General features: G+C 70.7%; 50 protein-coding genes and 1 pseudogene (2 of these 51 cut by a window edge). 37 read left to right on the top strand and 14 right to left on the bottom strand.

The window, feature by feature from the left end:
* Positions 1–906, top strand: the final stretch of a protein-coding gene (locus tag AB0J90_RS04955) for an acetoacetate--CoA ligase (protein WP_363592275.1). Its footprint begins 1,122 nt before the window's first position; the window shows 906 of its 2,028 coding nt (coding positions 1,123–2,028); its start codon lies beyond the left edge, outside the window; it ends in the stop codon at positions 904–906.
* A gap of 83 nt (positions 907–989) precedes the next feature.
* A complete protein-coding gene (locus AB0J90_RS04960; protein ID WP_363592277.1) occupies positions 990–1,337 on the top strand; it encodes a hypothetical protein in 348 nt (115 codons plus the stop codon).
* Between the two features lie 15 nt (positions 1,338–1,352).
* On the opposite strand, the gene AB0J90_RS04965 is transcribed toward AB0J90_RS04960, so the two are convergent.
* The gene (locus AB0J90_RS04965; protein ID WP_363592279.1) at positions 1,353–2,123 is read right to left on the bottom strand and encodes a TIGR03089 family protein; all 771 of its coding nucleotides are present in this window, start codon (positions 2,121–2,123) and stop codon (positions 1,353–1,355) included.
* A 169-nt stretch (positions 2,124–2,292) separates the two neighbouring features.
* On the opposite strand from AB0J90_RS04965, the gene AB0J90_RS04970 reads away from it, so the two are divergent.
* From AB0J90_RS04970 to AB0J90_RS04985, 4 genes and pseudogenes are all read left to right on the top strand, one after another.
* The gene (locus tag AB0J90_RS04970; protein ID WP_363592281.1) at positions 2,293–3,441 is read left to right on the top strand and encodes a glycosyltransferase family 1 protein; all 1,149 of its coding nucleotides are present in this window, start codon (positions 2,293–2,295) and stop codon (positions 3,439–3,441) included.
* 64 nt (positions 3,442–3,505) lie between these two features.
* Complete coding sequence (locus tag AB0J90_RS04975; protein ID WP_363592283.1) at positions 3,506–4,603, top strand: mannose-1-phosphate guanylyltransferase; 1,098 nt, start codon at positions 3,506–3,508, stop codon at positions 4,601–4,603.
* A gap of 38 nt (positions 4,604–4,641) precedes the next feature.
* A pseudogene (locus tag AB0J90_RS04980) lies at positions 4,642–5,703 on the top strand (hypothetical protein); the annotation flags it as partial.
* A gap of 266 nt (positions 5,704–5,969) precedes the next feature.
* On the top strand, positions 5,970–6,983 hold the full coding sequence (locus AB0J90_RS04985) for a helix-turn-helix domain-containing protein (protein WP_363592285.1): 1,014 nt from the start codon (positions 5,970–5,972) through the stop codon (positions 6,981–6,983).
* Between the two features lie 78 nt (positions 6,984–7,061).
* Here the strand turns inward: AB0J90_RS04985 and AB0J90_RS04990 are convergent, their stop codons facing one another.
* Positions 7,062–8,174 (bottom strand): coenzyme F420-0:L-glutamate ligase, encoded by a 1,113-nt coding sequence (locus AB0J90_RS04990; protein ID WP_363592287.1) that lies wholly within the window; start codon positions 8,172–8,174, stop codon positions 7,062–7,064.
* A 31-nt stretch (positions 8,175–8,205) separates the two neighbouring features.
* Entirely contained in the window at positions 8,206–9,174 is a 969-nt protein-coding gene (gene cofD, locus AB0J90_RS04995; protein ID WP_363592289.1) for a 2-phospho-L-lactate transferase, read from the bottom strand.
* Positions 9,175–9,270: 96 nt separating this feature from the next.
* On the opposite strand from cofD, the gene AB0J90_RS05000 reads away from it, so the two are divergent.
* The 3 genes from AB0J90_RS05000 (at position 9,271) to AB0J90_RS05010 (ending at position 13,641) form a co-directional block, all read left to right on the top strand.
* Positions 9,271–10,290: a hypothetical protein gene (locus AB0J90_RS05000; protein WP_363592291.1), complete on the top strand. Its 1,020-nt coding sequence runs from the start codon at positions 9,271–9,273 to the stop codon at positions 10,288–10,290.
* 146 nt (positions 10,291–10,436) lie between these two features.
* Positions 10,437–12,974, top strand: coding sequence for a bifunctional FO biosynthesis protein CofGH (locus tag AB0J90_RS05005; protein ID WP_363592937.1), 2,538 nt, complete (start codon positions 10,437–10,439; stop codon positions 12,972–12,974).
* A 409-nt stretch (positions 12,975–13,383) separates the two neighbouring features.
* Positions 13,384–13,641 (top strand): WhiB family transcriptional regulator, encoded by a 258-nt coding sequence (locus AB0J90_RS05010; protein WP_091555113.1) that lies wholly within the window; start codon positions 13,384–13,386, stop codon positions 13,639–13,641.
* A gap of 33 nt (positions 13,642–13,674) precedes the next feature.
* Here AB0J90_RS05010 and AB0J90_RS05015 read toward each other — a convergent pair whose 3' ends face one another.
* A complete protein-coding gene (locus tag AB0J90_RS05015) occupies positions 13,675–14,124 on the bottom strand; it encodes a metallopeptidase family protein (protein WP_326560882.1) in 450 nt (149 codons plus the stop codon).
* A gap of 167 nt (positions 14,125–14,291) precedes the next feature.
* Between AB0J90_RS05015 and AB0J90_RS05020 the strand changes: the two genes are divergently transcribed.
* Positions 14,292–14,657 (top strand): DUF3499 domain-containing protein, encoded by a 366-nt coding sequence (locus AB0J90_RS05020; RefSeq protein WP_326560881.1) that lies wholly within the window; start codon positions 14,292–14,294, stop codon positions 14,655–14,657.
* A gap of 95 nt (positions 14,658–14,752) precedes the next feature.
* Here AB0J90_RS05020 and AB0J90_RS05025 read toward each other — a convergent pair whose 3' ends face one another.
* Both AB0J90_RS05025 and AB0J90_RS05030 read right to left on the bottom strand, forming a co-directional pair.
* Entirely contained in the window at positions 14,753–16,048 is a 1,296-nt protein-coding gene (locus AB0J90_RS05025; RefSeq protein ID WP_363592939.1) for an FAD-dependent oxidoreductase, read from the bottom strand.
* A 23-nt stretch (positions 16,049–16,071) separates the two neighbouring features.
* Positions 16,072–17,418 (bottom strand): aspartate aminotransferase family protein, encoded by a 1,347-nt coding sequence (locus AB0J90_RS05030; RefSeq protein WP_363592293.1) that lies wholly within the window; start codon positions 17,416–17,418, stop codon positions 16,072–16,074.
* A gap of 357 nt (positions 17,419–17,775) precedes the next feature.
* Between AB0J90_RS05030 and AB0J90_RS05035 the strand changes: the two genes are divergently transcribed.
* Positions 17,776–18,381 carry a DUF5753 domain-containing protein gene (locus AB0J90_RS05035; protein ID WP_363592295.1) on the top strand — a complete coding sequence of 202 codons (606 nt, stop codon included), beginning with the start codon at positions 17,776–17,778 and terminating at the stop codon, positions 18,379–18,381.
* On the opposite strand, the gene AB0J90_RS05040 is transcribed toward AB0J90_RS05035, so the two are convergent.
* Positions 18,340–18,849 (bottom strand): Lrp/AsnC family transcriptional regulator, encoded by a 510-nt coding sequence (locus tag AB0J90_RS05040; protein WP_363592297.1) that lies wholly within the window; start codon positions 18,847–18,849, stop codon positions 18,340–18,342. The two genes, AB0J90_RS05035 and AB0J90_RS05040, sit on opposite strands and share 42 nt — an antisense overlap.
* Before the next feature lie 221 nt (positions 18,850–19,070).
* Here AB0J90_RS05040 and AB0J90_RS05045 point away from each other — a divergent pair, with 221 nt between their 5' ends.
* The 6 genes from AB0J90_RS05045 to AB0J90_RS05070 all read left to right on the top strand — a co-directional run bounded on the left by AB0J90_RS05045 (position 19,071) and on the right by AB0J90_RS05070 (position 25,450).
* A complete protein-coding gene (locus tag AB0J90_RS05045; RefSeq protein WP_363592299.1) occupies positions 19,071–20,294 on the top strand; it encodes a spermidine/putrescine ABC transporter substrate-binding protein in 1,224 nt (407 codons plus the stop codon).
* A gap of 6 nt (positions 20,295–20,300) precedes the next feature.
* Positions 20,301–21,461 carry an ABC transporter ATP-binding protein gene (locus tag AB0J90_RS05050; protein WP_363592301.1) on the top strand — a complete coding sequence of 387 codons (1,161 nt, stop codon included), beginning with the start codon at positions 20,301–20,303 and terminating at the stop codon, positions 21,459–21,461.
* A complete protein-coding gene (locus tag AB0J90_RS05055) occupies positions 21,458–22,303 on the top strand; it encodes an ABC transporter permease (RefSeq protein WP_363592303.1) in 846 nt (281 codons plus the stop codon). The genes AB0J90_RS05050 and AB0J90_RS05055 overlap by 4 nt, the downstream gene beginning before the upstream one ends.
* A 1-nt stretch (position 22,304) precedes the next feature.
* Entirely contained in the window at positions 22,305–23,105 is an 801-nt protein-coding gene (locus AB0J90_RS05060; protein WP_363592305.1) for an ABC transporter permease, read from the top strand.
* Between the two features lie 26 nt (positions 23,106–23,131).
* Positions 23,132–24,331 carry a saccharopine dehydrogenase C-terminal domain-containing protein gene (locus AB0J90_RS05065; RefSeq protein ID WP_363592307.1) on the top strand — a complete coding sequence of 400 codons (1,200 nt, stop codon included), beginning with the start codon at positions 23,132–23,134 and terminating at the stop codon, positions 24,329–24,331.
* A 264-nt stretch (positions 24,332–24,595) separates the two neighbouring features.
* On the top strand, positions 24,596–25,450 hold the full coding sequence (locus AB0J90_RS05070) for a type IV toxin-antitoxin system AbiEi family antitoxin domain-containing protein (protein WP_363592309.1): 855 nt from the start codon (positions 24,596–24,598) through the stop codon (positions 25,448–25,450).
* A gap of 255 nt (positions 25,451–25,705) precedes the next feature.
* Here AB0J90_RS05070 and gabT read toward each other — a convergent pair whose 3' ends face one another.
* Positions 25,706–27,013: a 4-aminobutyrate--2-oxoglutarate transaminase gene (gabT, locus tag AB0J90_RS05075; protein ID WP_363592311.1), complete on the bottom strand. Its 1,308-nt coding sequence runs from the start codon at positions 27,011–27,013 to the stop codon at positions 25,706–25,708.
* Positions 27,014–27,017: 4 nt separating this feature from the next.
* Positions 27,018–28,454, bottom strand: coding sequence for a gamma-aminobutyraldehyde dehydrogenase (locus tag AB0J90_RS05080; RefSeq protein WP_363592313.1), 1,437 nt, complete (start codon positions 28,452–28,454; stop codon positions 27,018–27,020).
* Positions 28,455–28,611: 157 nt separating this feature from the next.
* Between AB0J90_RS05080 and AB0J90_RS05085 the strand changes: the two genes are divergently transcribed.
* Positions 28,612–30,066 (top strand): aldehyde dehydrogenase family protein, encoded by a 1,455-nt coding sequence (locus tag AB0J90_RS05085; RefSeq protein WP_363592315.1) that lies wholly within the window; start codon positions 28,612–28,614, stop codon positions 30,064–30,066.
* 15 nt (positions 30,067–30,081) lie between these two features.
* Here the strand turns inward: AB0J90_RS05085 and AB0J90_RS05090 are convergent, their stop codons facing one another.
* Both AB0J90_RS05090 and AB0J90_RS05095 read right to left on the bottom strand, forming a co-directional pair.
* Positions 30,082–31,314: an SUKH-3 domain-containing protein gene (locus AB0J90_RS05090; protein WP_363592317.1), complete on the bottom strand. Its 1,233-nt coding sequence runs from the start codon at positions 31,312–31,314 to the stop codon at positions 30,082–30,084.
* Between the two features lie 146 nt (positions 31,315–31,460).
* Positions 31,461–32,141 carry a hypothetical protein gene (locus AB0J90_RS05095; protein ID WP_363592319.1) on the bottom strand — a complete coding sequence of 227 codons (681 nt, stop codon included), beginning with the start codon at positions 32,139–32,141 and terminating at the stop codon, positions 31,461–31,463.
* Between the two features lie 248 nt (positions 32,142–32,389).
* Here AB0J90_RS05095 and AB0J90_RS05100 point away from each other — a divergent pair, with 248 nt between their 5' ends.
* From AB0J90_RS05100 to ahcY, 10 genes are all read left to right on the top strand, one after another.
* Complete coding sequence (locus AB0J90_RS05100) at positions 32,390–33,583, top strand: low temperature requirement protein A (RefSeq protein ID WP_363592321.1); 1,194 nt, start codon at positions 32,390–32,392, stop codon at positions 33,581–33,583.
* Between the two features lie 39 nt (positions 33,584–33,622).
* Positions 33,623–34,309: a deoxyribonuclease V gene (nfi, locus tag AB0J90_RS05105; RefSeq protein ID WP_363592323.1), complete on the top strand. Its 687-nt coding sequence runs from the start codon at positions 33,623–33,625 to the stop codon at positions 34,307–34,309.
* A gap of 150 nt (positions 34,310–34,459) precedes the next feature.
* Positions 34,460–35,347 carry a helix-turn-helix transcriptional regulator gene (locus AB0J90_RS05110; RefSeq protein WP_363592325.1) on the top strand — a complete coding sequence of 296 codons (888 nt, stop codon included), beginning with the start codon at positions 34,460–34,462 and terminating at the stop codon, positions 35,345–35,347.
* 103 nt (positions 35,348–35,450) lie between these two features.
* Positions 35,451–36,317 carry a hypothetical protein gene (locus AB0J90_RS05115; RefSeq protein ID WP_363592327.1) on the top strand — a complete coding sequence of 289 codons (867 nt, stop codon included), beginning with the start codon at positions 35,451–35,453 and terminating at the stop codon, positions 36,315–36,317.
* Between the two features lie 165 nt (positions 36,318–36,482).
* Complete coding sequence (locus AB0J90_RS05120) at positions 36,483–37,883, top strand: phosphomannomutase/phosphoglucomutase (protein ID WP_363592329.1); 1,401 nt, start codon at positions 36,483–36,485, stop codon at positions 37,881–37,883.
* 63 nt (positions 37,884–37,946) lie between these two features.
* Positions 37,947–38,135 (top strand): Trm112 family protein, encoded by a 189-nt coding sequence (locus AB0J90_RS05125; protein WP_363592331.1) that lies wholly within the window; start codon positions 37,947–37,949, stop codon positions 38,133–38,135.
* Positions 38,132–39,325, top strand: coding sequence for an SIS domain-containing protein (locus AB0J90_RS05130; protein ID WP_363592333.1), 1,194 nt, complete (start codon positions 38,132–38,134; stop codon positions 39,323–39,325). The genes AB0J90_RS05125 and AB0J90_RS05130 overlap by 4 nt, the downstream gene beginning before the upstream one ends.
* Positions 39,326–39,356: 31 nt before the next feature.
* The gene (locus tag AB0J90_RS05135; protein ID WP_363592335.1) at positions 39,357–40,343 is read left to right on the top strand and encodes a cation diffusion facilitator family transporter; all 987 of its coding nucleotides are present in this window, start codon (positions 39,357–39,359) and stop codon (positions 40,341–40,343) included.
* 3 nt (positions 40,344–40,346) lie between these two features.
* Complete coding sequence (gene manA / locus AB0J90_RS05140) at positions 40,347–41,540, top strand: mannose-6-phosphate isomerase, class I (protein ID WP_363592337.1); 1,194 nt, start codon at positions 40,347–40,349, stop codon at positions 41,538–41,540.
* Positions 41,541–41,858: 318 nt separating this feature from the next.
* Entirely contained in the window at positions 41,859–43,358 is a 1,500-nt protein-coding gene (gene ahcY, locus AB0J90_RS05145) for an adenosylhomocysteinase (protein ID WP_363592339.1), read from the top strand.
* A 41-nt stretch (positions 43,359–43,399) separates the two neighbouring features.
* Here ahcY and AB0J90_RS05150 read toward each other — a convergent pair whose 3' ends face one another.
* Positions 43,400–43,567 carry a hypothetical protein gene (locus tag AB0J90_RS05150; protein WP_363592341.1) on the bottom strand — a complete coding sequence of 56 codons (168 nt, stop codon included), beginning with the start codon at positions 43,565–43,567 and terminating at the stop codon, positions 43,400–43,402.
* Positions 43,568–43,682: 115 nt separating this feature from the next.
* Here AB0J90_RS05150 and efeU point away from each other — a divergent pair, with 115 nt between their 5' ends.
* The 8 genes from efeU (at position 43,683) to raiA (ending at position 53,217) form a co-directional block, all read left to right on the top strand.
* On the top strand, positions 43,683–44,534 hold the full coding sequence (efeU, locus tag AB0J90_RS05155) for an iron uptake transporter permease EfeU (protein ID WP_363592343.1): 852 nt from the start codon (positions 43,683–43,685) through the stop codon (positions 44,532–44,534).
* 140 nt (positions 44,535–44,674) lie between these two features.
* Positions 44,675–45,811 (top strand): iron uptake system protein EfeO, encoded by a 1,137-nt coding sequence (efeO, locus tag AB0J90_RS05160; protein ID WP_363592345.1) that lies wholly within the window; start codon positions 44,675–44,677, stop codon positions 45,809–45,811.
* A gap of 90 nt (positions 45,812–45,901) precedes the next feature.
* The gene (gene efeB / locus AB0J90_RS05165) at positions 45,902–47,182 is read left to right on the top strand and encodes an iron uptake transporter deferrochelatase/peroxidase subunit (RefSeq protein WP_363592347.1); all 1,281 of its coding nucleotides are present in this window, start codon (positions 45,902–45,904) and stop codon (positions 47,180–47,182) included.
* Positions 47,183–47,236: 54 nt separating this feature from the next.
* Positions 47,237–47,926 carry an MtrAB system response regulator MtrA gene (gene mtrA, locus AB0J90_RS05170; RefSeq protein WP_326560851.1) on the top strand — a complete coding sequence of 230 codons (690 nt, stop codon included), beginning with the start codon at positions 47,237–47,239 and terminating at the stop codon, positions 47,924–47,926.
* 114 nt (positions 47,927–48,040) lie between these two features.
* Positions 48,041–49,720, top strand: coding sequence for an MtrAB system histidine kinase MtrB (gene mtrB / locus AB0J90_RS05175; RefSeq protein WP_363592941.1), 1,680 nt, complete (start codon positions 48,041–48,043; stop codon positions 49,718–49,720).
* Positions 49,717–51,564 carry an LpqB family beta-propeller domain-containing protein gene (locus AB0J90_RS05180; RefSeq protein WP_363592349.1) on the top strand — a complete coding sequence of 616 codons (1,848 nt, stop codon included), beginning with the start codon at positions 49,717–49,719 and terminating at the stop codon, positions 51,562–51,564. Before mtrB ends, AB0J90_RS05180 begins: the two co-directional genes overlap by 4 nt.
* 48 nt (positions 51,565–51,612) lie before the next feature.
* Positions 51,613–52,320, top strand: coding sequence for a ComF family protein (locus tag AB0J90_RS05185; protein ID WP_363592351.1), 708 nt, complete (start codon positions 51,613–51,615; stop codon positions 52,318–52,320).
* Positions 52,321–52,575: 255 nt separating this feature from the next.
* Entirely contained in the window at positions 52,576–53,217 is a 642-nt protein-coding gene (raiA, locus tag AB0J90_RS05190; RefSeq protein ID WP_363592353.1) for a ribosome-associated translation inhibitor RaiA, read from the top strand.
* Positions 53,218–53,351: 134 nt separating this feature from the next.
* Here raiA and AB0J90_RS05195 read toward each other — a convergent pair whose 3' ends face one another.
* Together AB0J90_RS05195 and AB0J90_RS05200 are read right to left on the bottom strand one after the other, a co-directional pair.
* Positions 53,352–54,464, bottom strand: coding sequence for a GNAT family N-acetyltransferase (locus tag AB0J90_RS05195; RefSeq protein WP_363592355.1), 1,113 nt, complete (start codon positions 54,462–54,464; stop codon positions 53,352–53,354).
* Positions 54,461–55,663: a GNAT family N-acetyltransferase gene (locus AB0J90_RS05200; protein ID WP_363592357.1), complete on the bottom strand. Its 1,203-nt coding sequence runs from the start codon at positions 55,661–55,663 to the stop codon at positions 54,461–54,463. Before AB0J90_RS05200 ends, AB0J90_RS05195 begins: the two co-directional genes overlap by 4 nt.
* A gap of 163 nt (positions 55,664–55,826) precedes the next feature.
* Between AB0J90_RS05200 and secA the strand changes: the two genes are divergently transcribed.
* On the top strand, positions 55,827–57,266 hold the 5' portion of the coding sequence (gene secA, locus AB0J90_RS05205; RefSeq protein WP_363592359.1) for a preprotein translocase subunit SecA. 1,416 nt of this gene lie beyond the right edge of the window; only the first 1,440 of its 2,856 coding nucleotides appear in the window; the start codon lies at positions 55,827–55,829; the stop codon falls past the right edge of the window.

Raw genomic sequence — 57,266 nt, forward strand, 5'->3', positions numbered from 1 at the left:
CTGGCCAACCGGAAGGCCGGCGTACGCCCCAGGGAGATCGCCGACCTCAGCCGGCTGCGCGGTCTCGGCTCGACCGGCGCACCATTGCCCGCCGAGGGCTTCACCTGGGTGTACGACGAGGTCAGCACCACCCTGCAACTCCAGTCGCTGTCCGGCGGCACCGACGTCTGCACCGGCTTCGTCGGCGGCGTACCGCTCCTGCCGGTGTACGCCGGAGAGATCGCCTGCCGGGCGCTCGGGGCCAGGGTGGAGGCCCGCTCGGCGGACGGGCAGCCGGTCGTCGGTGAACTCGGCGAGCTGGTGATCACCGCACCGATGCCGAGCATGCCGGTCGGCTTCTGGAACGACCCGGACGGCCGCCGCTACCGGGAGGCGTACTTCGACCACTATCCGGGGGTCTGGCGGCACGGCGACTGGATCACGATCAACGAGCGCGGCGGTTGTGTGATCACGGGCCGGTCGGACGCCACCCTCAACCGCGGCGGCGTACGCCTCGGCACGGCCGAGTTCTACTCGGTGGTCGAGGGGCTGGACGAGGTTACCGACTCGGTGGTGGTGCACCTGGAGGACAACGAGGGCGGAGCCGGCGAGCTGCTGCTGTTCGTCGTACTCGCCGACGGGCTGGAGCTGGACGACGCGATGAAGGCGAAGATCGCGCGTGAGCTGCGTACCGCGCTCTCGCCCCGGCACGTACCGGACCAGATCCACCAGGTCCGCGCGGTGCCCCGGACGCTGTCCGCGAAGAAGCTCGAGGTCCCGGTCAAGAAGATCCTTACCGGTACGCCGGTAGCCGCCGCGGCGGCCACCGGGGCGCTGGTGAACCCGGAGTCGCTGATCGCCTTCGAACTCTTCGCCAAGGAGCGGGCGCAGGGCGCAGCCGAGGGGCGAGCGCGGGCTGACCGGTAGGCCGGCGATGCGCGTCGGGTGGACGGTGTACTCCGTCCGCCCGACCGACAACGTGAGGGCGGCGCCAGAGCGTTTCATCTTTCGTGGGCGCTTACCTACAGTTGACCATCACCGACACCGTCGATCCGCGCACCGGTGGCGGTGAAGCCCTCAGCCCGATGGCCCGGATGGTGCGTACCGCCTGGTGTCACCTGCCGGCGGACTGGGTGGTCGACGGCGCGCTCGTGTCCGGGCGGCGGGCGATCCTGGTCGACGGCGTGGTGGGTAAGGGGCGGACCGCGTACCGGGGTCGGTTCGTGGTGCTGCGGGTGCAGGCCACCGTGCTCACCCCCGCACAGGCACGGGCGCGTCCCTGGTTGGGTGACGTCGCCGGCTTCTACCGATGCGGTCCGGACGGCGTGCTGCGTGAAGTCTTCCCGTCCGAGTTGTGAACACCCGATGCCGGTTCAGGACAGGTCGAGGGTGACCCGCTCGGAGGCCAGCCGGTCGGCCAGCCGGGCCCGGTCGAGGTGGCCGCAGAGCACCACGCTGGCCCCGGCGACCAGGGGCGCGAGCAGCCAGTCCACCGGATCGGGGTGGGTGCTCGCGTCGATCAGCACCCGGGCACCGGCGGTGATCCCGAGCGCTGCCGCAGAGCCGGCGGCGAGCCCGGTCAGCCCGGCGTCCTGCGGCCCACCGCCCGGTTGCGGGCTGAAGTGGTCGCCGTGGCCGCGTACCTCCACCACGTAGTCGGCGAAGCCCGGCGGGACCGTACGCAGCGGGGCGGCCATCGGGGCGAGCGCCAGCGCGTACCGGTCGCCGGCCGGCCAGGCCGCCGCGGTGTCGATCCGGTCGGCGGCAACGAAGAGCACGTCGACCGGGCGCGGCGGCTCGGGACTGTGTGCCGGCGCATCGGCGGGCGTCGTTGCGACAGCCGGTACGGCCAGCCCCGCCCCGTGCACCGCCAACCCCGCTGACCAGCAGCCGAGCAGCACGGACGCGGTCTGCCAGTGTGGCGGCAACAGCACGCCGGCCCGGTCTCCGGGAGCCAGTCCGGCCGAGTCGACCAGCAGGTTCGCGGTCTTGGCGACCCAGTTCGCGAGCGTCGCCCCGGACAACTCCGTACGGTCGCCGGTGGCGTCGTCGTACCAGGTCAGTAGCGGTCTGGTCGGGTCGGCGGCGACCGCCGCGGCGAGCACGCGCGCGATGTTGTCGGCCGTCGTGGTTTTGTCCGTCATCGCCACTGAGGATAGCCTTCGCGGCTGGGTCCGGGTCCGGTCGCCGGTATCGGTTCAGTCGCCGGAAAGACAACGGGCTGTCGGGTCGCAGTCGACGCCGGGACAGCGGGGCGGCGTAGGCTTGGCAAGAGTGTTGTTCCCCACAACCCGCAGTTTGAGGAGTCGCCAAGTGACCCCCGGTCGCCCGCCCCGCGTGCTCATCGACGCCACCAGCGTCCCCGCCGACCGTGGCGGCGTCGGTCGATACGTCGATGGCCTACTCGGCGCGCTGGGCAGACTGTGCGCATCCGGTGGCGTCGATCTGGTCGTGGTCGGACTCCGGACCGACGCGGAGCGTTACGCGCGGATGCTGCCGGCGGTCGAGGTGATCTCCGCGCCGGCCGCCGTCGCCCACCGACCGGCCCGACTGGCCTGGGAACAGACCGGGTTGCCACTGCTCGCCCAGCAGGTCGGCGCGCAGGTGCTGCACTCGCCGTTCTACACCTGCCCGCTGCGGGCGGGTTGTCCGGTGACGGTCACCGTGCACGACGCGACCTTCTTCACCGAGCCGGAGCACTACGACAAGTCCCGGCGGACCTTCTTCCGCAGCGCGATCAAGACCTCGCTGCGCCGCGCCGACCGGGTGATCGTGCCGAGCAAGGCCACCCGGGACGAGCTGATCCGGCTGCTCGACGCCGACCCGACCAAGATCGACGTCGCCTACCACGGGGTCGACCAAAGCGCCTTCCACGCGCCCAGCGAGGAGGAGAAGGCCCGGGTACGCGCCCGGCTCGGCCTCGGCGGTCACAACTACGTGGCGTTCCTCGGGGCCAAGGAGCCGCGCAAGAACGTACCGAACCTGATCCGTGGCTGGGTGCTCGCCGTACAGGACCGGGACGATCCGCCGGCACTGGTCATCGCCGGTGGTCAGGGCCACGACGACGACATCGACCAGGCCGTCGCGGACGTGCCCGCGCACCTGCGCCTGCTCCGCCCCGGCTATCTGCGCTACGCCGACCTGCCCGGCTTCCTCGGCGGTGCGCTGGTCGCCGCCTACCCGTCGTACGGGGAGGGCTTCGGCCTGCCGATCCTGGAGGCGATGGCCTGCGCCGCCCCGGTGCTCACCACCCCGCGGCTGTCGCTGCCCGAGGTCGGCGGCGACGCCGTCGCGTACACCAGCGAGGACCCGCGGCAGATCGCCACCGACCTGGCCGCGCTGCTCGACGACGAATCGCGCCGGTTGGCGCTCGCCAAGGCCGGCCTGGACCGGGCCAAGGAGTTCACCTGGGAGTCCAGCGCCGAGGTGCACCTGGCGGCCTGGAGCCGGATCAGCGGATGAATCGGAACTCCGAGCTGAGCGCAAGCATGCATATGAGGGGCAAAACGTCCGGCATGATGTGTTGATGTTTTTCGCCGTCATCCCAGCGGGCGGCAGCGGCACCCGCCTTTGGCCGCTGTCCCGCGCCGGACACCCGAAGTTCCTCCATCCGCTCACGGGCACCGACGCGTCACTGCTCCAGGCGACGGTCGACCGGATCGGCCCGCTCACCACTCCCGACCGGACCATGGTGGTGACCGGCGTCGCGCACGTCACCGCCGTCGCCCGCCAGCTCGCCGGGCTGCCGGAGGAGAACATCCTGGTCGAGCCCTCGCCGCGGGACTCCTGCGCGGCGATCGCGCTGGCCGCGGCGGTGATCGCACTGCGGGAGCCGGCGGCGGTGATGGGCTCGTTCGCGGCGGACCACCTGATCGGCGACCCGGCCCGCTGGGTCGAGACGGTCCGGTTGGCGATCACCGGCGCCGAGCAGGGCCTGCTGATGACGGTCGGTATCACCCCCACCCGACCGGAGACCGGCTACGGCTACCTCCAGTGCGGCCCGCTGATCGAGGGCGGCCCGCTGCGCATGGTGGAGGAGTTCAAGGAGAAGCCGGCCGCCGACGTCGCCGAGGCGTACGTCCGGTCGGGGCGGTATCTCTGGAACGCCAGCATGTTCGTCTGGCAGGTCGACGTCTTCCTCACCGAACTCGCCCGACAGCAGCCCGAGCTGCATTCCGGGGTGACCACCATCGCCCAGGCCTGGCACACCCCCGAACGGGAGGACGTGCTGGGCTCGGTCTGGCCCACGCTCACCAAGATCTCGGTCGACTACGCGGTGATGGAGGGTGCCGCCGCGGCGGGCCGGGTGGCCACCGTCCCCGGCGACTTCGGCTGGAACGACATCGGTGACTTCCACACCCTCGGTGACGTACTGCCGGCCGACTCGGCGGGCAACGTGGTGCTCGGCGGCGAGGACACCGAAAAGCCGGGTGTGCTGCTCTGGGACAGCACCAACCTGGTCGTGGTGCCGCACTCGGGCCGGTTGGTCGCCGCGCTCGGCCTTCGGGACCTGATCGTGGTGGACACCCCCGACGCGTTGATGATCTGCCCCCGTGACCGGGCCCAGGACGTGAAGAAGCTGGTCGACGAGTTGAAGCAGCGGGGCGAGGAAGGCTACGTCTGAGCCGGCCGGCGTTGGCGCCGGTCCGTACCCTGATCGACATGACCGGCGCCGTGCACACCGTGGACCTGGCCCTCGGCGGTAACGAGGCAAGCGACCTGCTCCCCGTACGTTCACCCGCGGTGCTCGCCGCGTACGGCGCCCGGCAGGCGTTCTGGACGGTGCTCGACGAGGCACCGGTCGAACACAGCATCGGACTGCTGGTCCAGGACGGTGGCGGCGGGTGGGCCGCGTACCCGCTCGCCGCGGATTCCGGGCTGGAGCAGGGCCGGACCGAGGACGCCGAGGCGCTGGCCCGGTTCGGCGAGTGGGTCTACGTGTTCGGCTCGCACTTCGGCTCGAAGGCCGGTCCGCTGCGTCCCCGGCGCGCGTTCGTGGCCCGGTTCCGGGAGCCGGACGCCGCCACCGGACCGGTCCGGCTGGAGGTCGTACGCAACCAGTTCCGCCTGCACCGCGCGGTCAACGACGTGCTGGCCGGCGCGGACATCACCGTACTGCCGCCGGGTGACCGGGTCCGGCACCGGTTCATCGCCGAGACGGTCGCCCGCGGCACCGCCAGGGCGAAGACCTGGGTGAGCCGGCTGGCCCCGGACGACCACCCGCTGAACGTCGAGGGGGCCGCGTTCACCCCTGGCGGATCGCTGCTGCTCGGGCTCCGGTTCCCGGTCACCGACCGGGGCGAGCCGATCCTGGTCGAGGTGACCGGGATGACCGGCATGTTCGAGTCGGGTACCTGGCCACGGGTGGTCCGGGCGTACGCGCTGACCGGGGTCACCCCGCCCGACGCACTGACCGGCTTCCGTGCGCTGTCGGCCGACGCGGACGGGTCGTACTCGGCGGTGATCGGCTCGATCGACGCGGTCGGCAAGGGCTCGGTGCTGCTCGACGACCACCCGTCCGGCGGCGACGTCACGTCACGGCACGTACGTTTCCGGTTGCCGGCGGATGCCGACGTGCTGCCCGCGGTGACCGGGCCGGGGCGGCGGGAGGTGCCGGGGAAACTGGTGGCGGACCTCGCGCCGCTGCGCAATGTGGAAGGACTGGCCGAGGTGGCCGGCGGGCATCTCTACGTCACCGACGAGGACCAGCGGATCGGGCTCTGGACCAGCGCTGGAACGGAGTGGGACGTCCGGGCGGCACCTTCGCGGATCGATGGCCGCGAAACCTCGTGGTGACCTGCCCGGACGTCCGTACCTCCCCTTACCCCCGGCAAGACTTGCGTTGCGCTGGGCAATAGCGAGCATGCCGGGACAGCACCAGGGGCGTCGAGGTCTTTCAGTTCAGGCTGAAAGATGCAGGTGGATCGAGACGGGTACGATCTGACAGGTGTCGGAATGCCCCCTGGCCGTCACCGTCGGGAGCCGCCTGGATGCTGAAAATCTTCTTCTCCAGTGAGGACATCGCCCGGACCCGCGTGGCCTCGGCGGCCGACCCGGTCTGGGAACTGATCCTGAGCCTGCACCTGTTGCAGGGCCGCACCCACGACCCGGTGATGTCCGGCTGGCGGCGGGACGTGTACCGGGGTCTTCGCCGGGAGAATTCGACCGGTCAGCAGCGTCTGCTCTTCGCGCTCAACCCGCCGCGCGGCTACTTCCCCGACTTCCTCACCCCGTCGCAGGGATCGCAGGGACTCGACGCGGGCCTGGACGCGATCCGGTCCACACCGGCCCGGCTGCTGCACCGCGACCTGTCCGTGCTCGCCACCGAGAACGCGCTGCCCAGCACGGCCGGCGCTCTCGCCCGGGGCGAGCCGGAGGTGCTGCGACAGCTCACCGACTCGATGCGCCAATACCAGACGGTGGCGCTCGGACCGTACTGGGACCGGGTCGAGGCGGCGGTCGAGGCGGATCGGATCCGACGGGCCAGGGCGCTGCTCGACGGCGGTGCCGAGGGGCTGTTGGCGAGTCTGCGTCCGGCGGTCCGCTATTCGGCCGGGGTGCTGGAGGTGTTCGACTACCCGTACAGCCGGGAACTGCACCTCGGTGATCGTGGACTGACGCTCATCCCGTCGTTCTTCTGCTCCCGTACGCCGGTGGCGCTGTTCGACCCGGACCTGCCGCCGGTGCTGGTCTACCCGGTCGACCGGCTCGGCGGGCTCACCCCCGCTCCCGGCGAGGGCGCCGGCACGGCACCCGCGATCGGCCAGGGCAGCGGCCGCGAGGCGCTGGCCGCGCTGCTCGGCCGGACCCGCGCCAACGTGCTGGAGGTGGTGGACGAGGGCTGTTCCACCGGGGAGGTGGCCCGCCGGTTGCACATCTCGGCCGCGGCGGCCAGCCAGCACGCCACCGTACTGCGCAACGCCGGGCTGCTGGTCAGCCAGCGCGATCGCAACACGGTACGGCACACGCTCACCCCGCTCGGCCGGGCGATGCTGCACCAGTGAACCGGCTCATGCTGGACCAGTGAACCGGCTCATGCCGCACCAGTGAACCGTCCGGCCCGCCCGCCGGACGGTACCGGCTCAGAGGGCGAGCGCGGCGGTCGCGGTGCTGCCGACCGGTGGTGCGACGACCGACGACTCGATCCCCTCGGCGGCCAGCGCGGCGCGCAGCCGGTGCAGGTCGGCACCGAACCGGACGAGCGTGCCGGCGGTCGCGGTGCCGCCTTCCGGCGCGGTGCAGAGCACCATCGCGATGGCGGTCGCCGGCCGGTCCGGTATCGCGAGCGCGTCGCGTACCTCCTCGTGGGTGGCGGGGGAGAAGACGGTGCCGGGCGCGATCACGCCGGCCACGGCGGCGATCGCCCGGGCCACCGCGACCGGGTCCGCCCACGTGCCGTCCGGTCCGGCCCCGCTCGGGGTGGCCGCCTCGGGCAGGGTGGCCGCCGCTCGCAGTCCGCTGGCTCGCGCCTCGGCGGTGCCGAGTGAGAACAGGTCGAGTTCGGCATCGCGGACCAGGACCGTCGCGCCCGAACCGTCGTCCGACCCGGTCGTGTTCAGGTAACCACGCACCACCGCCACCGGCACCTGGTCGCGCTTGCCCTTGACCAGCTCACCCGCGCCGGCCAGCTCGTCCACCACGGCCATCTGGGTGATGCTCAGCTCGTTGCCGTACGGGTCGACCTCGCCCCGGTGGTCCCGGATCGCGCTCAGGCCGGCGACGCCGAGCGCCACGTCGGTGAGACCGTTGCGCCACGGCCGGCCCATGGTGTCGGAGATGATCACGGCCACGTCGGCGCCGTGCCGCTCGCGCAGTGCGGCCCGCAGCCCGCGGGCAGAGGCGTCCGGGTCCTTCGGCAGCAGCACCAACCGGGACGGGTCCACATTCGACGCGTCGATGCCGGCCGAGGCCATCACGAAACCGTGGTGGGTCTGCACGATCCGGACCGGCCCACGTCGGGCGACCGGCCGCGCTGTCTCCGCGGTCAGGATCTCCTCCCGTGCCGCGTCCCGCTCCGGCCCCTCGGCCGCCGGTACGTCGACCAGCCGACCCTCCGCCTTCGAAACGATCTTGCTAGTGACGATCAGTACGTCCCCGTCGCGCAGCCACGGCGCGGCCGTCGTGATCATCGCCGCCAGGTCGTCGCCCTCGGCCACGTCACCGATGCCGAGCACCGGCAGGATCTCCAGTTTCACGCCAACTCCACGATCATGCCGAATTCGGTTCTCACGCCAACTCCAACGCGGCCCGGACCATCGCCACGGTCGCGGTCTCGTCGGTCATCCAGAGCGGGGCGGCCCGTACGGTCAGCTCCGGCACCGACGTCTGCGCGTCCGTCGTGTCCACCAGCCAACCGTCGAGGATCCCGCCGGTCGCGCGGGCGCCGTACAGGGCACCCACCCCGGCGGCGGAGACCGGCACACCGAGCACGGACAGGCAGCGGTCGGCCATGCCGCGTACCGGCGCGTCGCCGATGATCGGCGACACCCCGATCACCGGGGCACGGCCAGTGGTCAGTGCCTCCCGCAGCCCCGGTACCGCCAGGATCGGGGCGATGCTCACCACCGGGTTGCTCGGCGCCACCAGCACCACGTCCGCCCCGGCGAGCGCGTCGAGCACACCGGCCGCGGGTTTCGCCGCCTCGGCGCCGACGAACACGAACCGGTGGGTCGGGATCGCGCCGCGGTGGCGTACCCACCACTCCTGGAAGTGGATCGCCCGCTGTCCGCCGCCGTCGCCCTCGCCGTCGGCCGGGGCGTCGACCACCACATGCGTCTCCAGGCGGTCGTCGGTCGCCGGCAGCAGCCGTACGCCGGGCTGCCAGCGCGCGCAGAGCGCTTCCGTCACCGCCGAGAGCGGGTAACCGGCGTTGAGCATGTTCGTCCGTACGAGGTGGGTGGCGATGTCCTTGTCGCCCAGCCCGAACCAGCTCGGCTCGGCGCCGTACCCGGCGAGTTCTTCCTTGATCGTCCAGGTCTCGCCGACCCGGCCCCAGCCGCGCTCCGGGTCGGCGCCGCCACCCAGGGTGTACATCACGCTGTCCAGGTCGGGGCAGATCCGCAGCCCGTGCATGATCACGTCGTCGCCGACGTTGACCACGGCGGTCACCTCGTCGCCCGCCGCAGCGGCGTACGCCCGTACGCCGGTCAGGAAGCGGGCTCCGCCGATGCCGCCGGTGAGTACCACGATGTGCATACGACCATCCTCCCGCACCCGGCGTGCCGAGCCGTGAAGCGGGTTGGCGACTAGGCTCACCTGCGGCACCCGTCCGCAACCGCCCCAGGGGGAGCTTTGACCAGTCAGCCTGGACCCGCGCCGACCGACTCGGCGCAGGTCCGACAGATAACACAACCACTGCGGGAGCCGGCGGCGCTGGTGCTGGTGGGTGCCAACGCACTGCTGCTCTTCGTCGCCGTGATCAACCTGCTGATCCCGCGCGGGGAGGGTGACGAGTTCACCCGCCGGGCGGGGAGCAGCTTCGGTGACTTCGTCGGGCTCACCGCGATCCTGCTGCCGCTGCTCGCCGTGCTGCTCGCCACGCACCTCCAGCCGGTCGTCGCCCAGGCGAAGCTGGTCACGCAGGTCGCCCTGGTCGAGTACGCCGTCTCCGCGCTGTTCGGGGCCCTGGCCGTACTCGCCTGGCTGGTCGGGGTGCTGGCCGACGGGGAGTTCCGGCAGGCCTTCACCGGGCTGCTGACGCAGATCGCCTTCCTGGCCATCTTCGCGGTCGCGGCGTTCCTGGTCTTCAAGGTCTGGCGGACCTTCTACTACGTGCCCAAGCCCAAGCCGCAGCCCCAACCGGGCTACTACGGCCAGCCCGGTTACCCGCAGCAGGGCTACCCGCAGGGCTACCCCCAGCAGGGTTACCCGCAGCCGGGAGCGCCGCAGCCGGGACAGCCGCAACCGGGCTACCCCCAGGGTTACCCGCAGCAGCCGGGCTACCCGCAGGGCTATCCGCAGCCGGGTTACCCGCAGCCCGGTTACGGCCAGCCGACCGGGGGCTTCGGCGTACCCGCGCCGGCCTCCGCGCCGCCGGTGTCGGCACCGCCCTCGGCACCGACCTCCGGAGCCCAGGCGCCGGTCCCGCCGGCCCAGTCGCCGGGTCCGGTGGCCTCGCCGTTCGCCGCTCCGACGTCCGCGCCGCCGGCCACCGGGGAGCCGACCCAGGTGATCCAGCGGTCACCGGAGAGCGACGACAACAGCGAGCGGACCCAGTTGATCAACCCGGCGAGCCAGCAGCCGAGCGCGGGCGGCCAGCCGCCGGCCTCCCGGATCGACGGCGACGAGCCGACCGAGCCGTACCAGCGCTGACCGTCGACCCGGAGCGGGCACCCGACAGCGGGCGCCCGCTCCGGCGACGCTGCCCGGCACACGGGTGTGTGACCGGGCAGCCGATGTGACCGGCACCATGCGATCACGTCGGAGGTAGCGCCTAGGCTGCACTGGTGGCTGATCGCATCGACTCCGGTCCGACCGTGGCTCCGACCGAGGCGAGTCTGCGCCGGGCGTTGAAGCGCGCCGCCGACGGCCGGGCCGTGGACACCGACGAGGCCGTCGCGCTGCTCACCGCGCGCGGTGGACCACTGGACGAGTTGCTCGCGATCGCCGGTGCGATCCGGGACGCGGGCTTGCGTGACGCCGGCCGTCCCGGCGTGGTGACGTACTCCAAGAAGGTCTTCATCCCGCTGACCCGGCTCTGCCGGGACCGGTGCCACTACTGCACCTTCGCCACCGTGCCGCACCGGCTGCCCGCCGCCTACCTGGACCGCGACGAGGTGCTGGCGATCGCCCGCGAGGGCGCCGCCCAGGGCTGCAAGGAAGCACTGTTCACCCTCGGCGACCGCCCGGAGGAACGCTGGCCGGCGGCCCGCCAGTGGCTCGACGAGCGCGGTTACGACTCCACACTGGACTACGTACGCGCCTGCGCGGTGGCGGTGCTGGAGGAGACCGGCCTGCTGCCGCACCTCAACCCCGGTGTGCTCTCCTGGGCCGAGTTGCAGCGGCTCAAGCCGGTGGCGCCGAGCATGGGCATGATGCTGGAGACGACCGCCACCCGGCTCTGGTCCGAGCCCGGCGGCCCGCACTACGGCTCACCGGACAAGGAACCCGCCGTACGGCTTCGGGTGCTCGACGACGCCGGCCGGGTCGGGGTCCCGTTCACCACCGGTCTGCTGATCGGCATCGGGGAGACGCTGGCCGAACGGGTCGACGCCCTCTTCGCGATCCGCCGCACCCACCGGGAGTACGGCCACATCCAGGAAGTCATCGTGCAGAACTTCCGCGCCAAGCCGGACACGGCGATGCGCGGCATGCCCGACGCCGAGTTGCACGACCTGGCCGCGACGGTGGCGGTGGCCCGGGTTCTGCTCGGCCCCGGCGCCCGGATCCAGGCGCCGCCGAACCTGATCGCCGGTGAGTTCGACCTGCTGTTGCGGGCCGGCATCGACGACTGGGGCGGCGTGTCGCCGGTGACCCCGGACCACGTCAACCCGGAGCGCCCCTGGCCGCAGATCGAGGAGCTGGCCAGCCGTACCGCCGCCGCCGGTTTCACCCTGCGGGAACGGCTCACCATCTACCCGGAGTACGTCCGTCGCGGCGACCCGTGGCTGGACCCCCGGATCGGGCCGCACGTGCGCGCGTTGTCCGACCCGGCGACCGGGCTCGCGGTCGAGACGGCGATGCCGGTCGGTCGGCCGTGGCAGGAGCCCGAGGACGCGTACGTGCCGGGCGGCCGGACCGATCTGCACAGCACCATCGACACCACCGGGCGGACCGAGGACCGGCGCGGCGACTTCGACAGCGTCTACGGCGACTGGGCGCAGCTCGCGGCACACGTCGACGAGGGCGCGGCGGCGCTGCGGGCCGGTGGGGGTGCGGCGCAGCGGCTGCCCGCCGACCTGCTGGCCGGGCTGCGGCTGGCATCGGAGAACCCGGCGGCCCTGCTGGAGCCCCGGCACGAGGCGGCCACGATGGCGCTCTTCGCCGCCGACGGCACCGCCCTGGACGAGCTGTGCCGGCTGGCCGACGACGTCCGCCGCTCGGCCGTCGGTGACGACGTCACGTACGTGGTCAACCGCAACATCAACTTCAGTAACGTCTGTTACGTCGGCTGCCGCTTCTGCGCCTTCGCCCAGCGGGAACGGGACGCCGACGCGTTCCGGCTCTCCGTCGAGCAGGTCGCCGACCGGGCCGAGGAGGCCTGGCAGGCGGGCGCGACCGAGGTCTGCATGCAGGGCGGCATCGACCCGAAGCTCCCGGTCACCGTGTACGCCGACATCGTCCGCGCGGTGAAGGCGCGGGTGCCGGGCATGCACGTGCACGCGTACTCGCCGATGGAGATCGTCACCGCGGCGGCCAAGGCGGGTGTCTCAGTACGGGACTGGCTCACCCAACTGCGTGACGCCGGGCTCGACACCATTCCGGGCACCGCCGCCGAGATCCTCGACGACGACGTGCGCTGGGTCCTGACCAAGGGCAAACTGCCGGCCGCGACCTGGGTCGAGGTGGTCAGCACCGCGCACGAGCTGGGCATCCGCTCCAGCTCCACGATGATGTACGGCCACGTCGACCACCCCGGGCAGTGGCTCGGGCACTTCCGGGTGCTGGCCGGGGTGCAGGACCGTACCGGTGGCTTCACCGAGTTCGTGGCGCTGCCGTTCGTGCACACCAACGCACCGATCTACCTGGCCGGCATCGCCCGCCCCGGCCCCACCTGGCGGGAGAACCGGGTCGTGCACGCCATGGCCCGGCTGCTGCTGCACGGGCGGATCGACAACATCCAGTGCTCCTGGGTGAAGCTCGGTGACGAGGGCACGGTGGAGATGCTCCGCGGCGGCTGCAACGATCTCGGCGGCACGCTGATGGAGGAGACGATCTCCCGGATGGCCGGCTCCGACAACGGCTCGGCCCGTACGGTGGCGCAGCTGGAGGCCATCGCGGCGGCGGCCGGACGGCCCGCCCGGCGGCGCACCACGGCCTACGGGCACGCCGGCTGACTCCCGGCCGGACACCCGGCATGCCGTCCCGACCATCGGGCGGAGCCGACCGCATCCAGGGTTGGATATCCGACAGTTCACGGGCGACACGCCGATCGATTGCTTGGCGTGTCTCGTCGCGCCACGCCGGATTTCGGCGGCAACTCGCCGATGAGGCGTTACTACTGCCCGGTCTCGATCGGTAGGGCAGGCGGCGACACCGGATGGGTCAGCAGGTCGTTCGAGGCGTACCGGAAGGGTGACCCCATTTATCAGGTTCGGCTTGACGACGCACGCATTACACCCGTGTAATTTCAGTGGGGGTCGTTCGAACGGAGCGCATCAAACTGCCACCGTACGGACAAAAACACGCCTTCCGCGTGGGGGGTTGCGCCGGCCACGTTGCCGGCGCGCGATAAGGAGGCATCTGATGGACGGCCGACTCGAGGTGGCCGACCTGCTCGGGAATGCACCGGAGTGGCAGGAGCGGGCGCTCTGCTCGCAGACTGACCCCGAGGCGTTTTTCCCCGAGAAGGGCGGCTCGACCCGTGAGGCAAAGCGGATCTGCTCGCGCTGCGACGTGAAGGCCGAATGCCTGGAATACGCGCTCGGGCACGACGAACGGTTCGGTATCTGGGGTGGGCTCTCCGAGCGGGAGCGCCGCAAGCTCAAGCGTCGGGTGGCCTGACGTACGCCGGCCGGGCGGTGGGGGCCGCCCGGCTCAGGCGAGTTCGTCCGGATCGACACCGAGCAGGTTCGCGACCTGTTCGATGATCACGTCGTGGACGAGGTCGGCCAGGTCTTCCCGGTCCATGGCCCGGAACTCCAGTGGTCGGCGGTACAGCACGATCCGGGGCGGCACCTCCTGCCGGCCCGGTCGGCCCGGCAGCAGTCGGGCCAGCGGCACCTCGCCGTCCTCCAGTACGTCGGAGTCGTAGACGTTCAAATCCGGGGGTACGTCCTCGACGGCGAACTCGACACCCGCCAGCTCCTTGGCGAACCGCCGCTCCAGGGTTTCCACCGTGTCCAGCACAAGATCGTCGAATATCTCCGCCTTGGTACGCGCCAGCGGCACCGTCGCCGGCACCAGCCGACCGCGCAAGCCTCGGCCGTGGCGGTCCCGGCGGGTACGCCGCCCGGGCCCCGGCCGGCGATGGTCCGGACTGGTCATGTGCACAGGGTAGACCCAGGTTGGGCAGATCCCGGATCGCGGACCACCTCGTGTCGGGACCGGGATCGCGGTGGCGCCCGGCCGTTGCCCGAATTGTGGCCAGGACGGTCGGCGTGTCGTACCGGCAAGCGGTGTGTTGGAGGCGGTAAGAGAGATACCGTGCCGCCGTGAGGTCACCACGGCGTTGTTCGCGCAACGGCTGCCCCCGACAGGCCGTCGCCACGCTGACCTATGTCTACAACGAGTCGACCGCCGTGGTGGGTCCGCTGGCCGCCTTCGCCGAGCCGCACACGTACGACCTCTGTGAGCAGCACGCCCGCAGCCTGACCGCCCCGCGCGGCTGGGAGGTGGTCCGGCACGAGGGCGAGTTCGAGCCGCCGCCGCCGACCACCGACGACCTGGTCGCGCTCGCCGAGGCGGTACGCGAGGCGGCCCGCCCGGTGCAGCGCCAGGACGACATCGACATCGACCTGCCGCCGGGGCAGCAGACCGGCCGACGCGGTCACCTCCGGGTCATCCCGCCCACCCACTGACCTGCCCCGTTCCTGCGCCTGCCCCGTTCCTGCCTGCGCCTGCCGCGTTCCTGCGCCTGCCGCGTTCCTGCGCCTGCCGCGTTCCTCGCCCGCGCCTACCTGTCGGCCGCGTCGGCGACGGTGGTGAGTCGTAACCCGGCGTTGACGCCGAGCCAGCGCAGCGGTTCAGGCTCCCAGCGGCGGGAGCGGTGTCCCACCCAGGGCAGCGTGGTCAGGTCGCTCGGGACGCCCCGGATCAGGTCGGCGAGCGTACGCCCGGCGAGGTTGGTGGTCGCCACCCCGTCGCCGACGTAGCCCCCGGCCCAGCCGAGCCCGGTGGACCGGTCCAGCCCGACGGAGGTGGACCAGTCCCGGGGCACCCCGAGCGGTCCACCCCAGCGGTGACCGATCGCCACCTCCGGCCCGAGTACGGGGAAGAGGGTGGTCAGGCACTCGCGCAGCGCGTCGAAGATCCTCGGCTCGTGGTCGTACTCGGGGCGGACCCGGGAGCGGAAGTGGTACGGCGCCCCGCGACCGCCGAAGGCGAGCCGGTCGTCGGCAGTCCGCTGCCCGTAGATGATCATGCGACGGAAGTCGGAGAACGTCTCCCGCTCGGCCAGCCCGATCCGCTCCCACACCGTCGCGGGTAGCGGCTCGGTGGCCACCATCAGCGAGTAGAGCGGGGCCAGCGTGCGCCGGTGACCGGGCAGGCCGGCGGTGTAACCCTCAGTGGCCCGGATCACGATCGGCGCCCGGACCGTTCCGGCGGGAGTCCGCACCCTGCCCGGCCCGATCGCGGTGACCGGGGTCCGCTCGTGCACCCGTACGCCGTGTTGCCGGACCACCCGGACCAGGCCTCGGGCCAGCTTGGCCGGGTGGATCGCGGCGCAGTGCGGGGTGAAGGTGCCGCCGAGCACGCCCTCGGCGTTGCAGCGGCGGGCGGCCTCGGTCGGTCCGAGCAGGGCGAGGTGGGATTCGTCGAAGCCGTATTCACGGGCCTCGTCGACCTCGGCGCGGGCCCGGGAGAGTTGGGCCGGGCTCCGGGCCAGGGTGACGGTGCCGCCCCGGTGCCAGTCACAGTCGATGCCCTCGGCGGCGGTCACCCGGCCGACCTCGTCGACGGTCGTCTGCATCGCCCGCTGCATGGCGATCGCCGCGTCCCGCCCGTGCCGGCGGGCGAGTTTGGGCATGGTGGTGGCGAACAGCGCCGAGCACCAGCCGCCGTTTCGCCCCGAGGCGCCGTAGCCGGCAATCTCCTTTTCCAGTACGGCGATCCGCAGCGACGGGTCCGCAACCGCGAGGTAGTACGCCGTCCAGAGCCCGGTGTAACCGGCACCGACGATGGCGACGTCGACGTCCCGGTCACCGGGCAGCGGATCCCGCGGCGCCAGCCCATCGTCTACTGTGGACATCCAGTAGGAGATGTCCCGGTAGCTCACACCAACCGCCACGCCTCGGTCAGCACGCTGCGCAGGATCTGCTCGATCTCGTCGAACTGGCGCTGGTCGGCGATGAGCGGTGGGGCGAGCTGCACCACCGGGTCGCCCCGGTCGTCGGCCCGGCAGTAGAGCCCGGCCTCGAACAGCGCGGTGGACAGGAATCCGCGCAGCAGCCGCTCGGATTCCGCCTCGTCGAACGTCTCCCGGGTCGCCTTGTCCTTGACCAGCTCGATGCCGTAGAAGTAGCCGTCGCCCCGGATGTCGCCGACGATCGGCAGATCGTGCAGCCGTTCCAGAGTGGACCGGAAAGCGTTTTCGTTGGCCCGTACGTGGCCGATCAGGTCCTCGCGGGCGAACACGTCGAGGTTGGCCAGTGCGACGGCGCAGGAGACCGGGTGCCCGCCGAAAGTGATGCCGTGGGCGAACATCTCGGTGTTGGCGAGGAACGGTTCGATCAGCCGGTCACTGGCGATCATCGCGCCGAGCGGGGCGTAGCCGGAGGTGATGCCCTTCGCGGTGGTGATGATGTCGGGCTGGTAGCCGTACCGCTGGGCGCCGAAGTACTCACCCAACCGGCCCCAGGAGCAGATCACCTCGTCGGAGACGAGCAGTACGTCGTACTGGTCGCAGATCTCACGTACCCGGTCGAAGTAACCCGGCGGCGGCGGGAAGCAGCCGCCGGAGTTCTGCACCGGCTCCAGGAACACCGCGGCCACGGTGTCCGGCCCCTCCCGTTCGATCGCCCGGCCGATCTCGTCAGCGGCCCACCGCCCGAACGCCTCCGGGTCGTCGCCATGCTCCGGCGCCCGGTAGAAGTTCGTGTTCGGCACCTTGATCGCACCCGGCACCAGCGGCTCGAAGTCGGTCTTGATGCCCGGCAGCCCGGTGATCGACAGTGCACCCATCGAGGTCCCGTGGTACGCGATGTACCGGCTGATCACCTTGTACTTGGTCGGCTTGCCGGTGCGCTTGAAGTACGCCCGCGCCAGCTTCCACGCCGACTCCACCGCCTCGGAGCCGCCGGTGGTGAAGAAGACCCGGTTCAGGTCGCCCGGGGTGAGCGAGGCGATCCGCTCGGCCAATTCGATCGCGGTCGGATGCGCATAGGACCAGAGCGGGAAGTACGCCAGCTCGGCGGCCTGCTTGGCAGCCGCCTCGGCTAGCTCGGCACGCCCGTGCCCGGCGTTGACCACGAAGAGCCCGGCCAACCCGTCGAGGTAGCGGCGCCCCTGGCTGTCCCAGACGTATGCACCCTCGCCCCGGACGATCGTCGGCACCTCCGCGTCGCGGTAGCCGGACATCCGGGTGAAGTGCATCCAGAGGTGGTCGGTGGCGTTGGCCATGGCTGCCTGCCCCTGTTCCGTGATCGGGCCGGATCCCGGCCGCTGTGACCACGGTTATCGCACAGGCTGCCGCCGTGACGCAAGGGTTAACGCCACTCATTCGCGCTCATGGCGACGGTTTCTGCTGGCCGTGCTGCTGTCTGCAACGAAATCCGTAGGTGGTGTTGGAGGGGGTGGGTGTCGCCGTCGGAAGGAGGTCCTTGGGGACATCTTGAGGGTCTTTCCGGGACCGTTCGGGGATCCTTGCCTGATCCGAGCTGATCCCTGAATGCCCCGCTCCTGCCCCAAAAAAGATCGATGGTCGGCGTGTCGTTCGTCCGCTGCTCGTGCCGGGCCTGCTCCAGACCGAGGCGCGCGATGCTCGACGTGGGACGGGTGCTGCCGCCGGAGACGGTGGAGCAGATCGTGGCGAGCCGACTCAAACGGCAGTGGATACTTTCGCGCGACCAGCCCCCGCAGTTCCACGTCGTAGTTGACGAGGTGGTGCTCCGGCGGCTGCTCGGCAACCGGGACCTGATGCGCGAGCAGCTCGAACACCTCGCGAAAATGGCCGAGTTGCCGTGTGTGCAGCTCCGCGTCATCCCCAGCGACACACCATGGCACACCGGCCTGGCCGGTTCGTTCGTCCTCGCCCAGCTCAGGGACGGCAAGGAGCTGGCCTACCTGGACAACCAGCTCCGCGGTCAGATCGAGAAGGAGGCGGCGGACATTGTCATGCACAAAAAGCGCTGGGACAACCTGACTGGCGAAGCGCTGTCCCGTCGGCAGACGATCGAGCTGATCAGGGATATGGCGCAGACATGGACATCACCGCACTGGCCCCTTCTTCTCACCGCACGCCCAACGAAGTTGACCATGAAGTTGGCGACGGGAAATCGGCCCCATCCTGTCGCTAACTTCATGATCAACGGGGTGAACGGGTTAGGCGGTGCCCCAGGAGTAGGTTTGTTTGCGGAGTTTTAGGTAGACGAAGGCTTCTGTGGAGACGACGCCGGGAACGGCGCGTAGGCGTTGCAGGATCTCCAGCAGGTGGTCGTCGTTTCGGCAGACTACCTCGGTGAGCAGGTCGAACGAGCCGGCGGTGATGACGACGTAGTCGACCTCGTCGAGTTCGGCCAGGCGGTCCGCCACCTGTTCCAGGTCGCCGTCGGTCTTCAGGCCGATCATCGCCTGGCGGGGGAAGCCGAGCTGGAGCGGGTCCGTCACCGCGACGATCTGCATCACCCCGGCGTCGAGCAGCCGCTGCACCCGCTGGCGTACCGCTGCCTCGGAGAGGCCGACCGCGCGACCGATGGTCGCGTACGCCCTGCGCCCGTCCTCCTGCAACTGCTCGATGATCTGTTTCGCGACATCGTCGAGCAGCGCGTGGTTCGCGCCCTCGCGTACGGTGACTCGTCGTGCGCGGCGATCTTCGGCGGGCCCGTTGGCCATCTTTCCCCCAGTCGCTGACCAGGCATTGAATGCCTGTTGTGTTACCACGGTGAGTCTGGCGCATTTCGTTGCGAACAGCTACTTCCGCGACGGAATCCCTTGTAACAAGCGGTGCTGCATGCCAGGATCGTCGTCACATTGAATCAGTCGCGATGACATCCGGCCGGCGGGCGCCACCCCCCATGTTCCGCACCGCTGGCTCGACCCCTAGGAGCCGTCATATGCGTAACCGTTTCCGCCCCCCGCCGCCCGGCGTCTCCGGCCCGAGCCTGCTGCCCGGTGTCTCCCGTCGGACCCTGCTGCACGGTGCCGCCGGTTCGGCGGCGCTGCTCGCCGCCGGTGGGGCGCTCAGCGCCTGCGGCACCAAGGGTGCGCAGCAGACCGAGGCCGGCTGTGTCAGCGAGGACCTCTCCGGCAGCGAGAAGACCCTCGCCTTCTCCAACTGGCCGCAGTATCTCGACGTCGACGAGGCCGACGAGTCGAAGCGGCCCACCCTCGACGCCTTCCAGACCACGTCCGGCATAAAGGTTACGTACACCGAGGACATCAACGACAACAACGAATTTTTCGGCAAGGTGCAGAACCAGCTTGCCGCCTGTCAGTCGACCGGGCGCGACATCATCGTGCTCACCGACTGGATGGCCGCCCGGCTGATCCGGCTCGGCTGGGTGCAGAAGCTCGACAAGGCGAAACTTCCCAACGTCGAGAAGAACCTACTCAAGTCCCTGCGCGGACGCTCCTTCGACCCGAACAGCGAGTACGCCCTGCCGTGGCAGTCCGGCCTGTCCGGGCTCGCCTTCAACGGCAGTGTCACCAAGGAGATCCGTACGGTCGACGAACTGCTCACCCGCCCCGACCTCAAGGGCAAGGTGACCGCGTTGAGCGAGATGCGCGACACCATGGGTCTGCTGTTGCAGTCCAACGGGCACGACCCGGCGAAGTTCACCGACGCCCAGTTCGACGACGCGCTGGCGAAGTTGCAGAAGGCCGTGGACAGCGGCCAGATCCGCCGGTTCACCGGCAACGACTACGCGCCCGACCTCGCCAAGGGCGACGTGGCGGCGTGCATCGGCTGGTCCGGTGACGTGATCCAGCTTTCCGCCGAGAACGAGAAGATCCAGTTCGTGGCGCCGGACTCCGGGGTGATGCTCTTCTCGGACAACATGGAGGTGCCGAACAAGGCGACGCACAAGGGCAACGCCGAGGCACTCATCGACTACTACTACGACCCGGCCGTGGCCGCCCAGGTCGCCGCGTACGTCAACTACATCTGCCCGGTCGAGGGTGCCCAGGCGGAGATGGAGAAGATCGACCCGGAGTTGGCCGCCAACCCGCTGATCTTCCCGGATGCCGCGCTGCTGGCCAAGGCGAAGGTGTTCATGGCCCTGACCGAGGCACAGGAACGCGCGTACGAGGGCAAGTTCCAGCAGGTCATCGGTGCGTAGCCGGCGATGACCAAAGAAACCAAAGAGCAGGTTGCGGGCGACCTGCGGCTGGCCAACGTGACCAAGCGGTACGGCATCTTCACCGCGGTCGACGACCTCAGCCTGACCGTCCCGCAGGGGTCGTTCTTCGCCCTGCTCGGCGCCTCCGGCTGCGGCAAGACCACCACCCTGCGCATGGTCGCCGGGCTGACCGAACCGACCAGCGGGCAGGTGCTCCTCGGCGAGCAGGACATCAGCCGGCTGCGGCCGTACAGGCGGCCGGTGAACACGGTTTTCCAGAGCTACGCGCTCTTCCCGCACCTGGACATCTTCGAGAACGTCGCCTTCGGGCTGCGCCGCCGCAAGGTCCGCGAGGTGACCGAACAGGTGCACCGGATGCTGGCGCTGGTGCAGCTCGACGGTTACGCCAAGCGTCACCCAGCGCAGCTCTCCGGCGGCCAGCAGCAGCGGGTCGCGCTGGCCCGGGCGCTGATCAACCGGCCGCAGGTGCTGCTGCTCGACGAACCGCTCGGCGCCCTGGACCTCAAGCTGCGCCGGCAGATGCAACTCGAACTCAAACGGATCCAGACCGAGGTCGGCATCACCTTCGTACACGTCACGCACGACCAGGAGGAGGCCATGACGATGGCCGACACGGTCGCGGTGATGAACGCCGGGAAGATCGAACAGCTCGGCGCCCCGGCCGACCTCTACGAGTTCCCGGCGACCGCGTTCGTCGCCAACTTCCTCGGCCAGTCCAACCTGCTGGCCGGCGAGGCCGCCGGGCGCGCCGGGGACGAGGTTCCGGTCGAGGCGTACGGCTCGCGTTTCTCGGTGCCCGCCGCCCGGTCCCGGGTCGACCAGGGACCGGTCTACCTCGGCGTACGCCCGGAGAAGCTGCACCTGGTCGGTGCGGAGGATCCGGTCCCCGCCGGACACCAGCAGATCAGCGGCGTGGTCAGCGACGCCGCGTACCTCGGGGTGAGCACCCAGTACCAGGTCCGGACCGGGTGGGGCACCGAACTGTCGGTCTTCGTGGCGAACAGCGGCGCCACCAGCGTGCTGCCGGTCGGCTCGGACGTGGTGGCGCACTGGCGCGGTGAACACGCCTTCGTGCTGCCCCGGGAACCCGGCGCCGCCGACCAGACCGCACCGATTCTCGACACGCCCGTCGAGCTTCCGTCATGAGCAGGAAGGCGCTGCCGTACCTGCTGCTGTTGCCGGGCGGGCTCTGGCTGCTGCTCTTCTTCGTCGTACCCCTGGTGCAACTCGCCGCCGCGAGCCTGTACGACCCGGCCGGCTCGCTCGCCACCGGGTACGCGATGACCTGGGCGTTCGGCAACTACGGTGACGTGCTGGCCGCCTACTGGCCGCAGTTCGGCCGCTCGTTCCTGTACGCCGGCATCGCCACCGTGCTCGCGATCGCACTCGGCTACCCGCTGGCGTACGCGATCGCGCAGCGCGCCGGGCGGTGGCGCAACCTGCTGCTGGTCTGCGTCATCGCCCCGATGTTCACCAGTTTCCTGGTCCGCACCCTGGCCTGGAAGACCATCCTGTCCGACAACGGTGCGCTGGTGGGCGTGCTGCGCGACCTGCACCTGCTCGGCGCCGACGGTCGGCTGCTCGCGACCCCGTTCGCGGTGGTGCTCGGGCTGACGTACAACTTCCTGCCGTTCCTGGTGCTGCCGCTCTACGCCAGCCTGGAACGGCTCGACGGCCGGCTGCTGGAAGCGGCGAAGGACCTCTACGCAGGTCCCGTACGCACCTTCCGTACGGTCGTGCTGCCGCTGTCGCTGCCCGGACTGGTCGCCGGCACCCTGCTCTTCTTCATCCCGGCCAGCGGCGACTACATCAACGCCGAACTGCTCGGTACGCCGAACGAGTACATGATCGGCAACGTGATCGACTCCGCGTTCCTGGTCCGGCTCGACTACCCCCAGGGCGCGGCGCTCTCCTTCCTGCTGATGGCGGCGATCCTGGCCATCGTCTTCGTCTACCTGCGCCGCTCCGGCACCGAGGAGGTGATCTGACATGGGTCATCGAATTGGGCGCTGGGTCGCGGACCACTGGGTGATGGTGGTCGCGCTGGTCGTACTCGGTTACCTGTTCCTGCCGATCGCGGTCGTCGGCGCACTGTCGTTCAACCGCCCGTCGAGCCGGGTGTCGTACGACTTCAACGAGTTCACCCTGGACAACTGGGCCAACCCGTGCGGCCCGGCCGAACTGTGCTCGGCGGTCGCCCGCAGCGCCCAGATCGGCTTCCTCGCCACCGTCGTCGCCACCGTGCTCGGCACACTGATGGCGTTCGCCCTGGTCCGGCACCGGTTCCGCGGCCGGGGCTTGGTCAACCTGCTGGTCTTCCTGCCGATGGCCAGTCCCGAACTGGTGATGGGTACCTCGCTGCTGGCCCTGTTCGTCGCCGGTGGGGTGCCGCTCGGCTTCTGGACCGTACTGATCGCGCACGTCATGTTCTGCGTCTCGTTCGTGGTCGTCACGGTCAAGGCCCGGCTCGCCGGCATGGACAGCCGGCTGGAAGAGGCGGCGATGGACCTCTACGCCAACGAGTGGCAGACGTTCCGCCGGATCACCCTGCCGCTGGTGCTGCCCGGCATCGTCGCCGCCGCCCTGCTGGCGTTCTCGCTCTCGTTCGACGACTTCATCATCACGAACTTCAACTCCGGCACCACCGTCACCTTCCCCATGTACGTCTGGGGAGCCGCCCAGCGTGGTATCCCGCCGCAGGTCAACGTGATCGGCACGGCGATGTTCGCGATCGCCGTGCTGCTGGTGCTCGGTGGCTCGGTCGGGCGGCGACTACGGGTACGGCGCTGACCATCCGTACCCGGAAAGGGTTTTTCATGCGCATCCTCCTCCTTGGCGCCGGCGGGGTCGGCTCCGCCGCTGCCGCGATAGCCGACCGCCGCGACTTCTTCGACCTCTGCGTGGTCGCCGACTACGACCCGGCCCGAGCCGAACGAGCCGTCGCCGGGCGGCCCCGGTTCGTCGCCGCTACCGTCGACGCCTCCTCGGCCGACGCGGTCGCCGCGCTCTGCCGCGAACACGGGATCACGCACGTGCTCAACGCCGTCGACCCGCGCTTCGTCATGCCGATCTTCGAAGGCGCGCTCGCGGCCGGCGCGGACTACCTCGACATGGCGATGTCGCTGTCCACCCCGCACCCCGACAATCCCTACCAGCGGTGCGGGGTGAAGCTCGGGGACGACCAGTTCGCGATGGCGGAGAAATGGTCCGAGGCGGGCCGGTTGGCGCTGCTCGGCATCGGCGTCGAACCGGGCCTGTCCGACATCTTCGCCCGCTACGCCGCCGACGAACTCTTCTCTGACATCGACGAGATCGGCGTACGCGACGGCGCGAACCTGACCGTCGACGGTTACGACTTCGCCCCGTCGTTCTCCATCTGGACCACCATCGAGGAGTGCCTCAACCCGCCGGTGATCTGGGAGGCCGACCGGGGCTGGTACACCACCGAACCGTTCGCCGAACCGGAGGTGTTCGACTTCCCCGAGGGCATCGGCCCGGTCGAGTGTGTGCACGTGGAGCACGAGGAGGTGCTGCTCATCCCGCGCTGGGTGCCGGCCCGCAAGGTCACCTTCAAGTACGGGCTCGGCGCCGAGTTCATCGACGTGCTGCGTACGCTGCACAAACTCGGCCTCGACTCGACCCGCCCGGTCCGGGTCGGTGGTGTCTCCGTCTCTCCCCGGGACGTGGTGGCCGCCTGCCTGCCCGACCCGGCGAGCCTCGGTGACCGGATGCGCGGCAAGACCTGCGCCGGCACCTGGGTCACCGGCACCGGGAAGGACGGCAAACCCCGCCGCAGCTACCTCTACCACGTGGTCGACAACGAATGGTCGATGGCAGAGTACGGCCATCAGGCCGTCGTCTGGCAGACCGCGATCAACCCGGTGATCGCCCTCGAACTGCTCGCCAGCGGGGTGTGGGGCGGTGTCGGCGTACTCGGCCCGGAGGCCCTGCCGCCGAAGCCATTCCTGGACCTGCTCACCACGTACGACTCCCCATGGGGCATCAAAGACCGCTAACCCCGTCCCCCCCCGTCCCTCGGCGTCCCTCCCGTCCTCCCCGCGTCCCGCGTCCCGCCTTCCTCGGCGATCTTGCAGTTGTGGTGGCTGACAAAGGCCCCGAATCCGGCATCGTGGGCGCCACAACTGCAAGATCGCGGGGGCGGGGGCTGGGGGTGTAGCAGGTGGGTGGTTGATCAGGGGGTTTTCCACAGGTGGGGTGGTTGTCCACAGGGGAGTGGGTGGGGGTGGTTGGGGCGGGGGCGGGTGGTCAGTGTTGCGTGGGTGGAGATCGAGGGGACGTTTCGCTATCCGGAGTTGCGTACGGCTGGCATGTCACGGGCGGCGGTCCGTCATCGGGTCGCGCGAGGTGATCTGCGACGGGTGACCCGGGGTATCTACGTCCCGAACCCGAGCCGGCTGGACCTGTTGCGGGCGACGTTCCGGCGGCTTCCGGCCGGGGCGGTGCTCGGCTACCAGTCGGCTGCCGCGTTACACGGATTCGGGACATCGGCTCCGGAGATGATCCACGTGATACTGCCAGCGGGTGTAGCGATGCCCAGGATTCGGGGCGTTGTCGCGCACGAGGCGGTGCTGCCGGTGATCGGCCCGGTTGAACTGGCCGGCGTGCCCTGCGTACCGGCTGCCCGATGTGCGATCGACCTGGCGCGGCAGTTGCGCCGGATGGATGCCCTGCCGCTGCTCGATGCCGTACTCCGGTCCGGCGCCTGCGGTACCGACGATTTGTGGGCGGAGGTCGGTCGGCATGCCGGACTGCGAGGTGTTTGTCAGGTGCGGAACCTGGTGCCGATCGCCGACCCTCGTGCCGAATGCAGGCAGGAAAGCCAACTGCGCCTGGTGCTGATCGACGCGGGCCTGCCGGTGCCGGAGCCGCAGATCTGGGCGTGCGACCGGTACGGCTCGCGGGTCTACCGGCTCGACCTGGGCTACCGGGAGCGTCGGATTGGCTTGGAGTACGACGGTGCATCCCACCTCGACCCCGAGCGGCTCCGTTACGACCGCGCCCGGATGAACTGGCTCGCCGCCAACGGTTGGAAAATGCGCTACTTCACCGCCCGCGACCTCTACAGCCGCCCCGCCCACATAGCCGCCACAGTCCGCGCCACCCTCCTCCCCTAACCGCCCCGGCCCCGGCCCCGGCCCCGGCCCCGGCCCCGGCCCCGGCCCCGGCCCCGGCCCCGGCCCCGGCCCCGGCCCCGGCCCCGGCCCCGGCCCCGGCCCGCCGATCTTGCAGTTATGGCGTCTGATCTATCCCCTTTGCGGCTTATATCTACGACCACAACTGCAAGATCGACGCGGGGAAGGAGCGGGGGTGACGCGGGGGTGACGCGGGGAGGGCGGGGGTGGGAGGGGGTGGGAGGGGCGGGGTGGGTGTTAGGCGGTGGGGGTGAAGGCGGTTTCGAGGAGGGTTAGGGCGCGGGTGAGGGTGGGGGTGTCGATGACGAGTGGGGGGAGGAAACGCAGGACGTTGCCGTGGGTGCCGCAGGTGAGGGTGAGTAGGCCCAGGCGGTGGCAGGCGGCTGAGATGGCCGCGGTGGTGGCGGGGTCGGGGGTGAGGGTGCCGGGCAGGACCAGTTCCACGGCGAGCATGGCGCCTCGGCCGCGTACCTCGGCGATCCTGGGGTCCCGGGCGGCCAGGGCGTGCAGGCGGGGGAGCATGGTGGACTCGATGTGCCGGGCGGCGGTGGGGAGGTCCAGTTCGTGCATGGTCTCGATGGCGGCCAGTGCGGCGGCGCAGGCGATCGGGTTGCCGCCGTAGGTGCCGCCGAGGCCGCCGACGTGTACGGCATCCATCAGCTCCGCGCGGCCGGTGACGGCGGCGAGCGGCAGGCCGCCCGCGATCCCCTTCGCGAGGGTGATCAGGTCCGGTTCGACCTGTTCGTGGTCGAGGGCGAACCAGTCGCCGGTACGGCAGAAGCCGGTCTGGATCTCGTCGGCGACGAAGACCACCCCGGCCGCTGTCGCCCACTCCCGCAACGCGGGCAGGAAACCCGGAGCCGGTACGACAAAACCGCCCTCGCCCTGGATCGGCTCGATCAGTAGCGCGGCGACGTTCTCCGCACCGACCTGCTTCTCGATCAGCTCGATGGCGTTCGCCGCCGCTGCCGGGCCGGTCAAGCCGCCGTCGCGCAGCGGGTACGACATCGGCACCCGGTAGATCTCCCCGGCGAACGGGCCGAAGCGGTGCTTGTACGGCATGTTCTTCGCGGTCAACGCCATCGTCAGGTTGGTCCGCCCGTGGTACGCGTGGTCGAAGACCACCACGGCTGGGCGGCCGGTCGCGTGGCGGGCGATCTTGACGGCGTTCTCGACTGCCTCGGCACCGGAGTTGAACAGTGCCGAACGCTTCTCGTACGTGCCGGGGGTGAGGGTGTTGAGCTGTTCGCAGACGGCCACGTACGACTCGTACGGTGCAACCATGAAGCAGGTGTGGGTGAAGCGTTCCGCCTGCTCCCGGATGGCGGCGACGACTCGTGGGGCGGAGTTGCCGACGTTGGTGACCGCGATGCCGGCGGCGAAGTCGATCCACTCCCGGCCGTCGACGTCGACGATGGTGCCGCCGCTGGCGTGGTCCACGTAGGACGGGATGACGCTGCCGACGCCACGGGCGACCGCGCCGGACCGCCGCTTGTGCAGGTCCTCGGAACTGGCCGGCGACGCGGGCCGGGCTGCGCTGGTCATCGGCTCAGCTCTCGATGTTGTGCATGACGTGCTTGATCCGGGTGTAGTCCTCCAGACCGTAGATGGAGAGGTCCTTGCCGTGGCCGGAGTGCTTGAACCCGCCGTGCGGCATCTCGGAGACGAACGGGATGTGCGTGTTCACCCAGACACAGCCGAAGTCGAGCCGGCGGGTCATCCGCATCGCCCGACCGTGGTCCTTCGTCCAGACCGAGGCGGAAAGGCCGTACTCGACGCCGTTGGCCCAGCGGACCGCCTCGTCCTCGTCGGTGAAGCGTTGCACGGTGATGACCGGCCCGAACACCTCGTCCTGGATGATCTCGTCGTCCTGCCGGACGCCGGAGACCACGGTGGGGGCGTAGAAGTAGCCGCGCTCGCCGACCCGGTTGCCGCCGGAGCGCAGCTCCGCGTGGTCGGGCAGGCGGTCGACGAACCCGGTCACCCTGGCTAGCTGGTTGGCGTTGTTGAGTGGGCCGTAGAGCACGTCCGGGTCGTCCGGTGCCCCGGTACGGGTGTTGCGCGCCTGCTCGGTCAGGGCGGCCACGAAATCCTCGTACACGCCGGGGCCGGCGAGGACGCGGGTCGCCGCGGTGCAGTCCTGGCCGGCGTTGAAGTAGCCGCCGACCGCGATCGCCTCGGCCGCCGCCGCGATGTCGGCGTCGTCGAAGACCACCACCGGGGCCTTGCCACCCAACTCCAGGTGGGTCCGCTTCAGGTCGGACGCGGCGGTGGCCGCCACCTCGATGCCGGCCCGGGTGGAGCCGGTGATCGACACCATTCTCGGGGTGGGGTGGGAGACCAGGCTGCGGCCGGTGTCCCGGTCGCCGCAGACCACGTTGAAGACCCCCGGCGGGAAGAACTCGGCGGCGATCTCGGCGAGCAGCAGGGTGGATACCGGGGTGGTGTCCGACGGTTTGAGCACCACCGTGTTGCCGGCGGCGAGCGCCGGGGCGATCTTCCAGACCGCCATCATCAGCGGATAGTTCCAGGGGGTGACCTGGGCGCAGACGCCGATCGGCTCACGTCGTACGTAGGAGGTGTGCCCGGCCATGTACTCCCCGGCGGAACGTCCCTCCAGCATCCTGGCCGCCCCGGCGAAGAACCGGAACTCGTCCACCGACGGCGGCAACTCCTCGTCGGCGGTGAGCTGGCGCGGCTTGCCGGTGTTGCGTACCTCGGCGTCGACCAACTCGGCCGCCCGCGACTCCACCGCGTCGGCCAGCTTCAACAGGGCCCGCTGCCGCTCGGCGGGGGTGACGTCCCGCCAGCTCTCGAAGGCGGTCGCGGCCGCGGTCATCGCCGCGTCGACGTCGGCCGCGCCGGAGACCGGCGACTGGGCGAACACCTCACCGGTGCATGGGTCGATCAGGTCGACGCTGTGGCCGTCGATCGTCTCGACGTACTCGCCGTTGACGAAGTTGCGCAGTGCTTGCTTGTCGCTCATGTCGGGTCTCCCGGGGGTGGCCTGCGCGCTGTCGTGGAGGAGCCGGTGTCGCGGAGGTAATCGCAACCTGTCTGCCATCCTGGCTACTGAATTCGCGGCAGACAAGGGCTTGAGCGACTGTTTTAGTGCAAGCGTGTGGTCGTTTACGCTGCAGTGCATGAAGGCAACCCCGTTCTACGTCGCCGGTACGCAGGCCAGTGGCGACGACGTCGTGCTCGTCTCGCACCCGTACGACGGGCGGGAGGTCGGCCGTACCAGTCATGCCACCGCGGACCAGGTCGAGCGGGCGGTGGCCGCCGCCCACGACGTCGCCGCGACGGCGGCGGCGCTGCCGGCGCACGTCCGGGCCGCCGCGCTGGACCACGTCTCCCGGCGCCTCGCCGAGCGGGCCGAGGAGTTCGCCCGGCTGATCACCGCCGAGAGCGGCAAGCCGGTGAAGTGGGCCAGGATCGAGGTGACCCGGGCGGTATCCACCTTCCGCTGGGCCGCCGAGGAGGCCCGGCGGTTCTCCGGCGAACTGCAACGGCTGGACACCGACCCGGCCGCGACCGGGCGGATCGCCCTGGTACGCCGGGTGCCGCGCGGCCCCGTCCTGGGCATCACGCCGTTCAACTTCCCGCTGAACCTGGTCGCGCACAAGGTCGCCCCGGCGCTCGCCGTCGGTGCACCGATCGTGGTGAAGCCGGCACCGGCGACCCCGCTGACCGCCCTGCTGCTCGGTGAGCTGCTGGCCGAGGTGACCGAGCCGCGCGGCGGGCTGCCGGCGGGCCTGTTCTCGGTGCTGCCGCTGCCCAACGACCGGGCCGCCGAGCTGACCGGCGACCCGCGGCTGCCGGTGGTGTCGTTCACCGGCTCGGGTCCGGTCGGCGCCGCGATCCGGCGGGCCGTACCGGACAAGCACGTCACGCTGGAGTTGGGCGGGAACGGCGCCGCGGTGATCTGCGGTGACTGGGCCAGCGACACCGACCTCGACTGGGCGGCGCAGCGGATCGCCACCTTCGCCAACTACCAGGCCGGGCAGAGCTGCATCGCGGTGCAGCGGGTGTTCGTGCACGAGCGGCTCTACGACGGTTTCCTGTCCCGGCTGGTCGGCGCGGTGAAGGCGCTGCGGGTCGGTGACCCGTCCGACGATGCCACCGACGTGGGACCACTGATCAGCGAGACAGCCGCGGTGCGGGTCGAGGGTTGGGTCGAGGAGGCGCTGGCCGCCGGAGGCGCCGCGGTGCTCGGCGGCCCGCGTACGGGCAGCTCGTACCCACCCACCGTGCTGACCGGGGTGCCGGGTGCGGCCAAGGTGTGGACCGAGGAGGTGTTCGGGCCGGTCCTGGTGGTCGCCCCGGTCGCCGACGACCAGGCCGCCTTCGCCGCGGTCAACGATTCGGCGTACGGGCTTCAGGCGGGGGTCTTCACGCACAGTCTCCAGACCGCGTTCACCGCGCACCGTACGCTCCAGGTCGGCGGGGTGATCGTCGGTGACGTGCCGTCGTACCGCGCCGACCAGATGCCGTACGGCGGGGTGAAGGGCAGCGGTGTCGGGCGCGAGGGCGTACGCAGCGCGATGGACGACTACACCGAACCCCGCGTCATGGTGCTCACCGGCATCGACCTGTAGGCGGTGGGGACGGGTTCACCAGGTGCCGTCGTCGTGGAGTCGGGCGGGCGCACGGCCGAGCAGCAGGGTGGTCAGGGCGGTGTCGATGTCGGCGCCGAGGAACCACTCGCCGGCCTCGTCGAGGGCGAAGATCCGACCCAGCTCGTCGACGGCGAGGATGCTGTCACCTCCCTCGGTGCCGATTGGGAAGAGTCGTACGCCGATCACCGTGCCGAGGCCGGCCAGGCTGTCCGCGCTGTGCGCGACACCGGGCGGGTTGATTTCGAAACGCCGGATCCACACCTGCTCGCCGGGCCCACGCCGCCCGCAGACCAGTCCGGGAAACGCGGTCAGGGTACGTTCGGCGGCCTCGAAACCCTGGTGCCGGTGGTGCCTGCCGGGCACCCCGCACACCTTCGTGATCGCCTCACCGGCCAGGAGCCTGTCCCCGAAGCCCGGCCGCCAGCCCCCCTCGACCAGTGCGTACGCGACCTCGGCCGGGAACCGGTCCGGATCGGGAACCGGCTGCGGTGCGGGTCGCCACTCCTCGGCGAAGGCAAGATGGGCCCAGGGCAGCAGTCCGAAGTGGACCAGTGCGCACACGCACGAGTCGCAGGGGCGTTCGGCGGCACCGTCGGCCGGGTCGCCCGGCTCCCGGACCCGGAACACCTCCAGTTGGGCGCTGCCGAACAGTTCCCGCGCCGACTCCTGGGTCAGCTCGGGCTGCCCGAGGGTGGCGAGCCTGCGGTCGTACTCGTGCAGCACGTCCGAGACGACCACGAGTTCGGCGTGCCGTTCGGCGCCGCGTACGAGATGGCCTGTCGGCAGGCGGTCGAGATAGCCTCGGACCAGCCGGTGATGCTGTAACCGCAGGTCACCCTTTGCCGAGTGACCGACGTGCAGGTCGTGTTGGACGGTCAGGTGGGCGGTGGCGCCGGGCGTCGGCAGCCGCCGGGTGGACCGGCTCAACTCCACCGCCGGGTCCACCGTCCGGGTCAGCCGGCTGCGCCCCAACCGGTCGGTGCGGTACATGTCGCACACGACCTCGGGCGGCAGACTCGGCCAGCTCGACACCTCACCGGTTTCCCGGTCGATGATCGTGGTCGTACGGGTTCCGGATGCGGTGGACGGTTCGTCGGACGGATCGACCAGGATCACCCAGCCGACGTCGAACTCGTCCAGCATCGGGGTGCAGGGATGGCCGAGCCGCAGTGCCTCCCGTTGCGCCCAGCGTTGGGCGATTCCTTCGGCTTCCTGGCGGCTGATCATGTGCAAGTCTCCCCGTTCCTGCTCAGCCGGACATCGTCCGCGAAGTTACCGGACCACGGGGTTTCGCGTCAGCCCGTACGGCTCGCGATACCGACAGTAAGTGCCTGGCCGTCCACAGTGGGCGATCGTGCCAGTCAGCCGAGGCGCTACGCTCCGTCGCCGATCAGCTCGTACACCAGAGCCTCGTCGCGGCGGACCCGGACCAGGTCCTCCTGGAACTTCTCGTCCAGCCGGGTGAGGACGTCGTAGGTGGCAACGGCCTCCGTGACGAGCCTGCGGGCTTCCGCGCCGAAAGCAGCCGCCTGCGTTGCCTTCTGCGGCTTCCCGGGGCGTCGGAACACGACGACGAGCATGGCGAGGTTCGTCGCCAGCCGGCACTTGACATCGGCCGTCATCCCGCTCAGTTTGAGCAGGTCGAGGCGGCGGTGTGGAGTACCGTCGGCCGCGATGTACCGCGGCGAACTGGTCAGGCTGTCCAGATGTGCTCCGAGCAGCGTTATCGGAGCCATCTCGCCGCCGGTGAGCTCCAGGTAACTGTCGAGAGAGTCACGCGCCGCGCTGGCGGCGTCGGCCGGGCGACCACTACGCGTGAGCACACCGGCAAGGTTGTACAGCTTGCCGGCGAGTTGAGCGAGGTGCTCGTCGTTGTCCGGCTCTTCGGCCCGGAGTTGGCGGATGATGTCGATCGACTTCCGGTTCCGGTCCAGAGCCTCCTCCAGACGCCCTGCCCGCGACAGGAGCATTGCTTCTTCGGCGTACCGGTTCGAGGTGTCCTGCAGTTGCTGCAACCGTCGCTCGCGGCGGGCAGCGGAACTCGACGGCCACATGTCCGACCTCGCTCCCGTTGAGGACCCGGTGTCGGTATATTCCCTGATCGGTCCTGGTGTTGGCCACCCACGGGAATCGCTCGTCACCGGTGCGGGAGGCGTGGATTTCGTCGTCGTACGGATGGATGTTGGTGACCCGACGCAGGGTCGATCGTTGTGGGTGTTATGCCGGGTCTGGAGCAGTCGTGCGTTGAGTGCTGTCCTGATCGGCCCACCCACCCCCTGACGAGTCACGCACGGCAGGCTTCGTGAGTACGTCCTCCGCGCGGGGCCGGCTCGGGGACCACACGAGTACGCCCCGGGTCACCGTCCTGGAACTCCTCTTCGACGTGGTGTTCGTGTTCGCCCTGACCCGGGTCGCCCAACGGGTGACCGACGATCTCACCATCGCCCGTCGCATGCTGTTCTCCGAAGCCGGCCAGACCCTGTTGCTGCTGCTCGCGCTCTGGATGGTCTGGTACCTCAACGCCTGGATGACCAGCAGGTTCGACCCGCAACGGGCCGACATCCAGCTTGTGGTCGTGGTGACCATGTTCGGCAGCCTGCTGATCGCGGTCTGCCTGCCCCAGGCGTTCGGCGACCGCGGCCTGATCTTCGCCTGCGCGTACGTCACTATCCAGGTCGGTCGGCCGCTGTACCTGGTCTGGGCGCTGCGCGGGCATGACCGGCAGGCGACCTCGATCCGGGTGCTGGTCTGGGCACTGGCCGCGGGTGTGCTCTGGCTCTCCGGCGGAATCAGCGGCGGCGAGGGCCGCGCGGCCTTCTGGATCGTGGCGGTGCTGCTGGAACTGGTCGGTCCGGCGCTGCGGTGGCCGACGCCGCGACTCGGCCGGGCCCGGGAACCCGAGTGGACCCTGGCCGAGGACCACCTCGCCGAACGCTACGTACAGTTCCTGCTGATCGCGCTCGGTGAATCGGTCATCGCCACCGGAATCGAAATCAGCGTACGCCCATTCGAAACCGAGCGGATGATTGTCTTCGTCGCCTCTTTCCTGACCACCGTGCTGTTCTGGAGAATCTTCTTCTACCACGCCGGACTCGCCCTCGCGCAGGCCCTGCACAGCGCACCCAGCGCGATCCGGCTCAGCCAGTCGGCAAGCTACACCCTGCTGGTCATGGTGGCCGGAATCCTCGTCGCCGGGGTGGGGTTCCGGCTGGTCATCGACGATCCCGAACCGCCGATCGATCCGGCCTGGGTGGTCGCCATCGTCGGTGGGCCGGCCCTTTTCCTGGCCGGTCGGGTCCGCTTCGAACACCAGTTGTTCGGACGGATCCCTCCGTCGATGTGGGTCGGGCTGATCGTAATGGTCGCCGCCGCGCCGGGAATGGTCTTCCTGCCGCCACTGGCCGCCCCGCTCGGTGCCACCCTCGTACTGGCCGGGCTGGTGGCGTACGAGACTCTTTCCGGGCGGCGTGAGCCCGCCTCGAACCCACCGCTGTGACCGGTTGGTCGGGACGACCGGACAGTGGCGGGGGAGCGGATGACGGGCGGGAAATGGCCGGCGACGGTTGCCGAGGCGAAAGCCGTACAGGATCGGTTGCGGCCGTTGGTCGACCTGGTCGGGCCGGGACCGACACAGCCGCGTACGGTCGCCGGCCTGGACGTCGCGTACGCCGAGGACGGTGACCGCCTCGCGGCGGCGGTGACGGTGTTGGACGCGCGGACGCTGGCCGTGGTGGAGACGGCGGTGACCGTCGGTCGGGCCGCCTTTCCGTATGTTCCCGGCCTGTTCGCGTTCCGTGAGCTGCCCGCGCTGCTGGACGCGCTCGAACGCCTCGCCACCACTCCCGACCTGCTGGTCTGCGACGGGCACGGGCTGGCCCATCCACGGCGGTTCGGGCTGGCCTGCCACCTGGGTGTGCTCACCGGGCTGCCGGCGATCGGGGTGGGCAAGACCCCGCTGCTCGGTACGTGGGACCCGCCCGCGGAACACCGGGGCGCCTGGTCGCCGCTGCGCGACGGCGGTGAGGTTGTCGGTCGGGTGCTGCGTACCCGGGCGGGGATCAAGCCGGTGTTCGTGTCGGTGGGACACCGGATGGACTTGGCGAACGCGTGCGACCGGGTGTTGGCATTGACTCCGAGTTATCGGCTGCCGGAGACCACCCGCCAGGCGGATCGGTTGTGTCGGGTGGCGTTGGGCCGATCGCGGGCGTCGGACCTGGACTGATGGCGGCCGGGGGCCGGAATCCGGTGCCGCCGCGGCCGTCGCGACGCACGGTGATGTCGATCGAGCGTCCAGGAAAGACAACGATCTGTTGCTGACAAAGCACGTGCTGTGCGGGAGACTGCCTCGGGGAATCGGACAGGGAGGCACCGAATGGTCGTCGGATCACCACCCACCGTGCGACGCCGGCAACTCGGCCGCGAATTGCGCAAACTGCGCGAGGCTGCGGGCTTCAAGGCGGAGCAGGTCGCCCTGGAGGTGCGCTGCTCACCCTCGCGGGTGAGCCGGATCGAGACGGCCCGGGTACGGATCACGCCCGGCACGGTGCACGAACTGCTCGACGTCTACCGGGTCGAGGGAGCCGAGCGGCAGCGCCTGGTCGCGCTCGCCCGCCAGGCCCAGGAGGCGGGCTGGTGGCAGGCCCACAGCGACGCCTTGACCTGGGAATACTCGACTCTCATCGCGTTGGAGCACGACGCCACCGAGCTGCGTACGTTCGAATCGTCGGTGCTGCCGGGGCTGCTCCAGACCGAGGAGTACGCCCGCACCGTGCTGCGTAAGACGTTGCTGGAGCAGGCCGACGCCGCGACCGAGGAGAAACTCGTGGTCCGGCTGGCTCGCCAGCGGATCCTCACCCGTGCCCAGGACCCGGTCCGGCTCTGGGCGATCCTGGACGAGGCGGTGCTGCGCCGGCAGGTGGGTGGACCGGACGTGATGGGGCCGCAGTTGCGTCACCTGGTGGAGATGGCCGGGCGGCCGAACGTGCAGCTCCAGGTGCTGCCGTTCGACCGGGGCGCGTACGCCTGCAACACCGGCCCGTTCCTCCTGCTCGGCTTCTCCTCGGCCGACGGCGAGGAGATCGTCGGGGAGCCGGCCGACGGCGACGTGGTCTATGTGGAGAACGAGGCGGGTGACATCTACGTGGAGAAAGAGCCCGGGGTGGCCCGTTACCGCATGGTCTTCGACAACCTCCGCGCCGACGCCCTGACCTGCGAAGAGTCGCGGGCCTGGCTGGCTCGGCTGGCCGCCGAACTGCCGTGACCCACACGCTCGGTGACGGTGTGGTGGCGTGCGCGGTCGGAGTGCGGGTGGCGGCGCACGGTAGCCTGTCGGCCGTACCCCAACCGGAACCGGCGAGGTGATCATGTTGGTACGGCGCGGAGCGGCTCGGTTCGCGACGGTCGGCGCGCTGCTGGCTGGCCTGGTGATGGTCGGCGCGGCACCGGCGTTCGCCGACGACGAGGACTCGGTCCGGCTCAGCTCGTCCAGCAGCTTCACCGCCGGTGGTTCGCCGGGTTCGATCACGGTGGCCGTCACCAAGCGGTCCAAGGGCTGCGTATCGGCCCGGACCGTGTTGCTGTTCCAGTTGCCGGGGCTGTCCGCGGGTGACGTGACCCTGCTGGTCGCCCAGAACGGCCGCTGGCAGGAGGTGCCGGTGTCCGGGGGCGGCAACGACCTGGTCCGCAGCGGCCGGGTGGCACCGGAGAAGCCCGAGTTGTGTGAGCGCAAGAGCGTCGCGGTCCGCTACCGGCTGGCCTTCGCCGCCGGTGTGCCGGCCGGTCGGTTGAACATCGTGGCCGAGGCGTACGCGGGCGGCGGTCCGCTGATCGCGCGGGCGACCGAGGCCCGGAAGGTGAACGGGGCCAAGGGCACTCCCACCCCGACCAAGCGGAGTTCGAAGTCGCCGAGCCCGAGCCCGACGCCGGAGGAGACGACACCGGCCCCGGAGGAGACCGAGGTGGCGGCGGTGGCGCCGACCGGTCAGCCGGGTCTGGGTGCCGGTGCCGGCAACAGCGGTGGTGGCGGGGTCGGCTCGATGGTGATGGTGGTCGGGGTCGGCATGGTGGCGATCGGTATCGCGCTGCTGGTGCTGCTGCTGCGCCGGGCCAAGGGCGGCCGGGACGAGCCGGGTGCCGGTGGTGCGCCGGGCGCCGGGCCGCGTCCGCCGTTCCCGCCGCCGGCCGGCGCCGGTGGCGACGCGACCGTGGTCATGCCCCGGATACGCCCCTGAGCCCGATTCCGGCCCCGCGCCCGGCGTCTGCGGCGCCAGATCCTGAGCTTCACCCCCGCGTCCGCCCACGCTGAGCCTTGCCCGCAACCGGCCTTGCACCCGGCTCGGGGCGTTGGCTCCGATACGCTCAGGCCGTTGGCGGCGCATGACTGAGGAGCGAGACCGTTGTCTGATTTGTCCCAAATCGTCAAGGCGTACGACGTCCGCGGTACCGTCCCCGAACAGTGGGACGAGCGGGTCGCCGAGGCGTTGGGCGCGGCCTTCGCACAGGTGGTGCGCGCGGACCCGGGCGACGAACCGGCCGCTGACCGCAACGCCGTCGTGATCGCCCACGACATGCGGGCCACCGGCCCTGGTCTCGCCGCCGCTTTCGCCGCCGGAGTCCGATCCGAGGGGATGTCGGTCATCGACACCGGCCTCGGCTCGACCGACCTGCTCTACTACGCCTCCGGCAGCCTCGACCTGCCCGGTGCCATGTTCACCGCCAGCCACAACCCGGCGCAGTACAACGGGATCAAGATGTGCCGGGCCGGCGCCCGGCCGATCGGCCAGGACAGCGGCCTGGCCGAGATCCGCGAGCGGGCCCAGGCGATGCTGGACAAGGGCGACGCGCACCCGGCGGGCGAGCCGCGGGAACCGGTGCAGCCGCGCGACCTGCTCCCCGAGTACGCCGCCCACCTGCGCAAACTGGTCGACCTGAGCGCCATCCGGCCGCTGCGGGTGGTGGTCGACGCCGGCAACGGCATGGGCGGTTACACCGTGCCGGTGGTGCTCGGCGACGCCGTGCTGCCGGCGCTGCCGCTGACCATCGTGCCGCTCTACTTCGAGCTGGACGGCTCCTTCCCCAACCACGACGCCAACCCGCTCGACCCGGCCAACCTGGTCGACCTGCAGGCGGCGGTCCTGGAACACGGCGCCGACCTCGGCCTCGCCTTCGACGGCGACGCGGACCGCTGCTTCGTCATCGACGAGCGCGGCGAGCCGGTCTCGCCGTCCGCGATCACCGCGCTGGTGGCCGTACGCGAGTTGGCCAAGCACCCCGGCTCCACGGTCATCCACAACCTGATCACCTCCAGCGCGGTGCCGGAGATCATCCGGGAGCACGGCGGGAAGCCGCTGTGCAGCCGGGTGGGGCACTCGTTCATCAAGGCCGACATGGCCCGTACGAATGCGGTTTTCGGCGGTGAACACTCGGCGCACTACTACTTCCGCGACTTCTGGTTCGCCGACACCGGCATGCTCGCCGCGATGCACCTGCTCGCCGCGCTCGGTGAGCAGGACCGCCCGCTGTCGGAGTTCGCCGCCGAGTACGAGCGGTACGTCTGCTCCGGCGAGATCAACTCCACGGTCGCCGACCAGGCGGCGAAGTTGGCCGAGGTCAAGCAGGTCTACCAGGGTGCCGAGACCGACGAACTGGACGGCCTGACCGTGCGCTTCCCGGACGGGGCCTGGATCAACCTGCGCCCCTCCAACACCGAACCGTTGCTGCGGCTCAACGTGGAGGGGCCGACCAAGGACCGGATGACCTCGCTCCGTGACGAGGTGCTCGACCTGGTACGCCGATAAGATCGCGTGCGCCGGCCGGGAACGCCGACCCGGCCGCCCGGATGACGTGGAAGGAGCCGCATCGTGGCCCTTGACCCGCAGTTACTCGAGATTCTCGCCTGCCCGGACACGCACCACGCCCCGCTCGCCTATGACGCGGAGGCGCAGACCCTGACCTGCACCGAATGCCAGCGGATCTTCGAGGTTCGCGACGACGTACCGGTGCTCCTGCTCGACGAGGCCCGCGGCGGTACCGCTCAGGAGGAGAAGTGATGGACGCCCACGCCGGCGTAAGCGGGCGACGGGTCCCCGACGAGGGGCTGCTCGACGACGTGGCCGCGCTGGCCGAGGCCGACCCGGGCGGCATGCTCCGGTTCACCGCCTCGGCCGGTGCCCAGGTACGCGAATCGGCGGCGCTGGCCGCCGAGGCGAACCTGGGGGTACTGGCCGACGAGGGCCGCCCGCGTGCCGTGGTGATCGCGGGCATCGGTACCGCAGGACGTACCGGTGACATCCTCGCCACGGTCGCCGGGCCGCGTTGCCCGGTGCCGGTCATCGCGCACCGCAGCGCCGGGGTGCCGGGCTGGGTGGGCGCCGCCGACGTGGTGATCGCGGTGAGCGCTTCGGGACGCAGCCCGGAGGCGCTCGGCGCGGCCGAGGCGGCGGCCCGCCGCGGGGCCAGGCTGGTTGCCGTCGGTGCCCCGGACTCGCAGCTCCAGTCGGTGGCCGAGGGGGTCCGGGCGCCGTTCATCCCGGTACCCCGGCGGGCGCCCGCGCGGGCCAGCCTCTGGGGGCTGACCGTGCCGGTGCTGCTCGCCGCCCGCGCGCTCGGGCTGGTGAAGGTCAACGAGGCTGACCTGGCCGAGACGGCCGCCCGACTCGACGCCGATGCCGACCGGAGCCGGCCGACCGCCGAGTCGTTCGTCAACCCGGCGAAGTCGCTGGCGCTGGCGCTGGCCGGTTCGGTGCCGGTGGTCTGGGGCTCGTCCCCGCTGGCCACGGTGGCCGCCCGCCGGTTCGGCGACACGCTGTCGGCGAACGCGCGTTACCCGGTGGTCGCGGGTGCGCTCGGTGAGGCCGGTCGGGGCCGGGTGGGGCTGCTCGACGGGGTGTTCGGCGGGCTCGCCGAGTCGACCCGGGACATCTTCGCCGACCCGGAGGACGAGTCCGACTGGACCCGGCTGCGGGTGGTGCTGCTGCGCGACGGCGGGTTGAACGCCGACGACGACAGCGACGAGCCGCTGGCCGTCGAGGAACGACGGGCGGACGCGTTGCAGACCCTGGCCGAGCGGCGCGGGGTGCGCTGCGACGTGGTCACCGCCGAGGGCGGCTCGGCGCTGGAGCGGCTCGCGTCGCTGATCGCCGTACCCGATTTCGCGTCGGTGTACCTGGCACTGGCACACGGGCTCGACCCGATGGCCGTGCCCGCGGTGACCGAAATGAAGGAGCTATCGAACCCGTGAACGTGCACAGCGACCAGCAGGGGACGCCGACATGAGCGCCGGTGGGGGCACGCGGGCGATCATCGCCGCGCTGCTGGCCAACCTGGGCATCGCGATCACGAAGTTCGTGGCCTGGTTGCTCACCGGGTCGTCGTCGATGCTGGCCGAGGCCATCCACTCGGTCGCCGACTCCGGCAACCAGGCGTTGCTGCTGGTCGGCGGCCGTCGGGCCCAGCGCGGCGCGACTCCGCAACACCCGTTCGGGTACGGGCGTGAGCGCTACATCTACGCGTTCATCGTGTCGATCGTGCTGTTCAGCGTCGGTGGTCTCTTCGCGCTGTACGAGGGTTACCACAAGTGGCAGCACCCCGAGCCGATCGACGACCACCAGTGGGTGCCGGTGGCCGTGCTGCTCGTCGCGATCGGTCTGGAGTCGTTCTCGTTCCGTACCGCGATCAAGGAGTCCAACCACGTACGCGGTAAGGCGACCTGGGTGCAGTTCGTCCGGCGGGCGAAGGCACCCGAGTTGCCGGTGGTGCTCCTGGAGGACCTCGGCGCGCTGCTCGGCCTGATTTTCGCCATGGTCGGCGTGTCGATGACGCTGGCCACCGACAACGGCAGGTGGGACGCGGCCGGCACCCTGGCGATCGGCATCCTGCTGGTCACCATCGCGGTCATCCTGGCGATGGAGACGAAGAGCCTGCTGCTCGGCGAGGGGGCCACCCCGGAGGACGTCAGCGCGATCGAGCGGGCGGTCAACGAGGGCTCCGAGGTCGAGCGGATCATCCACATGCGCACCCTGCACCTGGGGCCGGAGGAGTTGCTGGTCGCGGCGAAGATCGCGGTCACGCCGTCGGCGTCGGCCGAGGAACTGGCCCATGACATCGACACGGTCGAGGCGCGGATCCGTACGGCGGTGCCGATCGCCCGGGTGATCTACCTGGAGCCGGACATCTACAGCGCACGGGCGGCGAACCGGCAGAGCACGCCGGAGAACGCGGCGCAACCTGCGACCGATGAAACGGATGGGAAAGGCTGAGGCGTGGAACCGTTGTACGGCCCGATCCGCGACTACGCCTGGGGATCCCGGACGGTGATCGCCGGGTTACAGGGACGTTCGGTGCCCAGCGCCGGGCCGGAGGCGGAACTCTGGCTCGGCGCACACCCCGGATCCCCGGCGATGGTGTGCCAGCAGGACGCCCGGATCAGCCTGGTGGAACTGCTCGCCGCAGAACCGTCGCGCTGGCTGGGTGACGAGGTGCTGGCCCGCTTCGACGGGCGGCTGCCGTTCCTGATGAAGCTGCTGGCGCCGGAGGCACCGCTGTCGTTGCAGGCCCACCCGGATCCCGACCAGGCCCGCAGCGGGTACGCGGCCGACCAGGACCTGCCGCCGACCGCGCACCGCAACTACGTCGACCCGTACCACAAGCCGGAAGTGCTGGTGGCGATCGCACCGTTCGAGGCGCTCTGCGGTTTCCGGGATCCCCGGGAGTCGGCGGCGGTGCTGGAGGCGTTCGACATCCCGGCGTTGAAGCCGGTGGTGGCGTGCCTGCGTACGGGTGTGGCGGGGCTGCGGGACGCGGTGGAGCGGTTGCTGACGTGGCCGGCGGTGGACAGGGCGGCGCTGGTGGAGACGGTCCGCAGCACCGATCTCGGCCCGGCGTACACCGACGATCAGGAACTCGTCCGGCGGCTGGCCGGCTGGTATCCGGCCGATCCGGGTGTGCTGGTCGCGCTGCTGCTCAACCACGTACGGCTGGAACCGGGTACGGCGATCTGGATGCCGGCCGGCAACCTGCACGCGTACCTTCGCGGTGCGGGTGTGGAGATCATGGCGGCCAGTGACAACGTGCTGCGCGGCGGGCTGACGCCGAAGCACGTGGACATCGGCGAACTGCTCCGGGTGCTGCGGTTCGAGGTGCTGGAGGACCCGCTGCTCGCTCCGGCTCCGGTGGCGCCGGGTGTGGTGACCTGGCCGGTGCCGGTGGACGACTTCGCCCTGTACCGGGTGCGGTTGGACGACGACCTGCCGGAGGCCCGGCTCACCCTGACCGGGCCGAGGGTGCTGCTCGGTGCCACCGGCGCGGTGCTGGTACGCGACGCGGCCGGTGCGGTGACGGTCGAGCCCGGCCGGGCGGCGATCGGGGCGGCCGACGGCGGTGAGCTGGTCTTCTCCGGTCGAGGCGAGGTCTTTGTCGGCGTGGCCGGCTTATCGGACATTTCCGGATTGGCTTGACAGGGCATATGCGGAGTGTGACTCTATAACCACGCAGCGTCATTGCGATGGGGGTCGTAAGACGCGCGCGGGGGTACCAAACCGGGGGGATGCGCGGGGCGGAGGGATGCTGGGCGGGAAGCCGTCCATGCCCCGCCGCCCCGCGTGCTGTGCGACCATCGCTGGCGTAGACGCCGGCCAACCATGGCCATCGCCGTACCCGTTGTCGTCGCCAAATGTCGTGCTTGTCCGGAGCGGACGGCACCGCCTGTGCCGGCACGGGTGCGGTCGGGCGTAATGTGGAGGGTCGCGCAGCAGACCCGTACGACAGGAGCTTTCATGACCAGCACTCTCCCGGCGCCCTCCGGTGGCGCGTCGACCGAGGCCCGACCCACGACCCTCGCCGGTGGCGACTTCAAGGTGGCGGATCTGTCGCTCGCCGAGTTCGGACGCAAGGAGATCCAGCTGGCTGAGCACGAGATGCCCGGCCTGATGTCGCTCCGCCGGGAGTTCGCCGCCGCGCAGCCGCTGCGGGGCGCCCGGATCACCGGCTCGCTGCACATGACCATCCAGACCGCGGTCCTGATCGAGACCCTGACCGCCCTCGGGGCGGAGGTCCGCTGGGCATCGTGCAACATCTTCTCCACCCAGGACCACGCCGCCGCCGCGATCGTCGTCGGCCCCGAGGGCACCGTCGACGCCCCCGCGGGTGTACCGGTGTACGCCTGGAAGGGCGAGTCACTCGAGGAGTACTGGTGGTGCACCGAGCAGGTGCTGCTCTGGCCGGACGGGCAGGGCCCGAACATGATCCTCGACGACGGCGGTGACGCCACCCTGCTCGTGCACCGGGGCGCCCAGTTCGAGGGCGAGGGCGCGGTGCCGCCGATCGAGTCCGCCGACTCCGAGGAGTACGCGGTCATCCTCGGCGTACTGCACCGCTCGCTGGCCGAGGACAACACCCGCTGGACCCGCGTCGCGGCCGGCATCAAGGGTGTCACCGAGGAGACCACCACCGGCGTACACCGGCTGTACGAGATGCAGCAGGCCGGATCGCTGCTGTTCCCGGCGATCAACGTCAACGACTCGGTGACGAAGAGCAAGTTCGACAACAAGTACGGCTGCCGGCACTCGCTGATTGACGGCATCAACCGCGCCACCGACGTGCTGATCGGCGGCAAGGTCGCGGTCGTGCTCGGCTACGGCGACGTGGGCAAGGGCTGCGCGGAGTCGCTGCGTGGTCAGGGTGCCCGGGTCATCGTCACCGAGATCGACCCGATCTGCGCGCTGCAGGCGGCGATGGACGGTTACCAGGTCGCGACGCTGGACGACGTGGTCGAGACCGCGGACATCTTCGTCACCGCGACGGGTTGCTTCGACGTCATCACCAACGAGCACATGGCACGGATGAAGCACCAGGCGATCGTCGGCAACATCGGCCACTTCGACAACGAGATCGACATGGCCGGTCTGCAGAAGCGGTCGGACGTGCAGCGTACGAACATCAAGCCGCAGGTCGACGTCTGGAAGTTCGACGACGGGCACTCGATCATCGTGCTCTCCGAGGGCCGGCTGCTGAACCTGGGCAACGCCACCGGGCACCCGAGCTTCGTCATGTCGAACTCGTTCGCCAACCAGACGATCGCCCAGATCGAGCTGTTCACCAAGACCGACGAATACCCGGTCGGCGTCTACGTGCTGCCGAAGCACCTGGACGAGAAGGTCGCCCGGCTGCACCTGGACGCGCTGGGGGTCCGGCTCACCGAGCTGACCAAGGAGCAGGCCGCGTACCTGGGCATCCCGGTCGAGGGTCCGTACAAGTCGGACCACTACCGGTACTGAGTCCCGCCGTACCACCGGTCGGGTCGGCTGGCGCTCTCGCGTCAGCCGGCCCGGCCGTTGCTGTTTCCGGCGCGGGCGGCGCGGATCCAGGTCCAGACGCAGTAGCCGAGCCAGCCGAGCGCGACCGCGGTGGCGAGCGGGCGCAGTCGTAGCGCGCTGAGCGCGAAGATGACCGCGAGTACGACCAGCCACGGTACGAAGGCCTTCATCCGGTCATTGGATCAGAGAGCCGGTGTGCGGCGCCACATTGACAAGATGTAGAAGGAGGGAGCAAGGTAGGCTGTCCTAACTTAGGGACACCTAACCGAGTGACCCGGAGTCCTGATGTTCGCCACCTACCTGATCGGTCTGCGCGAGGGGCTGGAAGCCACCCTGGTGGTCAGCATCCTGGTCGCGTTCCTGGTCAAGTCCGAGCGCCGGGACCGGTTGCCCCAGGTGTGGGGCGGCGTGGCACTCGCGGTCGTCCTCTCCGTCTTCTTCGGCTGGCTGCTCGAATACACCAGCACCACACTGCTGGCCCGGTCCTCCGACCGGGAACTGTTCGAGGCGGTGACCTCGGTGGCCGCGGTCGCCTTCGTCACCGCGATGATCTTCTGGATGCGTCGCGCGGCCCGCTCGCTCAGTGGTGAACTGCGCGGCAAGCTCACCGACGCGCTCGCCGTCGGCTCCCTGGCGGTGGCCCTGATGGCCTTCCTGGCCGTGGTCCGGGAGGGGCTGGAGACGGCCCTCATCTTCTACTCCGCCGTGCAGGGCGCGGACGTCAACGGCGGCCCGCTGTACGCGCTGATCGGCGGCATCGCCACCGCGATCGCGATCGGCTACCTGCTCTACGCCACCGCGGTCCGGATCAACCTGACCCGCTTCTTCACCTGGACCGGCGCGCTGCTCATCCTGGTCGCCGCCGGCATCTTCAAGTACGGCACCCACGACTTCCAGGAGGCCGGCGTCCTGCCCGGCATCAGGAACCTGGCGTACTCCGGGCTGTTCGACCCGTCGACCTGGTACGGCACGCTGCTCAGCGGCATGTTCAACGTGACCGCGGAGTCCACCGTGCTGGAGGTAGTCGCCTGGGCCGCGTACGCGATCCCGGTTCTGCTGCTCTTCCTGCTTCCCGGACGCCGCGCGTCCGCGCCCGCCGCGCCCGCCGCACCGGCGCCCGCGGCCCAATCGGCCTGACCCGACCGACCACACCGACCACACCGACCACACCGACCACCCGACCACACCGACCGAACGGAACCCGCTCGCGTCGCGCCCGCCCATCCGGGTGCCTCGACCGACCGAGCCGGATCACCCGAACCGCAAGGAGAACCCGAATGCGTACCACCCGCTTTCTGGCGCTGGCCGCCGCAGGCGTGCTCGCCGGTGCCGGCCTGGCCGGCTGTGGCGCCGAGGACGACAGCACCGGGGACGCCGCCGGTGGCGGGCCGATCACCGTCAAGGCCAGCGACACCGCGTGCGAGGTCGGCTCGACCGAGGTCGGCGCCGGCACGGTCGTGTTCAACGTGACCAACTCCGGTGCCAAGGTCACCGAGTTCTACGTCTACGCCGCCGGGGACCGGGTGATGGGCGAGGTCGAGAACGTGGTTCCCGGCCTCAGCCGCGAACTGCACGTCGAACTGCCCGCCGGCACGTACGAGACGGCCTGCAAGCCGGGCATGATCGGCAAGGGCATCCGGGGTGCGCTGACGGTCAGCGGCTCCGCCGCGCCGCTCACCGACGACGCGGCCCTGGCCGGCGCGACCGACAGCTACCAGCGGTACGTGCAGAGCCAGACCGGTGCGCTGCTGGACAAGACGACGGAGTTCGTCACCGCGGTCAAGGCCGGTGACGTGGCGCAGGCCAAGGCGCTCTTCCCGGTGGCCCGCACCTACTGGGAACGGATCGAGCCGGTCGCGGAGATCTTCGGCGACCTCGACCCGAAGATCGACGGCCGGGAGGAGGTGCTCGAGGAGGGCATGGAGTTCACCGGCTTCCACCGCCTGGAGAAGGACCTCTGGACCACCGGCGACGTCAGCAAGGACGGCGCGATCGCGGACCGGCTGCTGGCCGACGTCAAGGAGATCGTGGCCAAGGCGAACGCCGAGAAGCTCTCCCCGCTGAACCTGGCCAACGGCGCCAAGGAACTGCTCGACGAGGTCGCCACCGGAAAGATCACCGGCGAGGAGGACCGCTACTCGCACACCGACCTGTGGGACTTCAACGCCAACGTCGAGGGTTCGAAGGCGGCCATCGCCGCGCTCCGCCCGGTGCTCACCGAGCGCGCGCCCGACCTGGTCACCTCGCTCGACGCAGGCTTCGCCACGGTCGACACCACGCTGGCCAAGCACCGTGCCGGCGATGGCTGGAAGCTGCACACCGAGCTGAGCAAGGCCGACCTGAAGGATCTCTCGGACGCGATCAACGCGCTCGCCGAGCCGATCAGTAAGGTCGCGGCGGTCGTCGCCAAGTAGGGCGGTCGAGCCGGGTAGGTCGACCGGGCCCGGCGCCGCCTCGGGCGGCGCCGGGCGCCGTGGGCAATGGTCGAACGGTTGGGGTTGCACGTGACGGAGAATCGGATATCGCGCCGCCGGGCGATCGGGCTCGCCGGGGCGGCCGGCGTCGCCGGTGTCGGGGTTGCCGCCGGTACGGGCGCGCTGTTGCACGGCGCGTTCGACCCGTCGCCGACCTCGGCCAACTCCGCCTCGGGCGCGGTGCCGTTCCGGGGCGAGCACCAGGCGGGGATCACCACCGAGGTGCCGGACCGGCTGCACTTCGTCGCCTTCGACGTGATCACCAAGGACCGGGCCCGCCTGGTCGAGTTGCTCCGGGACTGGACCGTGGCCGCCGCGCGGATGACCGCCGGACAGGACGCGGGGGTCGTGGGCGCGGTGAACGGGGCGCCGGAGGCCCCGCCGGACGACACCGGGGAGGCACTGGGCCTGCCGCCGTCCGGGCTGACCCTGACCGTCGGGTTCGGTCCGACGCTGTTCCGGGACGCCGACGGCCGGGACCGGTTCGGGCTCGCCGACCGCCGCCCCGCCGCACTGGCGGAACTGCCCCGCTTCCCGGGCGACGCGCTGCAACCGGAGATCTCCGGCGGCGACCTCTGTGTGCAGGCCTGCGCCAACGACCCGCAGGTGGCGGTGCACGCGATCCGCAACCTGGCCCGGCTCGGCATGGGGGCGGTGAGCGTCCGCTGGTCGCAGCTCGGCTTCGGCCGTACCTCGTCGACCTCGCGGGAGCAGGCCACCCCGCGAAACCTGTTCGGGTTCAAGGACGGTACGGCCAACCTGAAGGCCGAGGACACCGAGCTGCTTCGGGACCACCTCTGGGTCCAGCCGGGCGACGGCCCGGACTGGATGGCCGGCGGCTCCTACCTGGTGACCCGCAAGATCCGGATGATCATCGAGACCTGGGACCGGACCTCCCTGGGTGAGCAGGAGGAGCTGGTCGGCCGGACCAAGGGCAGTGGGGCGCCGATCGGGCAGCGCGACGAGTTCGACGAGATCGACTTCAAGGCGACCGGCCCGGACGGCAAGCCGGCGATCGCCGAGACCGCGCACGTCCGGCTGGCCCACCCCGACCTGAACAACGGGGCCCGGCTGCTGCGTCGCGGCTACAACTACGTCGACGGCTCCGACGGGCTCGGCCGGCTCGACGCCGGACTGTTCTTCATGGCGTACCAGCGTGATCCGCGAAAGCAGTTCGTGTCGATCCAGACCCAGCTCGCTCGTCACGATGCGTTGAACGAATATCTACGGCACGTATCCAGCGGGCTCTTTGCCTGCCCGCCCGGCGTACGGGATCAGGGCGATTTCTGGGGTCGCGCACTCTTTGACTGATCGTCGGGGTGGTGCCGGTCCCATGAACATGAACGGGGATGGAATATTGGTGCCATGAGAGCCCGGGTACTGGTGGTCGACGACGACCCCGCGCTGGCCGAGATGCTCGGCATCGTGCTGCGCAGCGAGGGATTCCTGCCCTCCTTCGTCGCAGACGGAGAGCGGGCGCTGGCCGCGTTCCGCGACAGCCGGCCTGACATCGTCCTGCTCGACCTGATGCTGCCGGGAATGAGTGGCATCGACGTGGCCCGGTCGATCCGGGCCGAGTCGGGCGTGCCGATCGTCATGCTGACCGCGAAGAGTGACACCGTCGACGTCGTGCTCGGCCTGGAGTCCGGGGCCGACGACTACGTGGTCAAGCCGTTCAAGCCCAAGGAACTGGTGGCCCGGATGCGGGCCCGGCTGCGCCGGGGCGAGGACGCCGCGCCGGAGATGCTGACCATCGGCCCGCCCGGCAACCAGATCAACATCGACGTGCCGGCGCACACGGTGAGCCGGGACGGCGAGGAGGTCAAGCTGACCCCGCTGGAATTCGACCTGCTGGTCGCCCTGGCCCGCAAGCCCCGCCAGGTGTTCACCCGCGAGGTCCTGCTCGAACAGGTCTGGGGCTACCGGCACGCGGCCGACACCCGGCTGGTCAACGTGCACGTACAGCGGCTGCGGGCCAAGATCGAACCGGATCCCGAGCGACCGGAAATCATCCTCACCGTGCGGGGCGTGGGCTACAAGGCGGGCACCGGATAGCCTGGGCACACTGTGGCTCACCCCGTGCTTCCCCCCGCTCTGACCCGTGCCCGCACCGCGGCCCGGGAGTTCTGGCGTGCGGCGTTCGCCCGGTCCCGGGCGTTCGCCGCCGGCCTGCACCAGACCTGGCGCCGGTCGCTGCAACTGCGCGTCGTCAGCATCACGCTGGTCGCGTCGAGCCTGCTGGTCGGCGGCTTCGCCGTGCTGGTCGCCGAGCGGATCACCAACATCCTGCTCGACAACGCCACCGCCGACGTCAAGCAGCGGCTGGAGAACGGCCGCAACTACGCCGAGAACCAGATCAACGTCTACACCGTGTCGTACGCGCCGAAGCTCAGCGCCACCTTCGAGAACACCGCCCTCTACCTCGCCGGCAACGATCCGGAGCAGGTCGCCGGGGTGGTGGTGGCACTCCAGGCGGACGGGTTCCGCACGATCGAGCCGGCCACCTCACCGGTCGGGGTGAACGTGAGCCCGATGATCAGCGACGAGCTGCGCGAGCGGGTGGCCGGCGGCGAGGTCGCGCACCAGTTCCGCACCGGCAACCTCGACGGCGGTACGGCGAAGTACCTCGTCTACGGCTCCCCGGTGCCGACCAAGTTCGGCCAGGTCGAGCTCTACTACTTCGTACCGCTGACCCGGTGGGACAAGATCGCGGACGAGGCACGCTCGACCGTGGTGGCCACCGGGATCACCCTGGTGCTCCTGCTCGGGCTGCTCTCCGCGCTGGTGACCCGACTGGTGGTCAACCCCGTACGGGTGGCCGCCCGTACCGCCCAGCGGCTCTCCGCCGGCCTGCTCGACCAGCGGATGGTGGTCAACGGCGAGGACGACCTCGCCCTGCTCGCCGCCTCGTTCAACCAGATGGCGACCAACCTCCAGCGCCAGATCGTCCGGCTGGAGGAGATGTCCCGGTTGCAGCGGCGGTTCACCTCCGACGTCTCACACGAGCTGCGTACGCCGCTGACCACCGTACGGATGGCCGCCGACCTGATCTTCGCCGAGCGGGACGAGTTCGACCCGGCGGTGGCCCGCAGCGCGGAACTGCTCCAGGCCGAACTCGACCGGTTCGAGGGCCTGCTCACCGACCTGTTGGAAATCAGCCGGTTCGACGCCGGCTTCGCCATGCTCGACGCGGAGCCCACCGACCTGGTGCCGGTGGTGCACCGGGTGGTGGAGCGGCTCGACGGCCTGGCCGCCCGGCTCGGCGTACCGCTGCACCTGAGCGCGCCCGACCTGCCGGTGATCGCCGAGGTGGACCCGCGCCGGGTGGAGCGGATCCTGCGCAACCTGGTCGGCAACGCGGTCGAGCACGGCGAGGGACGCCCGGTCGAGGTGGTCCTGGGTGTCGACGAGCAGGCGGTGGCGATCACCGTGCGGGACCACGGGGTGGGGCTCAAGCCCGGCGAGGAGAAGCTCGTCTTCAACCGGTTCTGGCGGGCCGACCCGTCCCGGGCCCGGCAGACCGGCGGCACCGGCCTGGGGTTGTCGATCAGCCTGGAGGACGCCCGGCTGCACGGCGGCTGGCTGGAGGCCTGGGGTGCGCCCGGACAGGGTGCCCAGTTCCGGCTCACACTGCCGGTGCGTGCCGGTGACCGGCTGACCTCCGCGCCGTTGCGACTGGTGCCGAGCGACGCCGCGGCAGGTGCCGTGGTGCCGGTGCCGAGCGGGGCACGGTTGGCGATCGGCGCGGGAGCCGCGCCGGTGCCGGAGAGCATGGCCGCCGGGTCGGACGGGCCGGGGGACTCGGCCGCGTCGGAGGCCGGCGCGCAGCGTACGGAGGTGACCACGTGAGTCGGAGAAACCTGCCCGCCGCGGCGGTGGCCGTGTTGCTCTGCGTCGGGCTCGTCGGCTGCGGCATTCCCGGCGAGACCGAGGTACGGGTCGACGGCAAGGGGCCGCAGTCCGGGCAGGACTCGGGCGGCGGTCTCACCCCGCGGCTGCCGCAGCGGCAGGACAGCGACGAACCCGAGCAGGTCGCGGCGAACTACCTGACCGCCGCGGCAGGGGGCGAGACCGACGAGATCTACGAACGGGTGAACAGCTACATCCCCGAGGGCAGCGGCAAGCTCAAGCTGAAGGTCGGCGGTGAGCCGTCGATCAACCTGGTCCGGTTGATCGACGGACCAAGCGCGGAGGGCGCTCCCGACCGCAGCGGTAACTGGCTGGTCACGGTACAGGTGCAGCAGGTCGGCGTGCTGCGGATGGACGGCACGGTCGGCGAGCCGGAGCTGACCGAGCGCAGTTACGTCTTCCAGGTCGGTCCGGCGCCCGTCGTCGACGGGGCGCCGCCGCCCCCGGGCGGGCTGTGGGTGATCGACCCGCCGCCGGTACTGCTGATGAGCACCAGTGCACTGGAGGAGTACTACAGCCCGCGCACGATCTACTTCTGGAACGCCGGCCGGACCGTGCTGGTACCCGATCTGCGTTACCTGCCGCTGTCGGTGCCGAGGGAGTCCCAGGCCACCGAACTGCTCGGCTGGCTCATCGGTGGCCCGGCGCCGTGGCTGTCGCCGGCCGCCGTACCGCTGCCGGAGGGGACCAGCCGGATCGGCAACGCGCCGATGTCCGGCGGCCGGCTGGAGGTCAATCTCTCCGTGCCGGCCAGCGAGGTGACCAACGACGTCGACCTGGACCGTCTCTTCACCCAGCTCGCCTGGTCGCTGCTGCCGCCGAATCCGCAGGGCATGGGCGGTGACGACGGTGAGCTGGAGTTGAAGATCCAGAGCCAACGGCGGAAGGTGGCCGCCGTCGACGGGTACCGGCGGGTCAACCCGCCCTACCCGCTGACCGGTACCCCCACCCGGTTCTGCGTGTTCGATGGGGCGGTGCACCAGTTACGGGACCGGGACGAGGCGATCGAGCCGGTCCCGATCGTGCCGGAGCAGAACCGCGACGTACAGTCCGCCGCGCTGTCACGGGACGGCAACCAGGTCGGCGCGGCGCTCGTCACCCCGGATGGGGAGCGGTGGCGGCTTCGGGTGGCCAGCGGCGCCGAACCGTTGCAGACCTTCGCCCTCAGCGACCCGTACCCGAGCATGGAACGGCCGATCTGGTTGAAGGGTGTCGACCCGCGGGCACCGATCGGGCTGGTCGTCGCGGACGGGAACCTCTACCGGTTCGACTCCAACGCCCGGCTGGTCAGGATCGCCCTGCCGGGAGTGACGGGGCGGGTGACCGGGGTCGGCGCGGCACCGGACGGGCACCGGATCGCCGTGGTCGCCGGTGGCGCGATCTACGTCGCGGCACTGAGCACCGACGGCGGTACGGTCACCGTCGGCCGGGCCCGCCGGTTGGACACCTCCCTGACCACGGTCACCGCGGTCGACTGGAGCGGGGAGAGCCGGCTCGCGCTGGCCGGTACGCAGTCGAACCGGCGCTCGGTGATCGAGAACATCAGTTCGGACGGGGCGCTGGAGAACGGGCTGGTGGACGACACCCGCGGTGACGTCCTGCACCTCGCCGCGTACCCCGACAACCCGCTGAGCCGTACGCAGCTGGGCGTGATGTACGAGACCAACGGCGCCGCCTCGGCCACGGACCGACTGATCGGCCGGGACCAGGTGGCACCGAACCCCGGCCCGGCGCCCTCGGTGAGCGCGTCGAGCAAGCCCAGCGCGCCGTTCTTCCGGTACTGAGCGGCGGTTGGGGCGGGCGTACGTGACGGGTGTCTGGGGCGGGCGTACGTGACGGGTGTCTGGGCCGAACTGGCCGATCTGGTGCTGCCGGCCGAGTGTGCCGGTTGCCGGCTCACCCGGACCGAGTTGCGGCACGGTGTGTGCCCGCGCTGTGCCGGTGCGCTCCAGGCGTTGCGTCCCGCCCCGGTACGTCCCACCCCTGCGCCACCGGGCCTGCCCGGCTGCGTGGCGCTGGGGGCGTACCAGGGTGAGCTGCGGGAGATGCTGCTGGCGTACAAGGAACGGGGTCGGCACTCGTTGGCCCGGCCGCTGGGGCGGTTGCTCGCCGAGGTGGTCGCGGAGGCCGCCGGCGCACCGCGACCGGTGCTGCTGATCCCGGTGCCGACGACCGCGCAGGCGATCCGGGCGCGGCACGGTGACCATCTGCGGCGGCTGGCCCGGCATGCCGGACAGCGGTTGCGGGCGGCGGGTTGGCCGGTCGCGCTGGGGGCGCCGCTGCGGGCGCTGCCCAGGCCGGACTCCGCCACATTGGACACGGCGGGCCGGGCCGCGGCCGCGCAACGCGCCTTCGCCGTACGGGCGCGCCGCCTGCCGGCCGTACGCCGCAGCGGCGCCGGACGGTTCGTGGTCGTGCTCGACGACATCGTCACCACCGGGGTGACCCTGGCCGCGGTGAGCGACTCGCTGCGGTCCGTCGGCCTGCGGGTGGATGCCGCGGCGGTACTCGCCGCAACGAGTCGACGGGGTCGACGGTAACGGTCCGTACAGTCGATTTCACACGATCGTGCCACAAGTGACTGTTTCCAAAGGTTCTTGGTAGCGGGGGGTGACTATAGGAAGAACAGGAGTTAGCGTTTTGGGAACCGGGGGTATGAGGGGGACTCCACCCCGCCCCGGGCTTAAGGAAGGAGGCGGCGTCATTCTCGACCGGTCGATGCCGAAGGACGATTCCTGGAGGCAGGCTGACCGGGTTTTTCTGTTTCCGGACCGTCCGATCACAGGAGGTCACGCATGGATGTCGTGGTCAAGGGCCGTAACGTCGAAGTCCCGGAGCATTACCGGGTTCATGTAGCCGACAAGCTCGCGAAGATCGAGCGCTATGATCACAAGCTCATTCGAGTCGACGTCGAGCTGTCCCACGAACGCAATCCGCGACAGGCTGACAACTGTCAGCGAGTAGAGATAACCTGCGTCTCTCGCGGACCCGTCGTACGCGCCGAAGCGTGTGCCAAAGACTTCTACAGCGCCCTGGACGTGGCGATAGCCAAGCTCGACACCCGGCTGCGCCGGGCTGCCGACCGCCGCCGGGTGCACCGTGGCCGGCACGCGCCGATCTCCGTCGCCGCCGCGACGGCCGGCCTGCCGGTGGCCGACTTCGGCGACTCCGCCGTGGCCACCCTGACCGCCGAGCCGGACCTGCGGGACGACGCGGAGTCCACCGAGGACCCGTACGGTTACGAGGAGCACGAGCCGGGCCACATCGCCCGGGCGAAACTGCACCCGGCCGAGCCGATGACGGTCGACGACGCGCTGTTCCAGATGGAACTCGTCGGGCACGACTTCTACCTGTTCCTGGACAAGGAAACCGGACGGTCCAGCGTCGTCTACCGGCGCAAGGGCTACGACTACGGGATCATCGCGCTCACCGAGTAGGGCGCCGGTCGGCCGCGCGGGGCGCAGCGGCAACTCGCCCCGCCCGGCCGTACCGGATCCGCCGCCGGCAGCTCAGCGACGAAGGGTCCTGCGCTGCGGCGGCTCAGCGACGAAGGGTCTTGCGCTGCGGCGGCTCAGGGACGAAGGTCCTGCGGCAGCAGTCCGTAGAGCACGTCGTCCAGCCGCTGGCCGGCGGGACCGGGCAGCCGGCCCCGTAGCTCACCCTCCTGCCGGAAACCGGCCTTCTCCAGCACCCGCCGGGAGCCGGGATTGTCGGGTGAGGCGCCAGCGATCAACCGTTCGATGCCGGCGTGTTCGAAGGCCCAGCGGGCCAGCAGCCGGGCGGCGCGGGTCGGATAACCCCGGCCCCGCCAGTCCCGGCTCATCGCGTACCCGATCATGGCCTGGCCGGTCGGCGGTTCCTGGTAGTAGAGCCCGATCTCGCCGGCCGGCGTACCGCTGGCGGCGTCCAGGATGACCAGGTCGGCGCGTTCACCGGCCAGCCACTGGCCCGGTGCGCGGGCACACCGCGCCGCCACGTCGGCGCGCTCCGGTGCGACCGGCGGCACGCTGGTCGCGACCACCTCCGGCAGGTTCTGCAACCGGTGCACGAACTCCGCGTCGGCGCCGCCCAGCGGGCGGAGCGTGACCACGCCGTCGGTCAGCTCACCGCCGGGCAGGTCCGGCAGGAGCCGGGTCGCCGGAGCCGGCGGATCGCCGGCCAGCCGGGCCCAGGCGACCAGATCGTGCCGGCTGCCGTCGGGGGTGTTCCCGGCGCCGCGCCGGATGCCTTCGCGGCTGAACCCGCTGGCCAGGGCCACCCGCTGGCTTGCCACGTTCTCCGGGTCGGTGAGCAGTTCCAGCCGGGCGAAGCCGTGGGTCAGCGCCCGTCCGGCAAGCAGGGTGGTGGCGGCGGTGGCCACCCCGCGACCGCGGGCCGAGGGCGCCACCCAGTAGCCGATCTCGCCCTGACCCCGCGCGGGTGCGACGTGGTCGAGGCCGATCCCGCCGAGGAGGCGGTCGGTGGCCGGGTCGGAGATCGCGTACGCCGCACCGCCACGGGCCCAGACCGCCGCCGTACCCTCGCTGATCCACCAGTGGGCGTCGGCGGCGGTGTACGGACCCGGCAGGTGCGGAAGGAACCGTCGGGTCAGCGGGTCGTTGCAGCCCACCAGCAGGTCTTCGAGGTCGGCGTCGCGGAACAGCCGCAGTCGTACGGCGGCCGTCTCGATGGTCTCCCGGTTCACGCCGTGCTCGCGCCCGGTACGGGTCCGTCCAGCGCCAACAGCGCGCCCACCCAGACGTCCACCCGGGCACCCCGGTGCGGGATGCCCTGCCGGCTGATGCCCTCCACCACGAAGCCGGCCTTCTCGGCGGCCCGACGGGAGGCGTCGTTGCCGACGTGGGCCCGCCATTCGATCCGGGCGAGGGCGAGACTGCTGAAACCCCAGGCGCAGACGGCGGCGAGTGCCCGGGGGCAGTAGCCGCGCCCGCGGGCGTGCGGCGCGACCAGGTAACCGACGTCGGCCACGGCGGGATCGTTGCCGCTCAGGCGCAGTTCCATGGTGCCGGCGAAGTTGTCGTCCCCGTCGGCGATGACAAAAACCGCCCCGTCGCCGCGTCCCCAGCGCGTGGCGGTGTGCCGGTGGGTGAAGAACTCCGCGTCCGAGCGCTGGTACGGATCCGGCAGGCTCAGCCAGCGCAGCGCCCACGGGTCGCGACAGGCGTCGACCATCGCGTCCAGGTCGCGTTCCTCCGGCCGGCGCAGTCGGATCTCCCCGTCGGCGGTGGTGGCGAACAGCACCGGTTGCGGGCGGCCGAAGACCGCGGCCCGGCGGGACACGAGTGAACCCGGCCCGGCCGGACCACCGGCTCCGGTCGGATCGGCGTCCGGCTCGGGCAGGTCCTCCGGCAGCAGCGAGCCGATCCAGCCGTCGGCGCCGCCCCGGGGGTGTGGCTGCGCCAGCCGGAGTTCACCCTCGACCCGGAAGCCGGCGCGGAGCGCGACCAGCCGGGAGGCGTGGTTGCCCACCTCGGCCTGCCAGACCACCCGGCGCAGGCCGAGGTCCCGGAACGCCCATCGGGCGACGGCGCGGGTGGCCCGGACCGCGACGGCGCGACCCCGGGCCCAGGGGGCGGTCCAGTAGCCCACCTCACCCGAGCGCAGACCCGGGTCGATCGTCACCAGACCGCAGGAGCCGAGCAGTTCGCCGGTGCCGGCGTCGCAGACCGCGAACGGGGCGCCGGTGCCCGCCTCCCAGGCCGCCGGGGCGATGTCCCCGACGAAGCCCGCCGCGTGTTCTGGCAGGTAGGGGGCGGGAACGGTGGTCCAGCGCTGGATGTCCGGATCCTGGCAGGCCCGATGTACGGCGTCCGCGTCCGCCGGATTCCAGGGGCGGAGCAGCAGGCCGCCCTCGATGATCTCCACGGGCTTCACGTCGGCCATCTTGCCGGAGAGTTCGCCCTGGGCGTAACTGGATTCGGCGCGTCTGCTCGGACCTATAGGGTGAATTGTCGGGTTCGCTCGGACCGGTCGACAGCGCGGCTGCCGATTGCCCCGACGGAGCGCCTACGATGGTTCGGCAGACCGTCTAGGGGAGCGTTGATCCGTGTCGATTCTCGAAAAGTTCCTCCGCGCCGGCGAAGGCCGCATGGTGCGGCGGCTGAAGGCCGTCGCGAACGCCATCAACTCGATCGAGGACGACTATGTCGATCTCACCGACGAGGAGCTGCGGGCCCTGACCGAGCAGTACCGTCAGCGGATCGCTGACGGCGAGTCCCTCGACGACCTGCTGCCGGAGGCCTTCGCCACCGCCCGCGAGGCCGCCGCCCGGGTGCTCGGCCAGCGCCACTACGACGTCCAGGTGATGGGTGGTGCCGCGCTTCACTTCGGCAACATCGCCGAGATGAAGACCGGTGAGGGCAAGACCCTCACCTCGGTGCTGCCGGCGTACCTGAACGCGCTGTCGGGCAAGGGCGTGCACATCGTCACCGTCAACGACTACCTCGCCGAACGTGACGCGGCCTGGATGGGCCGGGTGCACGAGTTCCTCGGCTTGACCGTGGGCGTGATCCTGCCGAACCGGCCGGCCAGCGAGCACCGGGCGGCGTACGCGGCCGACATCACGTACGGCACGAACAACGAGTTCGGCTTCGACTACCTGCGGGACAACATGTCCTGGTCGCAGGAGGAGCTGGTCCAGCGCGGGCACAACTTCGCGATCGTCGACGAGGTCGACTCGATTCTGATCGACGAGGCCCGTACCCCGTTGATCATCTCCGGCCCGGCCGAGCACTCCGCCCGCTGGTACGGCGAGTTCGCGGGCGTGGTCGCCCGGCTCCAGCCCGGCAAGGACGGCGAGGGCGACTACGAGGTCGACTACGCCAAGCGGACCATCGCGGTCACCGAGAAGGGTGTCGCCAAGGTCGAGGACCGGCTGGGCATCGACAACCTGTACGAGTCGGTGAACACCCCGCTGGTCGGTTACCTGAACAACGCGATCAAGGCCAAGGAGCTCTTCAAGAAGGACAAGGACTACATCGTCAGCGACGGCGAGGTCCTGATCGTCGACGAGTTCACCGGTCGCATCCTGCACGGTCGCCGTTACAACGAGGGCATGCACCAGGCCATCGAGGCGAAGGAAGGCGTGGAGATCAAGCAGGAGAACCAGACTCTTGCCACGGTCACCCTGCAGAACTACTTCCGCCTCTACTCCAAGCTCTCCGGCATGACCGGTACCGCCCAGACCGAGGCCGGCGAGTTCCAGAAGGTCTACAACGTCGGCGTCGTGTCCATCCCGACCCACCGCGCGATGGTCCGGATGGACAAGCCCGACGTCATCTACAAGACCGAGAAGGCCAAGTTCAACGCGGTCGTCGAGGACATCGCCGAGCGGCACGCGGGCGGCCAGCCCGTGCTGGTCGGCACGGTCTCGGTGGAGAACTCGGAGATCCTGTCGCAGCTACTGCGCCGCCGGGGCATCCCGCACGCGGTGCTGAACGCCAAGTTCCACGCCCGGGAAGCCGAGATCATCGCGCAGGCCGGTCGC

It is taken from the genome of Micromonospora sp. NPDC049523 (assembly GCF_040676775.1).
Taxonomy (GTDB): domain Bacteria; phylum Actinomycetota; class Actinomycetes; order Mycobacteriales; family Micromonosporaceae; genus Micromonospora_G.

Coding starts and splice junctions, on each gene's coding strand:
- AB0J90_RS04965 (WP_363592279.1), bottom strand. CDS start 2,123: ATGACGGACAAAACCACGACGGCCGACAACATCGCGCGCGTGCTCGCC.
- AB0J90_RS04975 (WP_363592283.1), top strand. CDS start 3,506: ATGTTTTTCGCCGTCATCCCAGCGGGCGGCAGCGGCACCCGCCTTTGG.
- AB0J90_RS04985 (WP_363592285.1), top strand. CDS start 5,970: ATGCTGAAAATCTTCTTCTCCAGTGAGGACATCGCCCGGACCCGCGTG.
- cofD (WP_363592289.1), bottom strand. CDS start 9,174: ATGCACATCGTGGTACTCACCGGCGGCATCGGCGGAGCCCGCTTCCTG.
- AB0J90_RS05010 (WP_091555113.1), top strand. CDS start 13,384: ATGGACGGCCGACTCGAGGTGGCCGACCTGCTCGGGAATGCACCGGAG.
- AB0J90_RS05015 (WP_326560882.1), bottom strand. CDS start 14,124: ATGACCAGTCCGGACCATCGCCGGCCGGGGCCCGGGCGGCGTACCCGC.
- AB0J90_RS05025 (WP_363592939.1), bottom strand. CDS start 16,048: ATGTCCACAGTAGACGATGGGCTGGCGCCGCGGGATCCGCTGCCCGGT.
- AB0J90_RS05030 (WP_363592293.1), bottom strand. CDS start 17,418: ATGGCCAACGCCACCGACCACCTCTGGATGCACTTCACCCGGATGTCC.
- AB0J90_RS05035 (WP_363592295.1), top strand. CDS start 17,776: ATGCTCGACGTGGGACGGGTGCTGCCGCCGGAGACGGTGGAGCAGATC.
- AB0J90_RS05040 (WP_363592297.1), bottom strand. CDS start 18,849: ATGGCCAACGGGCCCGCCGAAGATCGCCGCGCACGACGAGTCACCGTA.
- AB0J90_RS05045 (WP_363592299.1), top strand. CDS start 19,071: ATGCGTAACCGTTTCCGCCCCCCGCCGCCCGGCGTCTCCGGCCCGAGC.
- AB0J90_RS05050 (WP_363592301.1), top strand. CDS start 20,301: ATGACCAAAGAAACCAAAGAGCAGGTTGCGGGCGACCTGCGGCTGGCC.
- AB0J90_RS05055 (WP_363592303.1), top strand. CDS start 21,458: ATGAGCAGGAAGGCGCTGCCGTACCTGCTGCTGTTGCCGGGCGGGCTC.
- AB0J90_RS05060 (WP_363592305.1), top strand. CDS start 22,305: ATGGGTCATCGAATTGGGCGCTGGGTCGCGGACCACTGGGTGATGGTG.
- AB0J90_RS05065 (WP_363592307.1), top strand. CDS start 23,132: ATGCGCATCCTCCTCCTTGGCGCCGGCGGGGTCGGCTCCGCCGCTGCC.
- gabT (WP_363592311.1), bottom strand. CDS start 27,013: ATGACCAGCGCAGCCCGGCCCGCGTCGCCGGCCAGTTCCGAGGACCTG.
- AB0J90_RS05080 (WP_363592313.1), bottom strand. CDS start 28,454: ATGAGCGACAAGCAAGCACTGCGCAACTTCGTCAACGGCGAGTACGTC.
- AB0J90_RS05085 (WP_363592315.1), top strand. CDS start 28,612: ATGAAGGCAACCCCGTTCTACGTCGCCGGTACGCAGGCCAGTGGCGAC.
- AB0J90_RS05090 (WP_363592317.1), bottom strand. CDS start 31,314: ATGATCAGCCGCCAGGAAGCCGAAGGAATCGCCCAACGCTGGGCGCAA.
- AB0J90_RS05095 (WP_363592319.1), bottom strand. CDS start 32,141: ATGTGGCCGTCGAGTTCCGCTGCCCGCCGCGAGCGACGGTTGCAGCAA.
- nfi (WP_363592323.1), top strand. CDS start 33,623: ATGACGGGCGGGAAATGGCCGGCGACGGTTGCCGAGGCGAAAGCCGTA.
- AB0J90_RS05110 (WP_363592325.1), top strand. CDS start 34,460: ATGGTCGTCGGATCACCACCCACCGTGCGACGCCGGCAACTCGGCCGC.
- AB0J90_RS05115 (WP_363592327.1), top strand. CDS start 35,451: ATGTTGGTACGGCGCGGAGCGGCTCGGTTCGCGACGGTCGGCGCGCTG.
- AB0J90_RS05135 (WP_363592335.1), top strand. CDS start 39,357: ATGAGCGCCGGTGGGGGCACGCGGGCGATCATCGCCGCGCTGCTGGCC.
- ahcY (WP_363592339.1), top strand. CDS start 41,859: ATGACCAGCACTCTCCCGGCGCCCTCCGGTGGCGCGTCGACCGAGGCC.
- AB0J90_RS05150 (WP_363592341.1), bottom strand. CDS start 43,567: ATGAAGGCCTTCGTACCGTGGCTGGTCGTACTCGCGGTCATCTTCGCG.
- efeU (WP_363592343.1), top strand. CDS start 43,683: ATGTTCGCCACCTACCTGATCGGTCTGCGCGAGGGGCTGGAAGCCACC.
- efeO (WP_363592345.1), top strand. CDS start 44,675: ATGCGTACCACCCGCTTTCTGGCGCTGGCCGCCGCAGGCGTGCTCGCC.
- mtrA (WP_326560851.1), top strand. CDS start 47,237: ATGAGAGCCCGGGTACTGGTGGTCGACGACGACCCCGCGCTGGCCGAG.
- raiA (WP_363592353.1), top strand. CDS start 52,576: ATGGATGTCGTGGTCAAGGGCCGTAACGTCGAAGTCCCGGAGCATTAC.
- AB0J90_RS05200 (WP_363592357.1), bottom strand. CDS start 55,663: ATGGCCGACGTGAAGCCCGTGGAGATCATCGAGGGCGGCCTGCTGCTC.